The organism is Bradyrhizobium sp. LTSP885, assembly GCF_000938305.1.
Lineage (GTDB): Bacteria > Pseudomonadota > Alphaproteobacteria > Rhizobiales > Xanthobacteraceae > Bradyrhizobium.
In genome coordinates this window covers 2,633-51,281 of sequence record NZ_JYMT01000013.1, presented here as the reverse complement: position 1 = coordinate 51,281, position 48,649 = coordinate 2,633, and the positions used below count along the sequence as shown (strand labels likewise).

The window sequence follows — 48,649 nt, the reverse complement described above, 5'->3', positions numbered from 1 at the left end:
AAGCCCGGCCATGACGAAGGACAGACATGACCCCGTCCCGCATTCATCGGCTGTCGCTGACGCATTTCCGGAATTACCGGGCGGCGACGCTGTCGGCGCGGGGCGACATGGTGGTGCTGGTCGGGCCGAACGGTGCCGGCAAGACCAATTGCCTGGAGGCGATCTCGCTGCTGTCGCCGGGCCGCGGCCTGCGCCGCGCCACGCTGGAGGATATCGCCGACAACCAGGGCGACGGCTCGTGGGCGGTGTCATCAGAGGTCGAGGGCGCGCTCGGCCTCGCAACGCTCGGCACCGGCATCGATCCGCCGACCGCCGACGCAACCGCCAGCAGCCGGCGCTGCCGCATCGACCGTGAGCCGGTGAGTTCGGCGACCGCCTTCGGCGATCATTTGCGCATGGTGTGGCTGACGCCGACGATGGATGGGCTGTTCCTCGGCGCCGCGTCCGAACGACGGCGCTTCTTCGACCGCCTGGTGCTCGCGATCGATTCCGACCATTCCAGCCGCGTTTCGGCGCTCGAACGCTCGCTGCGCTCGCGCAACCGGCTGCTCGAAGTGCGCAACTATGACGATCATTGGTGTGACGCGATCGAGCGCGAGACCGCGGAGCTTGCGGTCGCGGTCGCCGCATCGCGCGGCCAGACCGCCGCCAAACTCGCCGTGATGCTGCGCGAGCGCGGCGCGGCGTCGGCCTTCCCTTCGGCCGAGATCATGCTCGACGGCTGGATGGAGAATGCGCTGCTGCAGGAACCCGCCACTGCGGTGGAGGACCGCTACCGCGAGATCCTGCGCGCCAGCCGCCCGCGCGACGCCGCCGCCGGACGCACGCTGGATGGCCCGCATCTGACCGACCTGCAGGTGGTCTATGCGCCGAAGAACATGCCGGCGCGCGATGCCTCGACCGGCGAGCAGAAGGCGCTGCTGATCGGGCTGGTGCTGGCCCACGCGACGATGGTTGCGGAGATGACCGGCATCGTGCCGCTGCTGCTGCTCGACGAGGTCGTCGCCCATCTCGATCCCAACAGACGCAAGGCGCTGTTCGAGGAGCTGGCAAAGCTCGGCGCGCAGGTCTGGATGACCGGCGCCGATCCCGCAGCTTTCATCGACATCGGCCCCACGGGCGAGATCTTCGACGTCGAGTCCGGCTGCGTCACCCGTCGCGGCTGAGGGATGCGGGATCGCACTCCGAAAAGCCCTCGAATCTGCCTCCAAATCGGGCTTTTCAGAGCCTTCGGAATCGACCTCTGACGGTCTTGAAAGACAGTGAAAAAATCCCATTTATTCAATAACTTGTGGACAGAGACTTTGCGCTAGGCGCAATACCTCTTTCGTGGCACAAATAGTGGAATCAGCGCCCCCTCTTGCGCCGCTGATTCGGGACACTCCTCGAAGGCCTCACATGACAGAACCTGCCCGGCAGACCCCTGCCGAATCTGAGCATCCCATTCCGATCGAATATGGTGCGGAATCGATCCGGGTGCTGAAGGGCCTCGATGCCGTGCGCAAGCGGCCCGGCATGTATATCGGCGACACCGACGACGGCTCCGGCCTGCACCACATGGTCTACGAAGTCGTCGACAACGCCATCGACGAAGCGCTGGCCGGCCATGCCACCGCGGTCGAAGTCGTGCTCAACGCCGACAACTCCGTCACCGTGCGCGACGACGGCCGCGGCATTCCCGTCGACATCCACAAGGGCGAAGGCATTTCGGCGGCCGAGGTCATCATGACCCAGCTGCACGCCGGCGGAAAATTCGACCAGAATTCCTACAAGGTTTCCGGCGGCCTGCACGGCGTCGGCGTCTCCGTCGTCAACGCGCTGTCGAGCAAGCTGCAATTGCGGGTCTGGCGCGACGGCAAGGAGCATTTCATCGAGTTCGCCCATGGCGACGCGGTGGCTCCGCTCGAGACCTTGGGCGACGCCAACGGCAAGCGCGGCACCGAGGTGACGTTCCTCGCCTCGACGCAAACCTTCACCAATGTCGAATATGATTTCGCGACGCTGGAGCATCGCCTGCGCGAGCTCGCGTTTCTCAATTCGGGCGTCAACATTGTACTCTCCGACATGCGCCACGCGGTCGAGAAGCGCGAGGCGATGCGTTACGACGGCGGCGTCGAGGAGTTCGTCAAATATCTCGACCGAAACAAGAAGGCGATCGTGCCGGCTCCGATCATGGTGCGCGCGGAGGCCAACGGCATCGGCGTCGAGGCGGCGCTGTGGTGGAACGACAGCTACCACGAGAACGTGCTGTGCTTCACCAACAACATCCCACAGCGCGACGGCGGCACCCATCTGGCCGGCTTCCGCGGCGCGCTGACGCGCCAGGTCAACGGCTATGCCGAGGCCAATGCGAAGAAGGAAAAGATCGCGCTGACCGGCGATGACTGCCGCGAAGGTCTCACCGCGGTGCTGTCGGTGAAGGTGCCTGATCCGAAATTCTCGTCGCAGACCAAGGACAAACTGGTGTCCTCGGAAGTTCGCCCGGTGGTCGAGAACGTCCTGAACGAGGCGCTCGCGGCCTGGTTCGAGGAGCATCCGAAGGAAGCCAAGGAGATCGTCGGCAAGGTGATCCAGGCGGCGGCGGCCCGTGAAGCCGCCCGCAAGGCGCGCGAGCTGACCCGCAAGAACCCGCTCAGCGTCTCCTCGCTGCCGGGCAAGCTCGCCGACTGCCAGGAAAAGGATCCCGCCAAGTCCGAACTCTTCATCGTCGAGGGCGACTCGGCCGGCGGCAGCGCCAAGCAGGGCCGCAACCGCGAGTTCCAGGCGGTGCTGCCGCTGCGCGGCAAGATCCTCAATGTCGAGCGCGTTCGCCCCGACAAGATGCTGTCGAGCGAGCAGATCGGCACGCTGATCACGGCGCTTGGCACCGGCATCAGCGACGATTTCTCGGTCGAGAAGCTGCGCTATCACAAGATCATCGTGATGACCGACGCCGATGTCGACGGCGCTCACATCCGCACGCTGCTCTTGACCTTCTTCTATCGTCAGATGCGCGCGATCATCGATGGCGGCTTTCTCTATATCGCCCAGCCGCCGCTCTACAAGGTCTCGCGCGGCAAGTCCGAGCAGTATTTGAAGGACGAGCGCGCACTGGAGGATTATCTGATCTCGACCGGGCTCGACGAATGCGTGTTCAAGCCGGCCTCCGGCGACGACCGCTCGGGCCGCGACCTGTTGTCACTGGTTGAGGACGCCCGAATCATCCGCTCCGTGCTGCGCAATCTGCACAGCCGCTATAGTCGCGCGGTGATCGAGCAGGCCGCTATCGCGGGTGTGCTGACCCCCAAGATCACCAGCGATGTCGATACCGCGAACTCGGCGGCCGACTACATCGCCAAGCGGCTGGACGCCGTTGCTGACGAAGTCGAGCGCGGCTGGATCGGCACTTTCACCGAAGGGCAGGGTTTCCAGTTCGAGCGCACCGTGCGCGGGGTCAAGGAGGCGGCTGTTATCGACGACGCGTTTCTCGGCTCAGCGGATGCGCGCAAGCTCGACGAATACGCGACCAGGCTGCAAGAGACCTACGTGCGTGCAGGCAAGCTGCGCCGGAAAGATTCAGAGCAAGCCATCCACGGCCCGGTCGGCCTGTTCGAGGCCGTCACCGACGCCGCCCGCAAGGGCGTTTCGTTGCAGCGCTACAAAGGTCTCGGCGAAATGAATCCGGGCCAGCTCTGGGAGACCACGCTCGATACCAACGCACGCTCGCTGCTGCAGGTGAAGGTCAAGGAGGTCGACGAGGCCGACGATATCTTCACCAAATTGATGGGCGACGTGGTCGAACCGCGCCGCGACTTCATCCAGGAAAACTCGCTCAGCGCCAACATCGACATCTGAGCGCCGAGGCGCACGTCGAGGACGCGACGTCGAGAGGTTGGCATCTCCACATCTCGGATCGCGCTACTTCGCCGTCGATACGGCGCCGGACGGCGAAGACGTCGGTCCGTCGACACCCAAACCGGGCGGCGTCAGGAAGCGCCTGTTTCGGCCGATGGCAGGCTGATGATCCGCGGCGCGCCGACCTCCCGGGGCAGTTGCGCGCCGAGCACAAGCGAGAGCTGATGCGAGGCGCTGCGTGCACCGGCTCCCACGAAACTGTCCAGGATCGCCAGCGCGTGCTGGGCAGCGACGACCCCTTGCGTCTTCAGCATCGAAATCCCTGTCTTGGCGATTTTCGGTTGACCTTGGCTCGCCACACCAGCGAAATGCTGAGATCGGAGCCGCCGCCCCCTACCTGCGCCAGAATCGTGATTTCAAGCTATGACCCGCACCGAAACGCCATCCGCCATCGCCGCGACGGGATACCGTCTTCGGCTTCCCGGCCCCACGGAAGTGCCCGAGCGAGTGCGGCACGCGATGGCCCGGGTGATGGTCAGCCATCGCGGTCCCGAGTGCCGGACTGCGATCGGCCAGGCGGAGGAGATGGTCCGCCCGATTTTGGGCACAACGAACCACATCCTGTTCTTTGCCGCCTCCGGAACCGGCGTCATGGAGGCCGCGCTCGTCAACGTGGCCGGACCCGGCAGCCGGATCCTCGTGATCGAGCATGGTCAGTTCGGTGAGCGTTTCACCGCGATCGCCAAGGCCATGAACATCACAGTCGACACGGTCGCGATCACGTGGGGCCAGGCGATCGATGTTGGCGCGGTGGAGGCCCGGTTGCGCGAGCAAGATTATCGAGCCGTCGTCGTCGTTCACAATGAGAGCTCGACCGGGATCGTGGCCGATCTCGCAGCCCTGGGCGCGCTTGTGCGCGACCGGCCGACGCTGCTCGTCGCGGATTCGGTGAGCGGTCTCGGCGGCATCGAGATGCGGCAGGACGAATGGGGCGTCGACATCGTGGTCTCGGCCTCGCAGAAGGCCTTGATGTGCCCGCCGGGCCTCGCGCTTGCCAGCGTAAGCGCCAAGGCGTGGCGCGTGATCGGTCAGGACGAGGGACGATCGGTGTTCTATTGGGATTTTCGCCGCGCGCTGAAATCCGCGGAGCAGAACGAGACGGCGTTCACGGCGCCGGTGAGCCATATCTATGGCCTGCGTGAAGCCCTGACGATGATGCACGAGGAGGGATTCTCCAATGTGCTCGCGCGCCACAAGCGGCTATCCGGCGCGCTGCGCGCCGGCGGCGCGGCGCTCGGACTTGCAGATTTTTGCAACGATGGGCCGCGCTCGAGCACGGTCGTGGTTTTCAAAGTCCCGGACGGGCTCGAGGGCGGCGCCATCGTGCGGCAGCTCTACCAGGATCATCGCACGGTGATCGCCGGCGCCCGCAACCGTCTCTCCGGCCGTGTCATCCGGTTTGGCACGATGGGCGCTTTGAATGCCGGGACCATTCTGACCGACCTTCTGCATCTCGAAGACGCACTGACGAAGCTTGGCCTCCCGATCGAACCCGGTGCCGGACTCAAGGCCGCCACCGAGCACCTCGCCGCAACCACATGAGCAACGGCTAAACTTACAAGGGCGAACCACGATGAGATCTCCTGCCTCCGTCCTCGCCCGCGTCGTGACGCTCGCCGCATCGCTGTTCGCGGCCGGGTTGGCGTCGGCCCAGGAGAACGTCGTGCTCTATTCGTCCAACGACGACACCGTGAACAAGCTTGTCGCCGACGGCTTCGCCAAGGCGACCGGAATCAGGGTCGACGTGGTCTCGACCGGCTCAGGTGTTCTTGTGCGCCGCATCGCCTCCGAGGCCGCCAATCCGCAGGGCGACGTGATCTGGGGCGTCAGTGCGACGCTCCTGCGATTGGCCAGCCCGCACCTTCAGCCCTACCCGGCCAAGGGCCGCGAAGCCGTGCCGGACCAGTTTCGCGATCCGAACGACCTTTGGCTGGGCACCAACATCCAGGTCGTTGTGATCGGCCAGAACACCAAGGCGATCGACAAGGCCAGCGGACCCAAATCCTGGGCCGACCTCCTCGACCCGAAATGGAAGGGCAGGCTCGCTTATACCGACCCGTCCAATTCCGGATTCTCTTATGCCGCTGCCACCACGCTTCTCTCGCTGTGGGGCGACGGAGACGCGGCCTGGACCAAGATCGGCGAGCTGCTTGCGAATGCGAAGGTGCTCAACCGCTCGACCCAGGTCTTCGACGGCATCGGCAGCGGCGAGTATCCGCTCGGCATCACCCTCGAATATGCCGGCTTCCTGTGGGCCCATAATGGCGCGCCGGTGAGCGTCGTCTATCCGGCCGAGGGCACATATGCAGGCGTCGAGGGCGCCGCGGTCCTGAAAGGCGGACCGAACCCCGAGACGGCCAAAAAGCTCGTCGACTATCTGGCCAGCAAGGAGGTCCAGGAGATGCTCCTGAAGGCGACCTTCAGGCGCCCTGCCCGCCAGGATATCGAACTCGACGCATTGGCGTCCGGCATGGCGCCGTTCTCGGCGATCAAGGTGTTGCCCTACGACGAAGGCAAATGGGAAGCGGCGCGGCGCGACATCCTCGCGCGGCTGAAGACCACGATCCAGAACACACGCTGATCCGATGACCACGATCCGGATTGAAAACCTGACCCGCAGCTTCGGCGCGGTGCGGGCCGTGGATGACATCTCGCTCGATATCAGGCATGGCGAGCTATTCACGCTGCTTGGGCCTTCAGGCTGCGGAAAGACGACCCTGCTGCGCATGATCGCCGGCTTCGTCGATGTCGAATCCGGCTCGATTTCCTTCGACGACCGGCGCATCGATAGCCTGCCTGCGCATCGCCGCGACACCGGCATGGTGTTTCAAAACTATGCGATCTTCCCCAACCATACCGTGGCCGAAAACGTGGCTTACGGGCTGAAGGCCAGGAAGGTCCCGGCTGCCGAGATCGGGGCGCGTGTCGAGAAGGCACTCGAGCGGGTGCGTCTCGTTGGCTACGGTCAACGCTCGCCACACCAGCTCTCGGGCGGTCAGCTGCAGCGCGTGGCGATCGCCCGCGCGCTCGTGATCGAACCCGCTGTGCTCCTGTTCGACGAGCCCTTATCCAATCTCGACGCGCAGCTGCGCACCGAAATGCGGATCGAGGTCCGGCAGCTGCAGCAGGCACTCGGCCTGACCGCGATCTACGTCACGCATGATCAGGAGGAGGCACTCGCCATTTCCGACCGCATCGCCGTCTTGCGTCACGGCAGGGTCGAGCAAGTCGACACACCCGAACGCATCTACCGGCTGCCGCAAACCGCCTTCGTGGCCGAGTTCCTCGGCTCGACCAATATGGTGCCGGGCATCGCGGGAGCTTTCGACGGCAACAACACCGTTGTCGCGGCAGCCGGAACGGAGTTCACGGTCAGGGGCGAGATCGCCGCGCCGGGGGTGCCGGTGCTGCTGTCGCTGCGGCCGGAGGCCTTGCGGCTGGGGAACGATTCCACCGGCCCACTGGTTCAAGCCCGGCTGGCGTTGCGCGAATTTCTCGGCCCGGTGCAGCGACTTCACGCAACCCTGCCGGACGGTACCCAGATTCGGATCGCGGCGCTCGGCGGACAGGTGTTCGATGTTTCGCCGGGCGCGCCGCTCGCCCTCACCTACGACCCCGCCCAGATCAAGGCGTTTCCGGCGCCATGAAACGCTTCGCCACCATCGTGACACTGGCGGCGCTGGTGCTGCTCGCGGTGTTTCTGCTCTATCCGCTGGCGCTCGTTCTGGATGCGAGCATACGGATCGACGGCACGGGCGGCCTGACACTTGGCAACTACGCGGCGATTGTGAAGAGCCGCTATTATCTCGGCTCGATCGGCAACAGTCTGCTCTGCGCCGCGCTCGCGACGACGTTCGCATGCGCCATCGGCATCCCGCTCGCCTTCTGTCTCGCCCGCATCGACATCCCAGGCCGCGCGCTCTTGCTGACGCTTGCGACCCTGCCGCTGGTCCTGCCCTCGTTCGTCAGCGCCTACGCGCTGGTGCTGCTGTTCGGCCATGCCGGCGTCGTCACCACGGCGTTGCGCGGGATCGGCATTCCTATCGGTTCGATCTACGGCCTGCCCGGCATCGTCATCGTGTTCACGTTGACACTCTATCCCTACGTCGTCATGCCGGTGCTGGCTGGCTTCCGGGCCGTCGACGCCTCGATGGAGGAAGCGGCGCGCAATCTCGGCGGTTCGCGACCCTATGTAATCCGCACCGTGTTGCTGCCGATCGTGATGCCGGCGATCCTCGCCGGCGGATTGCTGGTCTTCATTGAGGCACTCGAGAATTTCGGCGTGCCGGCGGTGCTGGCTGAAGACCGGCCATTCCTGGCCGTCGACATCTTCAAGCTATTCGCCGGCGAATCCGACGCCAACCCGGCCGCGGCGGGAGCGCTCAGCGTGCTACTGATCGCCTGCACCGCGCTCGCGCTGCTGGTTCAACGGCACTATCTCGGCAAGCGCCGTTTCTCGACGAGTGCCCGCAGCGCGCCGGCGAAATTGCCGCTGACGCCGGGACTGCGCCTGGTGGCCACCATCGTGAGTTGGGGCATCGTGATCGTCTCGTTGCTGCCGTTCGCGGCCGTGTTGATGGTCTCATTTCTGCGCTTCCGCGGCCCCGTCCTGACCTGGGAGCTGGGATTGGGCAACTACGCCACCCTGCTGTCGGGCTCCTATCGGCCGCTGCTCAACACGCTCACCCTCGCCAGCATCGCCGCCGTCGCCACCATGCTGATCGGTGCCCCGATCGGCTATGTCGTCGCCCGGCACCGCTCCCGCTTGTCTGGACTGCTCGACTTCGTCGGCATGGTGCCGTTTGCGGTCTCGGGCACGATCCTGGCGATCGGGCTCATCATCGCGTTCAACAGCGGTCCTGTGATTTTGACCGGAGGCTGGTTGATCCTGGTCATCGCCTATGTCGTCCGTAAGCTGCCGTTCGCGATCCGGTCATCTTCGGCAATCGTGCATCAGCTCGATCCTTCGCTCGAGGAAGCCTCGATCAATCTCGGGGTCTCGCCAGCCAAAACCTTCGCGACCCTGACGGTGCCCTTGATGGCGAGTGGTCTTGTCGGCGGGCTGGTGCTGGTCTGGATCACCGCGGCATCCGAGTTAAGCGCGACCATCGTCCTCTATGCGAGCGGCTGGGTCACCACGACCGTTGTCATGTACCATGCCATCGAGGGCACCGGCGCGGGGCTCGCGGCCGCCGCTGCCGCGGTGCTTATCCTCGTCACCGCAATTCCGTTGCTGCTGATCAACCGGCGCACCGGCAAGCAGGAAACAACCGTGATATGACGGCAGGACGGAACGGCATGAACGAAGCAACTCGGACGCTCCCGAATTTTCGCAGCGACAATGTCGCGCCGGTCAGCCCCGAGATATTGCGGGCGATCGAGGAGGCCAATCGCGGCCCCGCCGCCGCTTATGGCGACGACGATTGTTCGAAGCTGCTCAATCGGCGCTTCTCGACGCTGTTCGAGACCGAGGTCACGGTGTTCCCGGTCTCGACCGGCACAGCGGCCAACGCCTTGTCGCTCGCGAGCTGCGTACGGCCCTATGGCGCGATCTATTGTCACGAAGAGGCGCATATTCACACGGCAGAGGGCGGCGCGGCAGAAGCCTTCACCGGCGGCGCGAAGCTGCTCCCTTTGCCCGGCCGGCACTTTCGGATCGAGCCGTCGATGCTACGCGAGGCGCTCGCTGGCGCCGCCTGGGGCGTCCGCAATCGCTCCCAGCCCGACGCGGTGTCGATCACGCAGGCCAGCGAATATGGCACCGTCTACCCGCTCGCCGAGATCGCCGAGATCGGGGCGATTGCTCACGACAGGCATCTGTCGCTGCACATGGATGGCGCGCGGTTCGCTAATGCGCTGGCGCGACTCGGCTGCAGCCCGGCCGACATGACCTGGCGGGCCGGCGTCGACATCTTGTCCTTCGGGGCGACCAAGAACGGCGCGATGTCGGCGGATGCGATCGTGGTGTTCGACCAGAAACTCGTCGAGTCCCTGTCCTATCGGCTGCGCCGCGCCGGCCAGACCTTCTCGAAGATGCGCTATGCGGCTGCACAGCTGCTCGCTTATGTAGATGATCGGCTCTATCTGCGGCTCGCGGCGAAGGCCAATGCCGTGGCAGCCCGGCTCGGCGCGGGTCTCGCTGCGTTGCCCGGCGTTCGGCTCGTGGCGCCAGTGGAAGCCAATCTGGTTTTCCTCAACCTGCCGGCTGTGGCCATCAACCGGCTCGCGGCAACCGGGCTGCACTTCGCGCGGCGGGGCCACGATGTGATCCGGTTCGTCGCCCGATTTGACAGCACCGAACAGGAGGCGGACGAGGTCATCGCGCTCGTCCGTGACGCAATCTCTGGAAGCTGAGCAGTCGTTGGCGGACCTCGATGGCGACTAGCTAGGCGGCCTGTTTCCCGTCGGGCAACAGCTCTCGTTCAATCCGCGGACTGCGGCCGGGTCAGCAGTTTAGCCAGCAGCCGGCCACTCGGCGGCAGCGGCCGATCAATCGACGAGATCAGCGAGAACTGGGTCGTATAGCGGAACGCCTCGGCTCCCGAGACCTCCTCCAGATGATGGATCGGGCCCAGCATCTCGACGTAGTGTGTCGGCAAAAAGCCGACAAACCCGCCGCCGACCAGTATCGTTGCGACAGCCTCCAGCCCAATGGCGACGGCATGCTGCTTGATGTGCAGGCGCCGCGCGAGATTTTGCGTGCGCCGATCGTTGGTACGCGTCACCAGAGCGACGTTGCTGTCGCGCAAGTCCCTGAGCGTCAGCGGTGCCGCGGCCGCCGTGTAAAGCCGGAACTCTTCGGTGAATAACGAGACGTAATCGAGTTTGCTGTTGCCGGTGGGCTGTCCGCTGATGGCGAGATGCAGGCGTCGCTCCAGCACGTCCTCGACAAGCGCGCTCGGCATGCCGATCGCGATATTGAGCGTGACATCGGGCGCAGCGGCGCGAAACCGGGCGAGGGTGTCCGCGAAGCGGCACCGCGGGTTGGACAGGCAGTTGTCGGCGATGCCGATCTTCAACTCGCCGGAGACAATGTTGCGGGCCAGGTTGAGCTCATGATGCACCATTTCAAGCGCGTCGCAGGCGGCAATGCTGGCGTGCAGGGCGCGGTGGCCGAAATCGGTCAGTTCAAAGCCGGACGGGCCGCGAAAGCAGAGCCGGCTGCCGAGCCGCGTTTCCAACGCCAGCAGATGACGGCTGATAGTCGATCGTTCCATGCCGAGCTGAGTTTCGGCGGCGGTCAGGCCGCCGGCTTCGGCAACGGCGCGAAAGATCCGCAACAGCCGCAGGTCGGCTTCGGTGAGATGTGGAACTGGCGCGTGCGCGACGTGCTTCATGTTGCACTCCCTACAAGCATGGTTTCGCAGACTGTCATTCCAGGCGTTCTCCCGCCCGGGCTACGGTGGGGCAGCTGCCGATAAGTTCGGCACACCACCCGCTGTGACCTCGATCCGACTTATCTCAAGCTGACTTATCTCAAGCTGACTTGGAGGACGTATGGCTCTACCCCTGACGGTGCCGCCTTCGCTGGGGCACCAGAGCCTGCTCTGGTCGCCCATCTGCACTGACCTCGACACCCTCGACGCGCACATCGCCATCCTCGGTATCCCGTTTGGCAGCGCCTATCATGCCTCCGCGATCACCAACGATCAGTCGAAAGCGCCCGACGCTGTCCGCTCGGTCACCGATCGCATCTGCCGCAGCCTGGAACGCTACGATTTCGACGTCGGCGGCCCGATCTATGGCGGACGGGCGCTGAAAGTGGTCGATGTCGGCAATGTTCCAGCCGACATGACCGATCTTCGCAGCCACTCCATCCGCGCTGAAGAAGCGGTAAGCAAGATTCTTGCCGCCGGTGCCATGCCGATCACCCTCGGCGGCGACCATGGCATCCCGATCCCGATCCTGCGGGCCTACAAGGGACATGGCCCGATCACGCTGATCCAGGTCGACGCCCACATCGACTGGCGCGACGAGGTCAATGGCGTCCGCGACGGCCTGTCCAGCCCGATCCGCCGGGCCTCCGAGATGCCACACGTCGGCGAAATCTTCCAGATCGGGATTCGCGCCCAAGGCAGCGCGCGGCCCGAAGAGGTTGCGGCGGCGGCTGCCTACGGGTCCAACATCATTCCGGCCTTCGAAGTGCACGACAAGGGCATGGACGCGGTGCTCGAGCGGATTCCGGATGGCGGCCAATACTACATCACCATCGACGCTGACGGCCTTGATCCGAGCGTGATGCCCGCTGTCGAGGGCCCGGCGCCGGGCGGGCTCACCTTTCATCAGGTCCGCAAGCTCATCCACGGCCTGGTCGGCAAGGGCCGCGTGGTCGGGATGGACATCGTGGAGATCACGCCGTCCATCGACGTCAACATGATCAGCTGCATCACTGCCGGACGTCTGATCGTGAATCTGATCGGCGCGGCGGTGAGGGCGAACTATTTCGACGCGCCGCCCGTGTGAGGCGGCAGCGGTTTTCGGACCCGGGAAAGGATAGTGCGATGTTGAGGATGGACCGCAAGACGCTGGGCTCTCTCGCCGGCGGTATCTGTTTAGCACTCGTGGCGAGCCAGCAGGCGTTCGCCGAGACGACACTGGAAAAGATCAAGCGGACCGGCGAATTGACGGTCGGCACCGAAGCGGCCTTTCCACCCTTCGAGTTCGTCAAGGACGGCAAGATCGTCGGCTACGGCTCCGATATCCTGGCCGAAGTGGTCAAGGAGCTCGGTGTCAAGAAGCTGAACCAGCTCGACCTGCCGTGGCAGGGCATCCTGCCGGGCGTGCTGGCCGGCAAGTTCGACTTTGTCGCCACCACGGTCGGCATCAATCCAGAGCGCGCCAGGCGATACGCCTACACCATGCCGATCGCCGATGGCGTGCCCTATGCCATGAAACGCAAGGGCGACAACCTCACCAAGCCGGAGGACCTCAACGGCAAGGTGGTGGCAACCCAGCTTGCGTCATCGACCGAGCCGGTTGCCCGTGCGCTCGACGCCAAACTGAAGGCCGCCGGCGGGCCGGGCTTCAAGGAACTGAAACTCTTCACCGCGTTCCCTGAAAGCTATGTGGCGCTCGCAAGCGGCGAAGTCGATGCGGTGATCCAGTCGCTGCCAAGCCTCGCAGCCCTGGTCAAGGAGAAGCCTGACGTCTTCGAACTGCTCGCGCCGACGCCGCAGGACGGCGGTTACAACTATCTCGCCTGGGTGACACGGCCCGACGACAAGGATCTGCGGGACGCCATTTCCGCCGTGATCCGCAAGATGCGCGACGACGGCCGCCTCGCGGCCCTGCAGAAAAAGTGGTTCGGCTTCGAAATGACGGTCCCCGATCAGGGCTATCTGCCGCCCGGCGCGATGTAGGCCGCGCGGCGGCGAGGCAGCAGGAGGCCCGGCAACGTTCGTTTCACGCGACATGAAGGGCACCCTCCATGGGCTTCAAGCTCGATTACCTGTTTTCGATCCTGCCAAGTCTCATGAACGCGGCGCTGGTCAATATCCGACTGGCCGCCATCATCATGCTGCTGTCGGTTGTGCTGGGCACTGCGTTCACGATCGTGCGGTCGCTGAAAATCACCGCGGTGAACATGATCATCGCCGTCATCATCAGCTTCGTGCGCGGCACGCCGCTGCTGATCCAGATCTTCATCGTCTATTATGTGCTGCCGGCCATCGGTCTCGATCTCTCGCCGGAGGTGGCCGGCGTCTCCGCCATTGTGTTCAACAGCATGGTCTTTGTCAGCGAGAGCATGCGCGGCGGCCTCGCCACCATCGAGACCGGCCAGATCGAGGCGGCGACGGCGCTCGGCCTGCCGCCGCGTGCGATCTGGCTGAAGGTCGTGCTGCCGCAACTGTTCCGCCGCATCGTTCCGGTGCTGATCAACGAGGCGACCATCGTGGTGAAGGGCACCGCGCTGTTGTCGGTCATCACGGTCGTCGACGTGCTGCGTACCGCGCAGCAGATCGCCAGCGCGAACTACCGGCCGTTCGAAACCATGATCGGATCGGCCCTGGTGTTCCTGGTCATCAATCTCGTCATCAGCCTGTCCGGCAGGATGACGGAGGCGCGCTTCGCCACGGCACGGATCTGAGCAATGCACTTTGATCCCACCGTGCTCGCCGACTACTGGCCGCTGCTGCTGCAGGGCGCCTGGCTGACCATCCAGGTCTCGGTAGCGGCGATGGCGATCGGCTATGCGGCGGGAATCGTGGTGGCGTTGATCGCACTGATGCCGGGTTGGCCGCTGCGGCTTGTCACCGCCTCCTATGTCGAGACGCTGCGCAACATCCCCTTCATCATCCTTCTGTTCGTGGTCTATTACGGCTTGCCGTTTGCGGGCATCCGCCTGCCGGCGACGCTGGTCGGGACCGTGGCGCTGGCGCTTTTCGCCAGCGCCTATTACGCCGAGATCGTGCGTGCTGCGATCCTTGCCCTGCCGCGCGGCCAGTTCGAAAGCGCTCGCGCCATCGGCATGTCACCCGCCAGCGCCATGTGGCACGTGGTGGCGCCGCAGATCCTGCGCGCGCTGGTGCCACCGTCCACCAACATGACGCTGACCATGATGAAGGAGTCGGCCGTGCTCTCCTCCATCACGGTGCCGGAGCTCACCTACCAGAGCCTGGTGGTGCAGGGGAACACATTCGCGCCCTTCGAGGTGTTCGCGGCGGTGGCATCGATCTACTGGCTGATCGCGAGCGTGATCGCGGAAGCCTCGCGACGCCTGGAGCGCCGGGTCGGTACAGCGCAGGCCGAGAGCGTCAGCCGCAACCCGATCGCCGAGCGCTATCTCTCGCTCGTCGCGCGGAGGGCCTCATGAGTGCGCCCATCCTGCGGGTCTCGGCCTTGACCAAGCGCTTTTTCGGCGTCACCGCGCTTGATCAGGTCTATCTCGATGTGCGCGAAGGCGAGATTGTCGCATTGATCGGCCCAAGCGGCTGCGGCAAGAGCACGCTGCTGCGCTGCCTGACCTGGCTCGAACAGCCCGACGACGGCTTCATCGAAGTGACCGGCAAGCCGTTCGGGCGTGAACTGACGCCGGGTGGCGTGGTCCGCCGGCAAAGCCGCCGCCAGATCGATGCGTTGCGCCCAAAAATCGGCATCGTCTTCCAGCAGTTCAATCTCTGGCCGCACATGACTGCGCTGGAGAACGTGGTGCGCGCGCAGATTGTCGTGCGGCGCCGCCCGCGCGTGGAGGCGATTCGGCGCGGCGAGGAACTGCTGGAGCGGCTCGGGCTCGCCGACCGCATGGACCGTTATCCGCATGCGCTCTCCGGCGGGCAGAAGCAGCGGGTGGCGATCGCGCGGGCACTGGCGATGGATCCGGCGCTGATGCTGTTCGACGAGCCGACCTCCGCGCTGGATCCCGAGCTGGTGGGCGAGGTGCTCACCGTGCTGCGATCATTGGCCGAGATCGGCATGACCATGCTGGTCGTCACCCACGAGATCGGCTTCGCGGCCAACGTCGCCGACCGCATCGCCTTCATGGACCATGGCCGCATCCTGGAACAAGGGCCGGCGCGCGAAATCATTTCCGCACCGAAAGAGCCGCGCCTGCGCAGTTTTCTCGATCTGGTGCAGGCGGACCGCCGCCCGATCCATCCCCTGACCCCGAGCAACATCACGGAGTAAGCCATGTCCCGCGTCAACCGGCCCTATGTCGGCATCCCGTCCTTCCTGCGTGCACCAATCTGCGAGGACCTGTCCACGCTTGACGCGGCCATCGCCGTACTCGGCGTGCCGTTCGACGAAGGTTCGCCGTTCCTGCCCGGTAGCCGCTTTGCGCCGCGCGCATTGCGTGAGCATTCGCTGCGGTTCTACGGCAGCGGCCGGGGCTATTACGATCCGGAGACCCGGCGCGAATATCTGGTCGAGGAAATGTCGCGGGGACTGATCGCCGATGCCGGCGACGTCGACATCCATCCGGCCAACGCGCCCCGCACCTTTGACAACATCACCGCCATGGTGCGCGGCATTATCGATCGCGGCGCATTGCCGGTGGTGCTCGGCGGCGATCATGCCATCACCTATCCGGTGTTCCGGGCCTTCGACGAGAAGCTGCACGTCATCCATTTCGATGCGCACACCGACTACGCGCCGTTCGAGAATGACCTGACCATCACCAACAGCCATGCCTTTCGCCATATCGCCGGCATGGACAACACGCTGAGCCTGACCCAGGTCGGGATTCGCAGTCTGCGCCATTCGCCCGCGCAGGTGGAGGACATCATCAACGCCGGCAACCGGGTGATTCCGATGGGCGAGTTCCGCCGGATCGGCCCGCAAGGCGTCGCCGACCTGCTGCCCGAGAACTCGCGGGTCTATGTCAGCATCGATGTCGACGCCATGGACATGTCGCTGGTACCGGGCTGTGTCTCGGCCGAGCCCAACGGGATGAGTTACGCCGAGCTTCGCGACAGCCTGAAGGCCATTGCCGAGCGGCACGATATCGCTGGCTTCGATTTCGTCGAGGTCAACCCGCCGCTTGATGTCGGCACCGGCGTCACCGCCTATCTGGGCGCGCTGACCGTCATCGAATTCCTGGGTCATATCTGCGCCCAGCCCCGCTGGGCGGCGCACCGCGCCAACCGTCACGCCACCTGAAGGAGGAAATCATGACCGAGCCACACGACACCATTCCAGCCACGCGCGGCAAGGCGGTACGGCTAAGCAAGGGACAAGCCGTGCAGATTATCAATACCCATGGCTCGCAGGTGGTGGACACCTGGGCGTTCTGCGCAGAGGACCTCGGACATCACATGTCGATGGAGCACACAAGGGTCGAGAACGGCAGGTTGATGCCGGCTGCGGGCCAGACCCTGTTCACAAACAAGCGCGAACCGATCCTGGTGCTGGAGGAAGACACCTCGCCCGGCATCCACGACACGCTGATGGCGGCGTGCGACCGCTGGCGCTACGAACATCTGGGCTGCACGCACTATCACCGCAACTGCGCCGACAACATGATCGAGGCCATGGCAGAAATCGGCCTGACCGCCGGCCATGTGCCCCAGCCGCTCAATCTGTTTATGAACATCCCGGTCAATGCCGACCTCAGCCTGACCCAGGGCGAGCCGCTGAGCCGGCCGGGCGACCACGTCACCCTGCGCGCGACACGGGATTGCTATGTGGTTTTCTCAGCCTGTCCGCAGGATATCACGCCGATCAACGGTGCCGGCCGCAAGCCGACCGAGGCGCATATAAGGCTGACCGGCACGTCGGCTGTTTCTTGAACGGAGACGCTCGGCGCTGGCCCGCGGCGCCGAGCGGGGCTCATGAGAGGCGGTTTGCAGAGTCCGGATTTGCGTTATTCGAGTCATGGATTTGTGTTACGGTTGGCCAGCAACCCTTGATTCTATTGTTGAATTTCGGGTAGCTCAGTCAGACTTTATCTGTCAGGGGACATTTCCGCGTGGCGCCTATCCAGTACATCGTAGAGGGCGGCCGCCGGCTGTCCGGTACCATCGAGCCGTCCGGCAACAAGAACGCCGCGCTGCCGATCATCGCCGCGGCGCTTCTCACCGAACATCCGGTCACGCTGACCAACGTCCCGCGGATCCGCGATACCGAAACACTGGTCGAGCTGTGCCGCTCGGTCGGCGCCTCGGCCGAATGGACCGAGCGCAACACGCTTGTGATCCATGCCAAGGAGATCCGCGCCGCCGATCTCGATCCCGAGCTGTGTGCACGCATCCGCGCCTCGATCCTGCTCGCGGGCCCGCTGCTCGCCCGCTGCGGCGAGGTGGCGCTGCCGCCGCCCGGCGGCGACGTGATCGGCCGCCGGCGTCTCGACACGCACTTTTTGGCCTTCGAACAGCTCGGCGCTACCGTCACCGCGACGCACCGGCTCGAATTCCGCGCCTCGCGCCTGAAGGGCGCCGACGTGTTCCTCGACGAGCCCAGTGTCACCGCGACCGAGAATGCGCTGGTGGCCGCCGTGGCCGCTCGCGGCACCACTTACTTGCGCAACGCGGCCTCCGAGCCGCATGTGCAGGACCTCGCGCATTTCCTGGTCGCGCTTGGCGCCAAGATCGAGGGCATCGGTACCAACACCATCATCGTGCACGGGCCAGCGACGCTCGGCGGCGCGACCTACGCAATCCAGCCCGATCATATCGAGGTCGGTTCGCTGATCGGACTCGCCGCGGTGACGCGCTCGCCGCTGCGCATCGCGCGGGCCGGCGTCGAGCATCTGCGCTCGATCCGGATGGGTTTTGAACGGCTCGGCATCGTCTGCGGCGTCGAGGACGACGATCTCGTGGTGCCGTCGGGCCAGACCATGAAAATCCAGGACGATTTCGGCGGCCATGTGCCGAAGCTTGAGGATCAGCCCTGGCCGGCCTTCCCGGCGGACCTGATGTCGATCGCAATCGTCACTGCCACCCAGTGCGACGGCATCATCCTGATGCACGAGAAGATGTTCGAATCGCGAATGTTCTTCGTCGACAATCTGATCGCGATGGGCGGCCGCATCGTGCTGTGCGACCCGCATCGCGCGGTCGTCGCAGGTCCCAGCCGGCTGCGCGGCGCGCCGATGAGCTCGCCCGATATCCGCGCCGGCATGGCGATGCTGCTCGCCGCTGTTTGCGCCGAGGGCACCTCCACGATCAACAACGCCGACCAGATCGAGCGCGGCTATGAGCGGATCGACGAGCGGCTGAACGCGCTCGGCGCCAGGATCAAGCGGATTCCGGCGCGATCCTGACCCCTGCGACAGCCCTTTTCGGGCTGGACACTCCACAATCTCTCGTTGTACGGTTCACTGGTTTACTTTATCTATTTTTCTGCCCGATCGACGCGGGAGATTGCTTTGGATCAGCAACAAAAATCCAATGACACGCCAATCGAAACTATAGCTAAGACGGTTCCTGGCGAATTTGTGAGCTTCGTCGTTCTGCTTAAGGCCTTCCTCGCAAGCAGTCCAAATTCTCTTGTCGTTTTAGGTATCCTGCTCACGGCTCTTTTACCGGTATATGCAAAGCGAATACTCGGCATCGCGTCATGGCCGCAGATTGCGCTCATGATGGTAAGCTACTTGGCCTGGTTTTTCCTGCTCATCCCGGACGAAGTCGATCATGTGCTTATGAACGTTTTCGCGAGCACCCTATCCTTCAAAAATAACATCACAACGTTCGCCGCGGTTGCGCTGGTTTTTCAATTCGCACTTCCCTTCTTCACAAAGCCAAAATCAGCCACTGGCGGCGGCACCCCGGCACCCGAAGCGCCATCTCCCGCTCCGCCTGGACAATAGAGAGCGCCACCGTGCAACCAAAGGGATAGGGGCATGCGCATCTTACACTTGGCGATTTGTTCAGTTGCAACACTGAGCTGTCTTGTGACAGCGGCGGCCGCCTCTGAGTGCGGTAGATGGGAACGAAACGAGCGCGATCAGCAGTTTGCGGCAGAGCCATTTGGTACGTTAGCGTTCGTGAGGGGGCCAAACTATTTTGTGCTCTCCCGCAACCGATGCACGAATCTAGACACATCCGCATTGACCTTTGCGGTGAACCACGTGGGCGCCACCGATTCACAGCCCAGCTTCGTGTCGGTCCACGTTGCGCTCGTAAGGGTCGGAGGTAACGTCCCGGATAAGCAGTATCTATTTCGAAGCCCCGGCTACTGGAATCGAGACAAAAGTGGCATCGCCTATCGATCTCTCCATCAACGAACTCACGAAGACTTCAATAGAGACTTGAACGGAGAGCAGTCGGAATTCGACAAGCGCTACGTCGATGACACTGGCCGCACCTGGAACGACAGCGTCGACACGGAAACCACTCCAGCTCTCCGATTTCAGACCTGGAACTATCGCACGACGTTCGTGACGAAGGATGAGCTACTGGATGCGTTGCGCAAGAAGCAGATAAGCCTCGCAACCCAGAACTATCTGATCGGCTACAAAGCCCGTTCATCCGGAGGAGCGAGTAACGCTCTTCCGACGTTTACTGTGAATGCGAATGGGTACGACTGCCTCTTTATCCGGACCGCGGGTACATCCAATTATGCCGACATCGATGGTGAGTATATGCTCAATTTGAACTCGCGCAGCCCATGTAAAGATATCATTAGCGGTTTCACATCGATCAGTGGCTGGTGGAATATCTTGAGGTGATCGCCGCGACGCATTTGTTATCTCGAGCCCAACCAGCGTTGGACCCGTCGATCCGGCAACTCGATCATCGTCCGCATGCGATTTGCCGAGGGCACCTCCAGGATCAACAACGCTGACCAGATCGAGCGTGGCTATGAGCGGATCGACGAACGGCTGAACGCGCTTGGCGCCAGGATCAAGCGAATTCCGGCGCGGACCTAGTCCTCCTGCGGCAGCTTGATCGCCTGCGGCAGCTTGGCCATGCTTTTAGCCTGCTTGCCGTGCTAAGCGTGCCGCCATGACCTCCATCGACAAGATCGAACCGGCCGCGCCGCGCGCGGCCGTTAACGTCACCAGGGCGGCCCTCGCCGTCCCGGGCAACCTGGTTACGGCCGAGCTTGCGCAAACGCTGAAGCTCGCGGTGCCGCTTGCGCTGACGCAACTCGGCCAGATCGCGATGATGACAACCGACCTCGCCTTCATCGGACGGCTGGGCAGTGATACCGTGGCCGCGGCGGCGCTGGCGCACACCGTGTTCTTCGTCAGCTTTACCTTCGGCATGGGGCTGGTGTCGGCGGTCTCGCCATTGGCGGCGCAGGCGTTCGGGGCGCGCGACCCGCGCGTGATGCGGCGCGCGCTGCGTGTCGGGCTGTGGGCGGCGCTGTTCATCGCACTGCCGTTGATGGCGCTGCCGTTCCATGGCGAAACCGTGCTGCTCGCGCTCGGCCAGGCGCCCGCGGCTGCGCATCTGGCCCAGCAATATCTGTTTGGGCTGGCCTGGGGTATCCTGCCGGCGCTGTGGTTCATCGCGCTGCGCGGCTTCATGAGCGCGGTGACCCGGCCGGAGCCGGTGTTGTGGATCACGCTGGTGGCGATCCCGGCCAATGCCGTGCTGGTCTATTTGCTGCTCTACGGCAAAGCCGGCATGCCCGAGCTCGGCCTGTTTGGCGCGGGACTTGCGACCACGCTGGTCAATTTCGGCATGTTCCTCGCCGGCGCGTGGTTCGCCGCGCGCCGGCGTCCGTTCCGGAAATACCACGTGTTCAGCCGGATCTGGCGGATCGACTGGCCGCTGATGGGCAAGCTGGTGGCCGTCGGTGCGCCGATCTCGCTGTCGTTCCTGCTGGAGTACGGTATGTTCGGTGCCGCCGGCCTCTTGATGGGCCTGATCAGCACCACCGCGCTGGCGGCGCATCAGATCGCACTGCAGATCGCCGCAATCCTGTTCATGGTGCCGTTCGGCATCAGCATGGCCGCGACGGTGCGGGTCGGCCACGCGGTCGGCCGGCGCGACCCGGGCGCACTCCGGCGCGCCGGCTATGTCGCAGTCGCACTCAGCGGCGTCTTCATGAGCATCATGACGCTCGCGGTGATCCTGGCGCGATTCGAGATCGCGGCGATCTTCCTTGGCGAAGCGACCGACACCACGGCACAGCTCACCGCGACGCTGCTGCTGATCGGCGCGACCTTCTTCATCGCCGACGGCGTCCAGACCACCACCGCCGGCGCGCTGCGCGGCATGAACGACACAAAGGTGCCGCTCCTGTTCGCCACCATCAGCTACTGGCTGGTCGGATTCACGTCGGCCTACGCGCTGGCGTTCTGGGCCGCGCTCGGCGCCAAAGGTGTCTGGATCGGACTCTCGCTCGGGACTGCCGTTTATGCGATCCTGCTGATCTTGCGTTTCCGCCTGCTGGCACGCAGACTGGCTGAATGAAGGTTCCGGATGAAGGTTGACGAGGTCGCGCCAAACGCCATCGCCTGATCGTGCCCGCGATGCTGCGCAAGGTCGCGGACTAGGTCATAACACGTCGCAACGCGTTGCCCGAGGTCAGGCCACGCGTTCTTCCGCGGCGTCCTCGTCCACACACCAATTCCCGTGGCAGCGCTTGAGATCCGTCAGGTTCTGCCGCATCTGCTCCAGCGAAAATCCGAGCGCGTAGAAGCGCTCGGCAGCGTCGACCGGCAGGCCGCGGATCAAACCATCATGGCGTATCGCGGCGACCTCGTCGCTGTAGGCGTGTAGCGCCGCGTCGACCGGAGCGATGTCCACGGCGCCGACGCCTGCACGAAGGGTCACGGCGACGGACGTCATGTAGGTGACGATCGCGTTGCTCACGTCGGACAACGGCCGCGCCAGCCGCGCCTGGATGTCAGCCGGCAGCGGAGTGCCGCTGGCGCGCCCGATCATCACGACATCGTGCCGCAGCCGCTGGACCGTGCGCAATAGCGGGCCGGTCTCCGGCCCGGAGGACAAATGCACGGCGCGCTCGCGCTCGGCTTCCGCGCCTGTTGCGTTGAGGTTGGTCACCGCCGTGCCAATCCCGTCCTGGATCCGGTGCAGCGCATCGTTGTCGAGACCGCGGGTCAGGCCGGCCAGCAATTCCGCGAACGCGGCCGAGAGCAGTTCCAGCAGCTTCGCCGCATTGATCCGTATCTGGCTGACCGCGCGCGACGGCAGCACCAGGAACGAGATCACAAGCCCGGTCAGCGCGCCGACCGTGACCTCGAGGACGCGGTCGATCGCGGAGTCCAGTGGATTGGTCTGATGTATCGTTGGCAGCAGCAGCACGATCACGGCCGTCACCGTCGCCGAGTTCAGGCTCGGATTAAGCGACGCGATGAAGGCCAGCGGCACGATCGCCAGCACCAGCAGCGCCAGCAGACTGCCCTCACCGGAATGCGGGATCAGCACCGCGATTGCCCCGCCATAGATAGCGCCACCGATGGTGCCGAGCATGTAGTCGCGGGTCGCCTTCAGCGAGCGGCCGACGCTCATCTGGGTGACGATCAAAGACGTCAGCACGGCCCACAGCGGCAGCATCAGGTGAAACGCGACCGCGATGGCATAGGCCGCCACCCCCGACGCCGCGATCCGGATTGCCAGCGCCAATTGCGTCCTGCGGGCCCAGAACGGGTCGAACATGCGTTTTGCGAAGGTCCTCATGCAGCCTGATCCGGAATCAATGGAAAGGTCCTTGATAGGTGAATTCGAGTTAAGCCACTTGGAGCATGGCTGCTGCCCGCGGCGGCAAGGCGGCTTGAAAGGCCTGACAGCCCCGCCTACCCTGCGCCGCAAAATTGAGGAAACACGATGGCTCACGAAACCGCAACGCTTGCCGCCTATGTCGCCGACCTGAAATATCAGGACATCCCGCCGGAGGTGCTGGAGCGCGCCAAGGTACTGACGCTGGATTTCCTCGGTAGCGCCATCCGCGCCCGCCGCGACGCGGAATCGACGCCCTCGCTGATGAAGATGCTGGAGGCGCTGGCGCTGGACGGCAAGGGCGAGGCCACTGTGTTCGGCGACGGGAAGACCTGGACGCCGGCCGTGGCGGCGCTGCTCAATGGCGCGCTCGGCCATTCGCTTGATTTCGACGACACCCATGCGGATTCCTCGCTGCATCCGAGCGCGCCCGTGGTGCCTGCCGCATTCGCGGTCGGCGAGATGGTCGGCGCCTCTGGCCGCGACGTGCTGACCGCGATCGTCGCCGGCTATGAAGTGTGCTGCCGCCTCGGCAACGCGCTCGACCCGACCTCGCATTACGCCCGCGGCTTCCACCCGACCGCGACCGCCGGCACCTATGGCGCCGCCGCCGCCGCGGCAAAACTGTTCGGCCTATCTAAGCAGCAGATCGCCTCCGCCTTCGGCGTCTCCGGCAGCCAGGCCGCCGGTTCGCTGCAGTTTTTGGTCAACGGCGCCTGGAACAAGCGCTACCAGGTCGGTGCTGCCGCGATGAACGGCGTGATCGCAGCGACGCTGGCGCGCAACGATTTCGTCGGCTCGTCCGAATCGGTCGAGGGCAAGCACGGCCTGCTGGTCGGCTACAGCGACAATGCGCATCCGGACAAGGCGGTGGCCGGCTTGGGCCACACCTACGAGACCATGAAGATCGGCGTAAAACCCTATCCGAGCTGCCGCTACACCCATGCCGCGATCGACGCGCTGATCGCGATGCGCAGGGAGCACAATCTGACCCCCGACCAGATCAAAAAGGTCGAGATCGGCCTGCACCGCAACGGCATCACGCTGACGGGCGACGCCGCCACCAAGCGGCACCCGACCTCGATCGTCGGCGGCCAGTTCTCGATGTTCTTCACCGGCGCCATCGCGCTGGATCAAGGACGCTTCGGCTGGGACGATTACGAGCGGCTGGGCGACAAGGCGATCGACGCGCTCGCCGACAAATTCGACGTGGTGCAGGACGACCGCCTCGAGGTCGGCCGCACCCACCCGTTCGGCGCCCGCGTCTCCATCACCACCGACGACGGTGTGCATGAGCGGCTCTACGCCGATCCCTCGGGCGAGCCGGCCTCGTTTCCCGATGCGCAGGCGATGCAGCAGAAGTTTCTGACGCTGGCGAGGCCGGTGCTCAACAAGCGCGCGGATCAGCTCGCGGATGCGATTCTCTCGCTGGAGCAGTTCGATCGTGTGGCGACCGCGACGCAGTTGGGGCGGCAGTAGCCCCTTGCTGTCATTCCGGGGCTCGCATAGCGAGAGCCCGGAATCCATCGAACCGCATCACTCGTGTCGGAATGGATTCCGGGCTCGTGCTTCGCACGCCCCGGAATGACGATGGAGAGAGCACGCATCTGTCAATTGCCGCCCGCAAGCGTCGCCTTGCTTGACGTTGCCGCTACGACATCGCGGACGAGATCGAACACGCCATCCGCCTCCACCGGCCAGTTCGGCGAACGGCCGAGACGGACGATGAAGAGCCGCTCCGACGGAATGACGATCACGTATTGCCCGATCGTGCCCTTGGCGAAGAAGGCATCGCGCGGCCAGCCGTGTGTGATGCGGTAGTTGGCGCCATGGCTGTCGCCGTGATTGGTCCAGAAGCCGGCACCGTAGCCGACCCAGGCGTTCGGCGTCGCTGACGCGGAGTATTTCACCCAGCCTTCCGGCAGGATGTGTTTTCCGCCGGCCATGCCGTCATTGAGATAGAGCTGGCCGAACCGCGCCCAGTCGCGCGCACTCGCCAGCATCTGGCTCGATCCTTCCGGCGTTCCCGCGGCATCGAACTCCAGAACGACATTACGCATGCCGAGCGGGCCGAACAATTCGCGACGCGCAAAGCGCATCACGTCCGCCGCGTGACCGCCGGCCGCATTGCGGAGCAAATGCGAGAGAATAATGAAATTGCCGTCGTGATAATTCCAGACCCGGCCGGGTGCGCTCTCCAGCGGAATGCTCTCGGCATACGCGGCCATGTCCGATTCCATGAACTTCATCCGGTTGACCGGCTCGAGCACTGACGCCAGTGAGGCCTGCAGCGAGCTGCCGAGCGCGAGTCCCGCGGTGTGACGCAGCAATTGGTCGACCGATATCGCGTGGCGCGGATCGCTTTGATTCTGCCAGGCCGCGATCGGGACCGGCTGATCGACCGTCAACTTGCCGTCGCGCACCAGAATTCCGACCAGCGCCGAAACCACCGATTTGGTCGCGGAGAAGCCGAGCAGCGGTGTATCGATGCCGATACCGTCGGCATAGCGCTCGGCGACGATGTGGCCGTCCTTCATCACCACGATCGCCCGGGTATGGCGGAACGGCGGTTGGGCGGGCTCGGCGAAGGCGCGGTCGAGGGCAGCGGCGAGCTGCGGGTTTTGCGGCGTGACGATTGATGGACCCGTGATGTCAGGCAGCAAGGCTGGCTGCGGGCTCGCAGGCGGCAGCGCGACATCGGCCGGAGCTTCGCCATGATCGAGGGTGCAGCCGAGGCCATCGCGATAGACGGCGTGGCTGCGGCCAAGGCCGAACAGCGTCACGTTGACGTCCTTGTGCGCGCGGTCGACCTGGGTGTGCATCGCCCAGGTGATCAGGCTGGTGCCCGGCATCGCTTCCATGGTCTCGGAGAAAATCCGGCCCGGTTCGAGGCCTGTCACGAAGGTTTCGGAGCAGATGATGTTGGCGACAAAGCCGGTCGCGACTTTCGGCACGTCATGGGCGCGGGCGGCGGACCAGACAAGCCCGCTGAGCGCGGTGGTGGCGGCAAGGATGAGAAGCAGCTTTCGACGGGTCACGATATCCTCCGGCATGGCGCAATGGGTGCGTGGCCGGATCAAGCAGCGCCGGACGGCCGAGCGCTCGCCGGATTTGGAAATCGGGCTGGGCGAAAGCTGAAAGCGGGTGGCCGATTCTAGAATTATCTTGTGATTACAATGACTAGAGCCGCTCGCTCGCTTTACCTCCCCGCAAGCAGGAGAGGGAAAAGAGCCCTCACGCCGCGCTCGCCTTGAGCCGCCGGTACTCCGTCGGCGTCACGCCCGTCGTCGCCTTGAAGGCGCGATTGAAAGGCCCGAGCGACTGGAAGCCGGCGTCCATGGCGATCGTGATAACCGGGACTTCGGCCTGGGTCGGATCAGCCAGCGCGGCCTTGGCCTCCTCGATCCGGTGGTTGTTGAGGAAGACGCTGAAGTTGCGGTAGCCGAGCCGCTGATTGATCAGCCGGCGCAGGCGGTATTCAGGGATCTTCAGCCGGCTCGCCAGCGTCCCGATCGTGATGTTGTCATGGCGGTAGATGCGCTCGTCCGCCATCAGCCGCATCAGGGCGTCGACCAGCTTCTGATCCGCCGCCTCCTCGGCCGCGACCGGCTTTGCCAGCGCGATGGCCTCGGGCGGCGCGGTGAACAGGTCGGCACCGTCGACCCGCATCATCGCCCAGGTGATCGCGGCCACGATGCCGGTGAGTACGCCCGCGTTGAGCAGATTGGCCCATTCCACCGTCACGCGGCTGCCGGCATACGCGATCTGCAGCAGCGCGTTCATTCCGCCGTAGAGCGCAGACGCGACGACGATGAAGACGCGGACGCGGCGGCGGCGTTCGACCAGATCCGCCGACCACGAGGCGATGGTCTGCGCCACCGCGAGCGCGATGAAGACGAGCACGAGCGAATTGACCATGGTGATCGCGATCCGCGCGTTGCCGCCGGGTGCGATCCACATGCAACTGACGTAGCTGAAGGCCACGACCGCGGCCCAGATCAGGCCATGCCACCAGCGTAGCCGAAAGGCGTCATCAAACAGCGCGCGGGTGAACAACCAGAACACCACGATGTCGCCGGTCGCGAGCGCGATCAGTGGCGCTTGCCCGGCCGAGACCGGCGACCCGGCACCGATCGACGCGGTCACCGCATGCGCAGCCGTGCCGAGCGCGAAGGCGATCGTGAGCCGCCCGGCCAGTACCTGGCGGAAATCCGCGAACATCGAGGCCGCAAGCACCAGCAGCAGCGTCACGGCGGCGGCGCGCAGGCACAGTTCTGTCGCGGCAAAGGTCATCGATCCGTTGGCTTCAAGTTGGAAACAGCAGCGGCACGAACATCGGTCCTCACACCTGCTTTTTCAAGAACCATCGCGCGGCCAGCGTTCGCGTGTCGTCACCCAGAGATCGACCGTATCTCCGTTGAGGTTGGCCTGACCGTCGATTGCGGCGCTCAACCGTCGCGCCACGCCCTGCGAGGCCACGTTGGCCGGATCGATGCAATGGATGATGCGATCGACCGTAAGATTGGCGAACACCCAGTCGATCGCGGCGCGCGCCGCCTCCACCGCATAGCCCTTACCGCGGCACTCTTTGGCGATGCCCCAGCCGACCTCGAAGCCCGGCCAGCCCGGCGGATACCAGGGACCAACACGCCCGATGTAGCGGCCGGAGGATTTCTCCTCGACCGCGAACATGCCGAAGCCATGGAGTGCCCAGTGTCCGGAGATTACGGCTGCGTTGCGCCAGCCGTTGATTTCTGAGGTCACCGGCTTGCGATCGGGCACGATGAAGCGCGCGGTTTCAGGATCGGACAGCATCGCCGTATTCGCTGCAATATCGGACGCGCGCCACGGCCGCAGGATGAGGCGCGCGGTTTCGATCACGGGACCATCGACCTGCAGCAGCTTCGCGCCGGGCTTGATCAGAGAAACCATGACGCCCTCCTGTTTCCGGAATTATGCCGCTGCCATCAAAGGTACGCCAGCGCCAAACTCCCCTGTCGTCCCTGCGAAAGCAGGGACCCATAACCACGAAATCGAGTTGTTGAAGCAGGCTGGGGCCCCAGCCTTCGTAACACAAGCATTTGTGGTTATGGGTCCCGGCTCGCGCTTCGCTTGGCCGGGACGACGGATAGAGAGTATGATGCGGCAAAGTCAGAAGGAGTTTTGCGATGAGCTGGACACCCGACCTTGATCCCGAATTCGGCGATCCCCGGACCTGCGATGCGATCGACCTCGTCATCGTGCCGCGCACCCGCGATCTCGGCGATGGGTTTGCGGTGCGTCGCGCGCTGCCGCACGGCAAGCGGCAGATGGTCGGGCCCTTCATCTTCTTCGATCATTTCGGGCCGGTGCAATATCTCGCCGGCAAGGGCATGGACGTGCGGCCGCATCCGCATATCGGCCTTGCCACCGTCACCTATCTGTTCGACGGCAGCATCATGCATCGCGACAGCGAGGGCAATATCCGGGAGATCCAACCCGGCGCGATGAACCTGATGACCGCGGGCCGCGGCATCGCACATTCCGAGCGCACCCCCGACGTGCAGCGCCGCGATGGCCAGAAAATGCTCGGCCTGCAGAGCTGGATCGCATTGCCCGCGGGCAAGGAAGAAATCGCCCCGTCGTTCCAGCATTACGCTGCCGGCGAATTGCCTGTTATCAATGAGCGCGACTTCACTGCGCGCGTCATCGCAGGCTCGGCGTTCGGCGTCACCTCGCCGGTCAGCATGGTGTCGCCGTGGTTCTATGCTGAGGTCACCGCGCAGGCGGGGACGAGCTTGCCGCTCGACCCCGACCATGAGGAGCGCGCGATCTATCTCGTCGACGGCGAGGTCGAGATCACGAACGAGCGCTATGAGGGGCCGCGGCTGCTGATCTTCCGGCCCGGCGATCGCATCACCGTGAAGACGACGAAGCCAACGCGCATGATGTTCCTCGGCGGCGACGCGCTGGAGGGGCCGCGCCACATCTGGTGGAATTTCGTTTCTTCCTCGAAGCAGCGGATCGAGCAGGCCAAACAGGACTGGAAAACCGGCCGATTCACGCAAGTTCCGCAGGAACATGAGTTCATTCCACTGCCGGAGTGAGCTATCTCCTGTCGTAGGCTCCCTTGCCGCCCGCGCGACGCTCGCGCGGGCGCGCGGCTTTCGAAAGATCACGCCATGACTGCGATGCTATCAAGCGATTTGCCCCTGCCCCGGATCGGCCGTGGCAAGGTGCGCGATATCTATGCCGTCGGCGACGACCGTGTGCTGCTGCTGACCACGGACCGCATCTCGGCCTTCGACGTGGTGATGGCGGAGACCATCCCGATGAAGGGCGCGGTGCTGACGCAAATCAGCGCCTGGTGGTTCCGGCAGCTCGAGGGCACCGTGCCGCACCACATGATCAGCGCCGATGCCGACGAGATCATCCGCGCGGTGCCTGATCTGAAGAACCATCGCGCCGACATCGTCGGACGCGCGATGCTGTGCAAGCGCACGACGGTGTTTCCGATCGAATGCGTGATCCGCGGCTACATCTCCGGCTCGGCGTGGAAGGAATACGCGGCCGAGGGCACGCTTGCCGGCGAGAAGCTGCCCGCGGGCCTGGTCGAAAGTCAAAAGCTGGAGCCCGCGATCTTCAGCCCGGCGACCAAGGCCGAGGCCGGCCATGACGAGAACATCACCGTGGCCCGGGTGCGCGAGATCCTCGGTCCCGACGTGGCGGCGACGCTGGAAAAGATGGCGCGCGATGTCTACGGCTATGGCGAAAAGACCAGCCGCGCCCGCGGCATCATCATTGCGGATACCAAATTCGAGTTCGGCCGCGACAGAGACGGCCGCATCATCCTGATCGACGAGGTGATGACGCCGGATTCCTCGCGCTTCTGGGCGGTCGACGCCTACAAGCCCGGCCAGCCGCAGCCGAGCTTCGACAAGCAGCCCTTGCGCGACTATCTCGACATCGAGCGCCGCGCCGGCCGCTGGAACGGCGACGCCCCCGCGCCGCCGCTGCCAGCGAGCGTTGTGGACGCGACGAGCAAGCGCTATCTCGAGGCTTACAGCCGCGTGACGGGGACGGAGTTGAAGGTCTAGCTCCAGCGCCATTGCGGATCGCGCAGCGACAGCGCAAATTCCCTCTCCGTCATTCCGGGACGCTCCGAAGGAGCGGGCCCGGAATCCATTCATCCGCGCACGCCGTGTGGCGAAATGGATTCCGGGTTCGCGCTTCGCGCGCCCCGGAATGACGACAAGAAAAACACCCAGGGAGCGCCCATGTCCGAATCCGATGCCGTGCTCGTCGAGCACGATGGTCCCATCACCATCATCTCCATCAACCGTCCACATTGCCGCAACGCCGTCGACGGTGCGACCGCACGCAAATTGTATGACGCATTCTTGGCGTTCGATGCCGATCAAGACGCATCGGTCGCCGTCTTCACCGGCACCGGCGGTTATTTTTGCGCGGGCGCGGACCTCAAGGCGGTGGCATCAGGCGATCCCAACAAGAAGCGCGAGATCGGCGGCCACAACACGATCGCGCCGATGGGGCCGAGCCGGTTGCGACTGTCGAAGCCTGTCATTGCCGCGGTCGAAGGTTTTGCCGTCGCCGGCGGCATGGAGCTCGCGCTGTGGGCCGACATGCGCGTCGTCGCGGAGGATGCCACCTTCGGCATCTTCTGCCGCCGCTTCGGCGTGCCGCTGATCGATCTCGGCACCATCCGCCTGCCACGACTGATCGGCCATTCGCAGGCGATCGACCTGATCCTCACCGGACGCCCCGTCGGCGGACCGGAGGCACTGCGCATGGGACTGGCGAACCGGCTGGTGCCAAAAGGCGAAGCCCGCGCGCACGCGATCGCGCTCGCCAAAGAGATCGCGCAATTCCCGCAAAAATGCCTGCGCGCCGACCGCCTCTCAGCATTGCGGCAATGGGACCTCGAGGAAGAGGACGCGATCAAGAATGAGATGCGTGGTGGCCTCGAGGTGATCGCCTCGGGCGAGACATTATCCGGCGCGACCCGCTTCGCCTCGGGCATCGGCCGTCATGGCGCATTCGGTGGCGAGAGCGGAGGCGGTTGAATCTCCTGTCATCCCGGCGAAAGCCAGGATCCATAATTACCGCCGCAATTTGGTGAGCACGCTGCGGCTCAACCTGACCGCGCCCGAACCTCCTGTGGTGATGGGTCCTGGCTTTCGCCAGGAGGACAAGGGTTCACGTGCGCGCGTTGAGAGGTGCTGTCACAAAAATCCTGTTGTGGTCCTGCGCCGCGCTCGTCTACGACTGACGGCTAGATTTCGGGATATTCTTCGTGATCAGCCGATCGCTTTATTTCGGCTCGCGCGCGCGGCGGGCCTTCAATGATATTCTTGGTGGGAGCGCAGCCAGCGTCCTCAGCATCACGTTCGGCCTGTCCTACGCGCTGTTGATCTTTGCCGGCCCGTTGTCGCCCTATCTGTCCTACGGCGTCGCCGCGGCCTTCATCAGTTCGGCGGTGCTTGCGACATTCATCGCGTTGGGCAGCTCGCTGCCATTTGCGATTGCCGGGCCTGAAAGTTCCACCGCCGCCGTGACGGGAATCCTGGCGACCTCGCTGGTCGAGCGCATCAGTGCCGCGAATCCGTCGGCGCCGCTGCTCGCGCCGGTGCTGATCACGCTCGGCCTGTCGACCGTCGTCACCGGCCTCGTGCTGTGCGGCCTTGGCCTGACGCGGATGGGCCGCGCGATCCGCTATGTGCCCTATCCCGTGGTCGGCGGCTTTCTCGGCGCGACCGGACTGTTGATCGTGCTGGGCGCGATCAGGGTCATCACCGATCACCCCGTGCAGTTCGGCACCCTGTTCCGCTTCACCAACCTCATCACCGTCTCGGAGCTTTGCGCGGCCGGCGCGATGGCGCTGGTGCTGTATCTGACCTGGCACCGCTCGCGGACGCCGCTTGGCTTGCCGATCATCCTGATCGGCGGCGTACTCGTCGCGCATCTGGCGTTCTGGATCGTCGGCATCTCGCCCGAGGAAGCCCGCGCCGCCGGTTGGACCTTCCAGCCGCCGCCGCCCTCGAGCTTCATGCTGCCCTGGCACGTCGACGAGCTGGCGCATTACCCCTGGTCGGCGGTCCCGGACCTGCTCGGCAATCTGATCGCGGTCGTGTTCGTCACCGCGGCCTCGACACTGTTCAACACCACCGGCATCGAGGTTGCCGCGCATCGCGAAGCCAATCTGGAGCGCGAGCTCAACATCACCGGTTTCGCCAATATCATGACCGGTGCGCTGGCCGGCTATGCCGGCTGCATTTCGGTCAGCCGTACGGTCCTCAATTTCTCCAGCGGCGGGCGCGGCCGGCTGTCCGGCTTCACCGTCGCCGCGACGTCGCTCCTGATGCTGGCGGTTGCGCCGGAACTACTCGGCTACATGCCGAAATTCGTGCTCGGCGGGCTGCTGATCTATCTCGGCGCCGACCAGTTGCACAAATGGATCATCGAATCGCGCAAGCGGCTGTCGAAGGCCGAATACGCATCGCTGCTCGCGATCATCGCCATCATCGTCGCCTGGGGATTCGTCCCCGGCATCCTGATCGGCATCATCATCGGCTGCGCGACGTTCGCGTTCAGCGCGGCGCGCATCGAGGCGGTCAAGTACAGCTTCGACGGCTCGGAATATCGCAGTTCCCTGGACCGCTCGCGCGACGACCAGGAGGTGCTGCTGGCCCATGGCGGCAAGATCCGCGGGCTCAACCTGCAAAGCTATTTGTTCTTCGGCTCCGCCAACCGGCTCTACCAGCACGTCAAGGCGTTGCTGCATGAGCATCCGGAGTGCCGCTACCTGCTGTTCGACTTCAAGCTCGTCACCGGCATCGATTCGTCCGCGGCCTATAGTTTCGCGCATATCAAGCGCAGTGCGCACAATGTCGGCGTCGAGCTGGCGCTCGTGCACCTGCCGGCCACAGCCGAGAAGGTGCTGCGCTCCAGCGATTTCATCACCGAAGGCGTCACCATCATCGCCGAGCTCGATCATGCGCTGGAATGGTGCGAGAACGAGCTCATCGCGCAGCATCAAGGGCTTACGCAGGAAGCCGCCAGTCTGCGCGACTGGTTCACGCAGATTCTCGACAGCGAGCGCGACGCCGACGAGCTGATCCGACGCTGCCAGCGCATCGAAGTCGACGCCGGCGAGATCATCGTACGCGCCGGCGACGCCGCCGATTCCATGCACTTCATCCTCGACGGCCGCGTCGGCATCATGGTGCCCGCCGACGACGGCCGCACCACGCGGGTGCGCAGCCTCGGCCCCACCACCACGATCGGTGAGATGGGCCTCGTCTCGCACGCCCCGCGCAGCGCCACGATCCAGGCCGAGGTCGCAAGCGTGCTCTACGTGCTGAACGCGCTCCAGTTCGCAGCGATCAAGGACGAAGACCCCGAGCTCAGCCACAAGCTGTTGACCTATTTCGTCTCCGTGATGGCCGAGCGGCTGACCTTCGCGAACCGCACCATCGCGGTGCTGCGGCGGTAGCTACAGCAAACCGCGGCTGTTAGTCGCCTCCAGCTCGGCCATCAGCGTCTTGTCCTCGTAGCGCGCTAGCGAGAGGCTGCGGGCAAATTCCGGCGCTGGCGCGCCGACGACGGCGCGGGCGCAGAGATCGCCGGCGGCGCACGCGCCCATCGTGCCGTAGCCGGAGAGCGCGGTGGCCAGGAACACACCTGCGGTTTTCGCAGCGCCGATCAGCGGCCAGTTTTCCTTCGTCATCGGATAGTAGCCGCCGTAATGCACGCGGTCGCGCGGCAAGGCGCCGAGATAATGCGCAAGCGCCGGCTGCAACCGGCTCGCCGCGCGCAACACCACTTCGGGGAAATAAGGGTTCAGCTCCGGCTCACGAACCGGCTCGGTTGTTGTTTCTTCATTGAAGGCCCAGCCGAGCTTGATCCATTCGCCGTGATCGCCACCATCGGGCCGACAATGGATGCTGCCGGGCATCGGTTCGAGCAGGCCCGCAAACTCAGGCGCGGATGCGAGCGCCTCGCGCTCGTCGTCGGACCAGGCCAGCGTCTGGCCATCGAGATCGATCGCGAACGGCATCCGGCGGTCGACCGCATGATTGCGATCGGCGAAGGCGATCTTTTGCTGCAGCACGTTGATGATCGGAAGTTGCTCACCGTGCATCGCCGACACGTGCGCCGCGAACGGGCCCGCGGCATTGACGATGATATCGGCCTTGATGGTCTGCCTCGCACCATCCGCCAGCACGTCGACCGCGAACCGGTCGGCCTTGGCGATGCCGAGAACTTTCGCCTGCTGAAACTGCGCGCCTGACAGCCGCATGGTCTCCAGCATGTACTGGCCAAGCTGTTGGCCGCTGATGTCGCCCGCCCTGCGGATATGCAGGCCGGTGGCGACCTCCCGGTCGAATTTCGGATAGTAGGTCTGGATCAGATCGCGACCGAACAGCACGTCGACGCCGTCGGGCGCGCTCTGCCAATCCGCCGATAGCGCCGGCGCATAGGTGCCGCCAGACCCTTCGTGCAGGCGGATCAGCTTTGACGCTGAAGCGCCATAGCCGGCGAACAATTGCTGGAGCAGCTCGTCCGGCTTCTCTTCGCGGGTGACGAGGAAGTAGCCGCGGCGCGTCATGTGGATGCGATTGTCGCTGCGGCGCGCGATGTCTTCCATCAGATCGGTAGAGCGGTTGGTGAAATCGGCCATCGTCGGATGCGGCCACCAATTGCGGTAGTTCTCGCCCGACTGCGCCGACGTCAGCGCCATCGGCTGGCCTTCGTCGACGATCAGCAGGCGCGACCGTTTATGCTGGACGGCGAGATAATAGGCCGTGGCGATGCCGACGATTCCAGCGCCGATCACCAGGATTTCAACGTCGTCAGTCTTCACACGCACTCTCCCAGGGCCTCGCGGCGAGGCCAACGATGTTGATTCGGAAATGGCGATCAACCCTCGGCGCCCGCGTCCCGCGTGGCCTGACGCTGCGCAGACCGCAGCGTCTTCTGGGTCTGCTCGATGTGCTCGCGCAGCAGGCGGATCGCCTTCTCGGTCTCGCCCTCGCGGCACAATTCCAGCAGCCGGTAATGCTCGCGCTGCGGACGCTCCTTGCCGGTCGCGCGCGATACCAAGGCTCGCGTGAAGCGACCGACGTGACCGTAATTCGCTTCGATCATCGTCAGCAGCCGCGGGCGGTTGCACGGCGCGTAGAGCGTCGCATGGAATGTCCAGTTGAAGGCGCCCCATTGCGCCGGATCGGGCTCGCGATCGTAGGAGCGGAGGATCTTCGTCGCCTCATCGAGATCCATCTCGCCCATCGCCGGGATCGCCAGCCGCAGCGCATGGCATTCGAGCGCGATGCGTATTTCGAGCAGCTCCACGACCTCGTCGATCGACAGGTCCGAGACCACAGCGCCGCGATTGGGCAGGATCGTCACAAAACCCTCGGCCTCGAGTTGCCGCAACGCTTCGCGAACCGGGATGCGGCTGGTGCCGAACCGTTCGGCCAGTTCGTCCTGCCGCAGCTGGAGGCCAGGCGCGAGCTCGCCCGAGCTGATCGCGCGACGCAGCGCCTCACGCACCGTATCCGGCGTCGACCCATGCGCTCCAGCGGCTCGCTGTCCTGTAGTGGCTCCCGGTCCCATCCGGTTCCTCGGTGTTGCGGCGGCCCGTGATGTCGCGGCCGCCTACCAGATTGTATAAAATCGATTTGCTGATTATGCAATACTCTGTACAAGGCGGGGTCGATTTCAGTCCGTCTTATCCAAGGGGATCACGATGATTCAGCCGAAGCACATGGCCGCAAAAGCATTGTTCTGCTCGTTCATTCTGGCCGCGGCGATCGTCGTCCCCGCCCAGGCCCAGTCGCTTGGCGGCACGCTGGCCAAGATCAGGGACACCGGCGAAATCCGGCTCGGGCACCGCGATGTGTCGGTGCCATTCTCCTATCTCGACGACAATCAGAAGCCGGTCGGCTTCGCGATGGACCTCTGCGCACGGATCGTCGACGCCGTGAAGAGCGAACTCAAATTGCCATCGCTGCAGACCAGACTGCAGCCGATCCAGCTCTCGACCCAGATTCCGCTGATCGAGAACGGCACCATCGACATCGTCTGCGGTCCCGCGACCAACACGCTGGAGCGGCAGAAGGTGGTGGCCTTCAGCGACACCATCTTCGTCTCGAGCATTCGCGCCGTGGTGCAGAAGGATGCGCCGATCAGGACATTCGAGGATTTGAGCGGTCGGCCGGTGTCGCTGACCTCGGGCTCAACATCGATCGGGCTCTTGGCCGCGCGCGGCCAGGAGAAGAATTTCCAGACCAGGAACATCCTGACCCCGGATCATGGGGCATCGTTCCTCGCGCTGACGACCGGCCGCAGCGAGGCCTTCATCATGGATGACATCCTGCTCGCGAGCCTGATCGCCAATAGCGCCAAGCCCTCCGACTGGCGCATCATCGACGACAGCCTGCGCACCGAGCCCTACGGGTTGATCATTCGCAAGGGCGATCCGGAGTTCAAGGCACTCGTGGACACGACGCTGGCCGCCATGATGAAGAGCAACGCGTTCGGGGAACTCTACGCAAAATGGTTCATGACCCCGATTCCGCCGAGGAACGTGAACCTGAACTTCCCGATGACGGCGCCGTTGAAAGACGCGGTCGCCAATCCGAACGACAAGGGCGTCTGACGGACCGACCCGCGAGAGAATGCACGGCTGTGGGGCAAAACAGCCGGTTCCCGTCAACGGCCTGTTAAGCAGGAACCGAGATCACAAGAGAAATTTCAGGCCTTTGTAGCCCCGAAGGGGTTCGATTGGCGCGTGCTCATTGGGAAACGCCGCCATGTCAGTACCCCATATGTCTGTACCCAGTCTCAAGGTCCGCGGCCGTACGCTGCTGGCCGCCAAGGTCATCTTCAATTTCGGCCAGTCCATCATCGACTGCGTGGTGCGACGGATCACCGACGAAGGCGCGACGATCGAACTTGAAAGCGGGCTCGGTATCCCGGAGCACTTTCAGCTCTCGATCGCTAGCGAAGCCGCGGTGCTTCCGTGCAAACTGGTATGGCAATCGGAAAAGCAGATCGGCGTCACCTTCGAGACGCAACAGGCCGCCGACGCGGCGACAGCCAAGCAGGATGCGTCAGAGGAACGCGGCGGGGACCATGTCGTGCGAAGCCAGATGCTTGCGCTGCGTGCAGCGCTCGATCAGGTGCCGCTCGGCATCGTCCTGCTCGACTCGCGACTGAACGCCCGCTTCATCAACCAGGCCTTTCGGCGGATGTGGGCGCTATCAGACGCGGTCGCCGATCGACATCCATCGTTTGCCGCGCTGATGTTCCACGGTCGCGACACCGGCGCCTATGAAATTCCCGCGGACCGGCTCGAAGCCTATGTCGCCGAGCGCATCGAGCGCGTCGCCAGAAATGAGAGCTTCCAGCAAGACCTGCGCCGCACCAAAGGCGATGTCATCCGCGTGCAGTGCACGCCGCTGCCCGATGGCGGCCGCATGCTGAGCTACATGGAGGTCACCGATATCGTCCGTCAGTCGGACGAGCTGCGCGTGCTGCGCGACGCGCTGGAAAATGTCCAGGATGGCGTGCTGCTGCTCGATGCCGACCTCAAGGCGACCTTCATGAACCAGAAAGTGCGAAAATTCTGGGAGATCGACGAACAGGAGGCGGCGAAACACCCGTCCTATGCCGCATTGATTACCCGCGCGCGGCGGGCCATCGATCCGCACATGTCGCCGAAGGAGCTTGCCAGCTTTGCGACCAAGCGTCTCGCCGAGGTCAAGGCAGGCGATCATGTCCGCGAGTTGCAGACCCCTGATAGTCGACGCCTGCGGGCGCATTGCACCACCATGGCCGGCGGCGGCCGCATGATCACCTACTACGATGTCACCGATCTGATCCGCAACGCCGAGCAGCTCGAACGGCTCGCGACCACCGACCCGCTCACCGGTCTCTACAATCGGCGGCACTTCCTGGAAGCGCTGGACGCCGAGTGGAGCCGCTTCCAACGTTACTACCGCTCGGTGTCGGTGCTGATGGTCGATATCGATCACTTCAAGGACGTCAACGACCGCTACGGACACGCTGTCGGCGACGAGGCGATCAAGGCCATGACCGAGGCCTGCCTTCACGGCAAGCGGAAATCCGACATTGTCGGCCGGGTCGGCGGCGAGGAATTCGCCATCGTGTTGCCGGAGACAAGCCTGTCGCGAGCGAAAATCGTCGCGGAGCGCATCCGCAAGCGTATCGCCGCGCATAAGCTGAGCGCACGCGATGCATCTTTCCACATCACGGCGAGCATCGGCGTCGCCGAGGCCTCCGTCAGCATGTCCGGCATAGAGGCCCTGATGAGCGCCGCCGACCAGGCGCTCTATCAGGCGAAAGCGCAGGGCCGGAACTGCTGCGTGAACTGGTCGCCGCCAGCGCCGGCGAGGCTGGCCGCGGAGTAGGGTATCGACCGCTTTGCGCCGGCGGTGGATCGCCGAACCACGCGACCCCGTCAAGCAGCTTCGGCTGCGGCGATCACCGCTTGCCGCGTACTGCTGTGGTTGCTTCGGAAAACTATCGCAACGCGAAGCGAACGCGTACAGCCCAGAGCGCGGCTCCGCTGACCAGCGCGCCAAACATGACGTAGTAGCTTGGCGAAAGCGGATCACCGCTTATCGAACTCAGGCCCGTGAGCACGAAGGGCGTAAATCCCCCAAAGATGGTCACGCCGAGATTGTAGCTGAGCGAAAGACCGCTCGTACGCATCCTGGCCGGAAAGATCTCGGCCATGAGCGCGGGCAATGGCGCAAAATAGAGCGCAATGACAAGTCCGAGCAGGCCTTGCACAATCACCAATGTGCCGAGTGTCGGAGATTGTTTCACTACGGCGAAGGCCGGATAGGCCAATACGAGCGTCGCAACAGTGCCGATCATCATGGTCGCAGTCCGTCCGATAGAGTCAGACAACGAGCCAATAACCGGCGAGAGAACGAAGATCACGAGGCCGGTGACGATCGTGCCAACAAAGGCGGATGCCGGCTCCATTTGGAATTGCCTTGTTGCATAGGTGGGCATGAAGACAGCTACCCAGATGGTGATCGTCGCCAGGACAATCAGGCCGGAAGCGACCAGAACGCGCACCTTTTCCGATCGGAACATCTCCAGTATCGGCTGTTTGGCTTCCGTTGGCTCAGAGAACTCAGAGGACTCGGTCACGGCCCGGCGAATGTAAATCCCTATCGGCCCTAGCGCCGCGCCGAACAGGAAAGGCACACGCCAACCCCAGGTTTCGAATTGATCGGGTGAAAGGCCCCACGTAAGCAGCGCGCCAAACGCAGATGCCAGCCCCAGCGCAAAACCTTGCGTGGCGGTTTGCCAGCTTGCGATGTAACCTCTGCGATGGGGGTCGTGTTCGGCAAGGAGCGCAGTAGCGCTGCCAAACTCACCTCCGGCCGAGAAGCCCTGCAAAGTTCGCCCTGCCACGACCGCGATTGGCGCGAACACGCCTATGGAGGCGTAACTTGGCGCCAAAGCGATGATGAGCATACCCGCTGTCATCAACAGAAGCGAAAGGCTCATCACCTCCTTTCTACCGATCTTGTCGCCCAAATTACCGAGATAGACAGCACCAAGTGGCCTCACGAAGTACGTGACGCCGAACGTACCCAGAAAGAGCAGAAGCGATGAGGTCTCATTGGCCGCAGGGAAGAAAAGCTTTGCGATCGTCCCAGCCATTGTGCCGTAGATGATCAAATCGAAGCACTCGAACATGTTGCCGAGTGACGCGGCAACGATGGTCTTACCCGGATGCTCTTGCACGCGCGGTAGTTCAGCCGTCATTTCTGCCATATTTTTCCCTGCCTGATATGCCGCACACCGAGCCTGCGATGCGCGGACTTTTGCGCCTCAATTGCATTGCAATAGGGGGTAATCGGCCGCAGCCGATTACCGACCCAACCTGCAATGTTGGAATTTTCAGGAGCGCTTCGGGCGCCGAAAATTATGCGCGAACTGCCCGCATCGGTTTGCGTTCGGATGCTTCGGGACCATCAACGTTGACGACGGTCTCGCCCTTCCCAAGGCGAACGAATACGTAGCGGACGTCATCACCTCCTTGGAGGATCTGACAGCGGTGGACCGCGCGGCGCGGAAAGTAGGCGTAATCGCCCTTGCCCATCTCGAATGACCGGGCACCATTCTCGCCGAAGTCGACACGGATTCGGCCGGAGAGCATGTACATCACGCTGTCGAATTGCTCGTGGTGATGCCACTGGCTAGGCTGATCGAGGGCTGTGACGTGACACTCCCCGACCCATAGGTCGCCAACCTCAAGTGCTTTCTTGCGGTTCTGACCCGGGGTCAATGGACCATCAACGAGCTTGTCTGCGGTGATATATCCGATCTCTTGAAAAAGGCCTGTGCTCACGATTTTTTCCTTGCGACATTGGCGATAATGCACCTCTTGAAAGATGCCGCAGTTAGCCTAGGCTGTTCGGATGCAGATGAACTGCCAATTTCTGTCGCCAACAAGACAGGCCGAGATACTGCCTTTCGAGACCGCCCCGCGGCCGATCGTAGGGTTCGCTTGCGATTACCCCTCGGGCCTGGCGACTGGATTCCACACGCATCCACGAGCGCAATTGCTCTACGCGACTTCGGGCGTCATGCGCGTGGAGACGCCAGATTCCAACTATGTCGTGCCGCCGACGACCGCGCTATTTGTGCCGGCAAATGCGGAACATGCCATCAACATGGATGGCCCTGTAACGATGCGCGCGTTATTTTTGCGGGAAGACGCGGCCACCCACGTGGGCTCGAAATCAAAAGTAATCGCCGTATCCGGATTGCTCCGCGAAGTTGTTGTGGCTGCCTGCGCTGAACCTGTCGAATGGTCGCCGGATGGCCGAGGCCAGCATCTGGCGGCGTTGGCGCTTGACGAGATCGCCAAATCGTCGCCGTTGCCGCTCGGCTTGCCTCTTCCAAGAGATCCGCGCCTACGCCGTGTAATTTCTGCGCTTCGTTCGCATCCCGGTGACGCGAGGAGCCTGGAAGAATGGAGCGAGATCGCCAATGCGTCCAGTCGAACACTGGCTAGAGTATTTCGAGCCGAAACCGGGCTAAGCTTCCGCCAATGGCGTCAGCAGGCGCGATTGACCGAGGCATTGAGCGCGTTGACATTGGGGGTCCCTCCTGCGAAGGCCGCCGCAATCGCCGGGTTCAACAGTGTCCCTGCTTTCGGGGCAGCATTCCGCGAGTTGTTTGGGATAACGCCAGGGCAAGCAAGGTCCCTTCGTTCTGGGGCGCCCCGGTAGGGAAAGCTCCAGGGCAACTCCAATGATCAATGCTGCATAGGCAGACCAAGAAGACGGCAGCCAGACCCCCCGACACCCGCCGACTCGTTCTTAGAGCATGATCCACTCGTACTTAAAGTGTCGGCATAAGATGGATTGGCCTACACGCCGGCCATCATCACGTACTTGATCTCGACATACTCATATGCCGTGACGCGAGCCTTCGCGGCCGCCCTCACTCCTTCAACCCTGCCGCCTCAATCAGGCTTCTCCATTTTTCGATATCGCGGGCGATGAAGCTGGCGAACTCGGCAGGCGTGCCGCCCAGCACCTCGATGCCCTGCGCCTTCAACGCCTCCCGGATCGATGGCTGTTGCAGCGCTTCGTTCGACGCCTTGGCCAGGGTGTCGATGATCTCGGGCGCCGTTCCGGCCGGCGCCAGCAGGCCGATCCAGACGCCGACGTCGAAACCGGTCAAGCCCGCCTCCTCCATGGTCGGAACATCCGGCAGGATGGCCGTACGTTTCGGCTGGCCGACGGCCAGCGCGGTCAATTGGCCGGATGCCACAAAGGGCGCGAGCGGGGCCGCGACGTTGAACATCAGATTGATGCGCCCGGCCAGCAGGTCCGTCACCGCCTGGCTGGCTCCGCCCTGATAGGGCACCGCCACGATGTCGGTCCCCGCCTTCATGTTGAACATCGCGACCGCCATGTGGCTCGCCGTCCACAGTCCGGATGTCCCGAAGGTCAGCTGGCCCGTCTGCTGTTTCGCGAGCGCGATCAGATCGCCCACTGTCTTCACCGGCAAAGACGGGTTGGCCACGAGGACGTTAGGGACGACACCCAGCAGCGCAATCGGCGCGAGCTCCTTGCCGAGGTCAAAGCCGCTCTTCATGCGCGCTGGATTGATGGTGTTGGCCACCGTCGCTACGAACAGGGTTCGGCCGTCATTCGGCGCACGCGCCACCGCTTCCGCCGCGAGCATGCTGCTGTTGCCTGGACGGTTCTCGACAATCACCGGCTTGCCGAGGGCCTCCTCCAGGTGCCTTGCGACCAATCTAGCGACGATGTCGGCGGGCGATGCCGGGCCGAAACCGACGACCAGACGAACCGGTCCTGCCTGATAGGGTGCAGCGTTCGCGGGCGCGAATCCGGACGCCTGAGCAAGCACCAGGAAAATGAAGGCCAGACGCAGGCTGATCGTCCCATTCATTTCGGTTGCTCCGCGCGGCCCAGAGCCGCAGCGGCCAGCCTTGCCCGCGGCCGCGATCACTGTTCATGACGTAGCATTCTCCGGCTATCCTGCCCGTCTGTCACTAGGTCATGTGACTCAGCGATCGCAGCGAGCCTGCTTAACCCGTGCATCCGTCAGGAGAGCGTCATGGAAACAAATCAACATCTTCGCCAGCGCGGCGAGCAGAAGATCGGGGAGATCCTCGGGCAAACCGCCGCCGACGTCGAAAACTCCCTGGGCGAACTCGCGCCAGCGCTGGCGACCTATGTGCTGGAGACGATCTATGGGCAGATCTATCAGTCGCCGACGCTCGATAGCCGGACACGCCAGATCGTCACCGTGGCAAGCCTCGCAACACTTGGCACGGCGGGACCACAATTGCGGACCCACATCGGAGGCGCGTTAAAGTGCGGGGTGACCCGCGAGGAGTTGGTCGAGATCATGGTGCAGCTTGTGCCCTATGCCGGCGTTGCAACCGCGATCAATGGCGTCGCCGCATGCCGTGACGTCTTCGCCAAGCTCGATCGACATCCCGACGCATAGGCCTGTGGCGTATTCCCGGCCGCGGACGATCGGCATCCCGCCGCCCGGCAAAGGCCGGACGACGAGATGGAGCGAGCTACACCCCCGCCATCATCACGTATTTGATCTCGACATATTCATCCATGCCGTGACGCGAGCCTTCGCGGCCGAGGCCGCTTTCCTTGACGCCACCGAACGGTGCGACTTCGGTGGTGATCAGGCCGGTGTTGACGCCGACCATGCCCGACTCCAGCGCTTCGGCGACGCGCCAGACGCGGCCGACGTCACGGGAATAGAAGTAGGAGGCTAGACCGAACGGCGAGTTGTTGCACATCGCGATCACCTCGGCCTCGTCCTTGAAGCGGAACACCGGCGCCAGCGGGCCGAACGTCTCTTCATGCGCGACCAGCGCATCCGGCCTCACATTGGCGAGCACGGTCGGCTCGAAGAACGAGCCGCCGAGCGCGTGGCGTTTGCCGCCGGTGACAATCTTCGCACCACCCTTCACGGCATCCTCGATGTGCTTCTCGACCTTCAGCACGGCGTCCATGTTGATCAGCGGCCCCTGTGTCACGCCGGCTTCCGTACCGTCGCCGACTTTCATCGCCGCGACCTTCTTCGACAGCTTCTCGACGAACTGGTCGTAGATCTTGTCCTGCGCGTAAAGGCGATTGGCACAGACGCAGGTCTGGCCCATGTTGCGATACTTCGAGACCATCGCGCCTTCGACGGCCGCGTCGATATCGGCATCGTCGAACACCACGAAGGGCGCGTTGCCGCCGAGCTCGAGGCCGAGCTTCTTCACGCCGACCGCGGCCTGCTCGTAGAGGATCTTGCCCACTTCAGTGGAGCCGGTGAAGCCGACGAAGCGCACGGCGGGATGCTCGCACAGCACCTTGCCGATCGCCGACGAATTGCCGGTTAGGATATTGAAGACGCCCTTCGGCACGCCGGCCTTTTCCGCAAGCGCGACCAGCGCGAGCGCCGTCAGCGGGGTTTCGTTGGCGGGCTTCAGCACCACGGTGCAGCCGGCTGCCAGCGCCGGCGACACCTTTCGGGTGATCATCGAACACGGGAAATTCCACGGCGTGATCGCGCCGCAGACGCCGATCGGCTGCCGGATCACAAGCAGCCGCGCATCGGGCCGCTGCGTCGGAATGGTCTCGCCGTAGACGCGGCGCGCCTCTTCGGCAAAGAATTCGACATAGGCGCCGCCGATATCGATCTCGCCGAGCGCTTCCGTGAGCGGCTTGCCCTGCTCGGAGGTCAGGATCAGCGCGAGATCCTCGCGGTTGGCCGCGATCAGGTCGAACCATTTGCGCAAGATGTTGGAGCGCTGCTTTGCGGTGAGCTTGGCCCAGGCCGGGAACGCGCGTTCGGCGGCTTCCACCGCCTGCGTCGTCTCCGTGGTGCTCATGACCGGGATTTTTGCCAGTTCCACCCCGTTGACCGGATTGGTCACCGCCCGCGACGGCGTGCCGACCCAGGCGCCATCGATATAGCAGCGGTCGCGCAGCAGCGACGGATCCTTCAGGCGGTCATGGAGGGAGGATGCTGCGGATTGCGAAGCGCGTGCGGCGACGGGCGGGTTCATGGCGTACTCCTCGGCTCTTTGGAAGCGGTTTTCGCCGCCTATATAGGCCGAAACGCAGCCGGATGCATTGTCCGCAAACGCGGCCCTGCTCTAAGTAAATTTGAGATCAGGTTACTTGTCATTCCGGGGCGTCCGAAGGACGAGCCCGGAATCTCGAGATTCCGGGTCTGGTGCTAACGCACCATCCCGGAATGACAGTCTCATATCAGGCGGCGCCGCTCATATAGGTCTCGCGGCGGCCGATCATGCGCTGGGCCGCGGCCTTGGCATCGGCCTTGGTCGAGGTTGCGCAGGTCCGGTATTCGAGGTCGGCCTGCGCCTTGGTATCGCGGCGGCCGAACCAGGATTTCGAGCCGGTCTGCAGCAGCGCCAAGGCCTGCGCGACATTGTCGACCGCCTCGAAAGAGTGCAGCGCGCCGGTACCTGCGTAGCGGACTTCGTAGAGGCCGGGGCTGATCGGCGCTTCGATGTTCTCGCCACGCCCTAGCCGCGGATAGCGCTTCCATTCACTCCAGGTCGAAATCATTGCCGCGTCCCCGCAACCCTCAAGAAAGACGATCAATTTTCGTCAAATGAACTCGATTTGCCGCACCGTTTGTGCAGCGATCTGAATGCGTTAATGAAAAAAATCAGGTACGGAAATCAATCTGCCAATCACGTTACCGTGGTTATTCACAACGGTCACCCGGGATTGCAGCAAAGTCCACCGCAAATCTCCGCGCGTGGTGAATTTCGGTTGCGCGCGGGCCTTGTGCAAGGCCGCTCCCGCGTGCCTCGGCTTCACGAGATCGCGACATCATCATTCCGCGCCCTCCTTGCGGGACCCCGAAAGCGGGAGGATGATCGCCGCCTTCCAAAATAAATAAATCCGGAGGACAACCCCATGCAAAGTAAGGCCCAGATCGATCAGGTGCTGCGTCAGAAGAGCGAGGCCAAGGAGATTCCCGGCGTCGTCGCGATCGCGGCAACCGGCAAGGACATCATCTACCAGGGCGCGTTCGGCAAACGCGACTTGTCCAAGGACGACGCCATGACCGCGGACAGCGTGTTCTGGATCGCCTCGATGACCAAGGCGGTGACATCGGCGGGCGCGATGCAGCTGGTCGAACAGGGCAAGCTGTCGCTCGATGAGCCGATCGGCAAGCTGTTGCCCGACCTCGCCGCGCCGCAGGTGCTCGACGGCTTCGACGCCAAGGGCGAGCCGAAGCTGCGGCCGGCCAAGTCGCCGATCACCCTGCGCAAGCTCATGACCCACACTGCCGGCTTCTGCTACGATTTGTGGAACGCCGACATGGGGAAGTATATGGAGAAGACCGGCACGCCCGGGATCATCTCCTGCTCGAATGCTGCGCTGAAGACGCCGCTCGCGAGCGATCCTGGCACGCGCTGGGAATACGGCATCAATATCGACTTCGTCGGCAAGGCCGTAGAGGCCGCGAGCGGCAAGAAGCTCGATGCGTATTTGCATGACCACATGTTCGCACCGCTCGGCATGAACGACACCGGCTTCAAGATCATGGACAACATGCGCAAGCGGCTGGTCGGCATGCACGCGCGCGGCGAGGACGGAGCATTGGCCGCGATCCCGTTCGAGCTCGAGCAGAATCCGGAATTCCACATGGGCGGCGGCGGCCTCTATTCGACCGCGGCCGACTACATCAAGTTCTGCCAGATGATCCTCAACAAGGGCAAAGGCAACGGCAACCAGGTGCTGAAGCCCGAGACCGTCGCGGCCATGGGGCAGAACCAGATGGGCGATCTCACTGTCGGCAAGCTGACCTCAGCGGCGCCGCCGTTCACCAACGACGTCGACCTCTATCCGGACATGATCAAGAAGTGGGGACTGAGCTTCCTGATCAACACCGCCAAGACGCCGGAAGGCCGCAGCGCCGGCAGCCTCGCCTGGGCCGGTCTCGCCAACACCTATTACTGGATTGATCCGTCGCGCGATGTCTGCGGCGTGATCCTGACGCAGTTGCTGCCATTCGCAGACAAGCACAGCCTGGAAGCCTTCGCGGGCTTCGAGCGCGGCATCTATGCCGGCCTCGATGCCGGCAGCGGGCAGAAGGCGGCTTGAGGCGCGAATGACATAGGTCGCATAGCGACCGCGACGGGACACCGCTCCCTCTCCCCGTTCTTCACGGGGAGAGGGTTGGGGTGAGGGGCTGCTTCCGCGAGTTGTGAGAGCGGTGAGACCTGTACCCCCTCACCCGGATCGCATCTCACGATGCGATCCGACCTCTCCCCGCAGGCGGGGCGAGGTGAAGCGGAGAGCGTTACTCGCTTCGAGAAACATACTAAACATGGAGAAGACAGTCTTGGTATCAAAGGCGGACAGCTACGTTTGCGGCATTTCCGATACGCCGCTGCTCGGGGAAACCATCGGCCGCGCCCTCGACCGCGCGCGTGCGCGCTGGGGCGATCGCGAGGCGCTGGTGTCGCCCAGCCACAATGTGCGCTGGACCTGGAATGAACTCGCCTGTCACGTCGAGGCGCTGGCGGCCGGCTTCCTCGCACTTGGGCTTCAACGCGGCGAGCGGATCGGGATCTGGTCGCTGAACCGCCCCGAATGGACGCTGACGCAATTTGCCGCCGCGAAAGCCGGGCTGATTCTCGTCACCATCAATCCGGCCTATCGCCTGACCGAGCTCGAATTCGCGCTTCGCAAGGTCGGCTGCGCCGCGATCGTGACGGCGACCGCGTTCAAGACCTCGGCCTATATGGAGATGCTGAACACGCTGCTGCCCGAGCTTGCGAGCAGCGAGCCCGGCCATTTGCATTCGGCACGGCTGCCGCAATTGCGCGCCGTGATCCAGATCGGTGGACCGACTGCGCCCGGCACGATTCCATTCGACGAGGTCGCGCGGATGGGCGGGCCGCGGCATCATGAGCAGCTTGCGGCGCTCGCCGAGAGTCTGCAATTCGACGATCCCGTCAACATTCAGTTCACCAGCGGCACGACGGGCTCGCCGAAGGGCGTGACGCTGACCCATCACAACATCCTCAACAACGGCTACTTCACCGGCCTCGCCATGAAGCGGACCGAGCAGGACCGCATCTGCATTCCGGTGCCGCTCTATCACTGCTTCGGCATGGTGATGGGCAACCTCGCTTCGGTCACGCTCGGCACTACGATGGTCTATCCGGGCGAGGGCTTCGATCCGCTGGCGACGCTGACGACGATCGCCCAGGAGAAATGCACGACGCTGTATGGCGTGCCGACCATGTTCATCGCCGAACTCGATCATCCCGAGTTTGCGCGCTTCGACCTGTCATCGCTGCGCACCGGCATTATGGCCGGCGCGCCCTGCCCGATCGAGGTGATGAAGCGCGTCAACACCGAGATGAACATGGGCGAGGTGACGATCGCCTATGGCATGACCGAGACCAGCCCGGTGAGCTTTCAGAGCGCGACCGACGATCCGCTGGAACGGCGCGTCTCCACCGTCGGACGCATCCATCCGCATGTCGAGGTCAAGGTGGTCGATCTCGACGGCAAGGTGGTCTCGCGCGGCGAACGCGGCGAACTCTGCACCCGCGGCTACAGCATCATGCTGGGCTATTGGGACGAGCGTGAGAAGACATCGGATGTGCTCGATGCCAATGGCTGGATGCACACCGGCGATCTCGCCGTGATCGACGACGAGGGCTATTGCAACATCGTCGGCCGCATCAAGGACATGGTCATCCGCGGCGGCGAGAACCTCTATCCCCGCGAGATCGAGGAATTCCTCTACCGCCATCCAAAAATCCAGGACGTGCAGATTTTTGGCGTCGCCGACGAGCGCTATGGCGAGGAGCTGTGCGCCTGGGTCCGGGTGCGGGCGGGCGAGACGCTGACACAGGACGAGGTGCGCGCCTTTTGCCACGGCCAGATCGCCCACAACAAGATCCCGCGCTATGTCGAGTTCGTCGAGGAATTCCCGATGACGGTGACCGGCAAGATCCAGAAATTCGTGATGCGCGACGCGGTTGAGGAGCGGCTTGGGCTGAAAGCGGCGAAGACGGCGTGATGATCGCTCCTTACTTCTCCCTCTCCCCGTTCTTCACGGGGAGAGGGTTGGGGTGAGGG

General features: G+C 63.9%; 43 protein-coding genes. 30 read left to right on the top strand and 13 right to left on the bottom strand.

Annotation, left to right across the window (positions count from 1 at the left end):
- Positions 1-26 precede the first annotated feature (26 nt).
- Together recF and gyrB are read left to right on the top strand one after the other, a co-directional pair.
- On the top strand, positions 27-1,166 hold the full coding sequence (gene recF / locus UP09_RS09030; protein ID WP_044537783.1) for a DNA replication/repair protein RecF: 1,140 nt from the start codon (positions 27-29) through the stop codon (positions 1,164-1,166).
- Positions 1,167-1,398: 232 nt separating this feature from the next.
- Positions 1,399-3,834 carry a DNA topoisomerase (ATP-hydrolyzing) subunit B gene (gene gyrB, locus UP09_RS09025; protein ID WP_044537782.1) on the top strand — a complete coding sequence of 812 codons (2,436 nt, stop codon included), beginning with the start codon at positions 1,399-1,401 and terminating at the stop codon, positions 3,832-3,834.
- Positions 3,835-3,965: 131 nt separating this feature from the next.
- Here gyrB and UP09_RS09020 read toward each other — a convergent pair whose 3' ends face one another.
- Positions 3,966-4,148 carry a hypothetical protein gene (locus UP09_RS09020; RefSeq protein WP_044537781.1) on the bottom strand — a complete coding sequence of 61 codons (183 nt, stop codon included), beginning with the start codon at positions 4,146-4,148 and terminating at the stop codon, positions 3,966-3,968.
- Positions 4,149-4,257: 109 nt separating this feature from the next.
- On the opposite strand from UP09_RS09020, the gene UP09_RS09015 reads away from it, so the two are divergent.
- The 5 genes from UP09_RS09015 to UP09_RS08995 are packed head-to-tail and all read left to right on the top strand — an operon-like array spanning position 4,258 to position 10,248.
- Entirely contained in the window at positions 4,258-5,436 is a 1,179-nt protein-coding gene (locus tag UP09_RS09015) for a pyridoxal-phosphate-dependent aminotransferase family protein (RefSeq protein ID WP_044537780.1), read from the top strand.
- 31 nt (positions 5,437-5,467) lie between these two features.
- Positions 5,468-6,475, top strand: a complete 1,008-nt coding sequence (locus UP09_RS09010) for an extracellular solute-binding protein (RefSeq protein ID WP_082070070.1) — start codon at positions 5,468-5,470, stop codon at positions 6,473-6,475.
- 4 nt (positions 6,476-6,479) lie between these two features.
- On the top strand, positions 6,480-7,541 hold the full coding sequence (locus UP09_RS09005; protein WP_044537779.1) for an ABC transporter ATP-binding protein: 1,062 nt from the start codon (positions 6,480-6,482) through the stop codon (positions 7,539-7,541).
- Positions 7,538-9,175, top strand: coding sequence for an ABC transporter permease (locus UP09_RS09000; RefSeq protein ID WP_044537778.1), 1,638 nt, complete (start codon positions 7,538-7,540; stop codon positions 9,173-9,175). Before UP09_RS09005 ends, UP09_RS09000 begins: the two co-directional genes overlap by 4 nt.
- Positions 9,176-9,192: 17 nt before the next feature.
- Entirely contained in the window at positions 9,193-10,248 is a 1,056-nt protein-coding gene (locus tag UP09_RS08995; protein WP_044537777.1) for a threonine aldolase family protein, read from the top strand.
- A gap of 68 nt (positions 10,249-10,316) precedes the next feature.
- On the opposite strand, the gene UP09_RS08990 is transcribed toward UP09_RS08995, so the two are convergent.
- A complete protein-coding gene (locus UP09_RS08990; RefSeq protein WP_044537776.1) occupies positions 10,317-11,231 on the bottom strand; it encodes a LysR family transcriptional regulator in 915 nt (304 codons plus the stop codon).
- Between the two features lie 160 nt (positions 11,232-11,391).
- Between UP09_RS08990 and UP09_RS08985 the strand changes: the two genes are divergently transcribed.
- The 12 genes from UP09_RS08985 (at position 11,392) to UP09_RS08935 (ending at position 21,695) form a co-directional block, all read left to right on the top strand.
- Positions 11,392-12,357 (top strand): agmatinase, encoded by a 966-nt coding sequence (locus UP09_RS08985; RefSeq protein WP_044537775.1) that lies wholly within the window; start codon positions 11,392-11,394, stop codon positions 12,355-12,357.
- A 38-nt stretch (positions 12,358-12,395) separates the two neighbouring features.
- Entirely contained in the window at positions 12,396-13,253 is an 858-nt protein-coding gene (locus tag UP09_RS08980; protein ID WP_044537774.1) for a transporter substrate-binding domain-containing protein, read from the top strand.
- Positions 13,254-13,321: 68 nt separating this feature from the next.
- The gene (locus tag UP09_RS08975; protein ID WP_044537773.1) at positions 13,322-13,981 is read left to right on the top strand and encodes an amino acid ABC transporter permease; all 660 of its coding nucleotides are present in this window, start codon (positions 13,322-13,324) and stop codon (positions 13,979-13,981) included.
- 3 nt (positions 13,982-13,984) lie between these two features.
- Entirely contained in the window at positions 13,985-14,707 is a 723-nt protein-coding gene (locus UP09_RS08970; protein ID WP_044537772.1) for an amino acid ABC transporter permease, read from the top strand.
- Positions 14,704-15,519 (top strand): amino acid ABC transporter ATP-binding protein, encoded by an 816-nt coding sequence (locus tag UP09_RS08965; protein ID WP_044537771.1) that lies wholly within the window; start codon positions 14,704-14,706, stop codon positions 15,517-15,519. Before UP09_RS08970 ends, UP09_RS08965 begins: the two co-directional genes overlap by 4 nt.
- Before the next feature lie 3 nt (positions 15,520-15,522).
- Entirely contained in the window at positions 15,523-16,491 is a 969-nt protein-coding gene (locus UP09_RS08960; protein ID WP_044537769.1) for an arginase family protein, read from the top strand.
- A gap of 11 nt (positions 16,492-16,502) precedes the next feature.
- Positions 16,503-17,120: a DUF1989 domain-containing protein gene (locus tag UP09_RS08955; protein ID WP_044537768.1), complete on the top strand. Its 618-nt coding sequence runs from the start codon at positions 16,503-16,505 to the stop codon at positions 17,118-17,120.
- 179 nt (positions 17,121-17,299) lie between these two features.
- The gene (gene murA, locus UP09_RS08950; RefSeq protein ID WP_044537767.1) at positions 17,300-18,592 is read left to right on the top strand and encodes a UDP-N-acetylglucosamine 1-carboxyvinyltransferase; all 1,293 of its coding nucleotides are present in this window, start codon (positions 17,300-17,302) and stop codon (positions 18,590-18,592) included.
- Positions 18,593-18,697: 105 nt separating this feature from the next.
- Positions 18,698-19,138: a hypothetical protein gene (locus UP09_RS08945; RefSeq protein ID WP_044537766.1), complete on the top strand. Its 441-nt coding sequence runs from the start codon at positions 18,698-18,700 to the stop codon at positions 19,136-19,138.
- 33 nt (positions 19,139-19,171) lie between these two features.
- Positions 19,172-19,999 (top strand): hypothetical protein, encoded by an 828-nt coding sequence (locus UP09_RS08940; protein WP_156164532.1) that lies wholly within the window; start codon positions 19,172-19,174, stop codon positions 19,997-19,999.
- Between the two features lie 75 nt (positions 20,000-20,074).
- Positions 20,075-20,200: a hypothetical protein gene (locus tag UP09_RS37515; RefSeq protein ID WP_502689035.1), complete on the top strand. Its 126-nt coding sequence runs from the start codon at positions 20,075-20,077 to the stop codon at positions 20,198-20,200.
- Positions 20,201-20,276: 76 nt separating this feature from the next.
- Positions 20,277-21,695, top strand: coding sequence for an MATE family efflux transporter (locus UP09_RS08935; protein ID WP_052833039.1), 1,419 nt, complete (start codon positions 20,277-20,279; stop codon positions 21,693-21,695).
- A 114-nt stretch (positions 21,696-21,809) separates the two neighbouring features.
- On the opposite strand, the gene UP09_RS08930 is transcribed toward UP09_RS08935, so the two are convergent.
- The gene (locus UP09_RS08930; RefSeq protein WP_044537764.1) at positions 21,810-22,925 is read right to left on the bottom strand and encodes an FUSC family protein; all 1,116 of its coding nucleotides are present in this window, start codon (positions 22,923-22,925) and stop codon (positions 21,810-21,812) included.
- A 147-nt stretch (positions 22,926-23,072) separates the two neighbouring features.
- Between UP09_RS08930 and UP09_RS08925 the strand changes: the two genes are divergently transcribed.
- The gene (locus tag UP09_RS08925) at positions 23,073-24,443 is read left to right on the top strand and encodes an MmgE/PrpD family protein (RefSeq protein ID WP_044537762.1); all 1,371 of its coding nucleotides are present in this window, start codon (positions 23,073-23,075) and stop codon (positions 24,441-24,443) included.
- A gap of 131 nt (positions 24,444-24,574) precedes the next feature.
- On the opposite strand, the gene UP09_RS08920 is transcribed toward UP09_RS08925, so the two are convergent.
- From UP09_RS08920 to UP09_RS08910, 3 genes are all read right to left on the bottom strand, one after another.
- Positions 24,575-26,002 (bottom strand): serine hydrolase domain-containing protein, encoded by a 1,428-nt coding sequence (locus UP09_RS08920; RefSeq protein ID WP_044537800.1) that lies wholly within the window; start codon positions 26,000-26,002, stop codon positions 24,575-24,577.
- A 196-nt stretch (positions 26,003-26,198) separates the two neighbouring features.
- Entirely contained in the window at positions 26,199-27,257 is a 1,059-nt protein-coding gene (locus tag UP09_RS08915; RefSeq protein ID WP_044537760.1) for a helix-turn-helix domain-containing protein, read from the bottom strand.
- A 63-nt stretch (positions 27,258-27,320) separates the two neighbouring features.
- On the bottom strand, positions 27,321-27,896 hold the full coding sequence (locus UP09_RS08910) for a GNAT family N-acetyltransferase (protein WP_044537758.1): 576 nt from the start codon (positions 27,894-27,896) through the stop codon (positions 27,321-27,323).
- A gap of 236 nt (positions 27,897-28,132) precedes the next feature.
- Here UP09_RS08910 and UP09_RS08905 point away from each other — a divergent pair, with 236 nt between their 5' ends.
- The 4 genes from UP09_RS08905 (at position 28,133) to UP09_RS08890 (ending at position 33,456) form a co-directional block, all read left to right on the top strand.
- Positions 28,133-29,050 (top strand): pirin family protein, encoded by a 918-nt coding sequence (locus tag UP09_RS08905; protein ID WP_044537756.1) that lies wholly within the window; start codon positions 28,133-28,135, stop codon positions 29,048-29,050.
- Between the two features lie 75 nt (positions 29,051-29,125).
- Positions 29,126-30,040 carry a phosphoribosylaminoimidazolesuccinocarboxamide synthase gene (locus tag UP09_RS08900; RefSeq protein WP_044537754.1) on the top strand — a complete coding sequence of 305 codons (915 nt, stop codon included), beginning with the start codon at positions 29,126-29,128 and terminating at the stop codon, positions 30,038-30,040.
- Between the two features lie 180 nt (positions 30,041-30,220).
- A complete protein-coding gene (locus UP09_RS08895; protein ID WP_044537799.1) occupies positions 30,221-31,027 on the top strand; it encodes a crotonase/enoyl-CoA hydratase family protein in 807 nt (268 codons plus the stop codon).
- Between the two features lie 230 nt (positions 31,028-31,257).
- Entirely contained in the window at positions 31,258-33,456 is a 2,199-nt protein-coding gene (locus UP09_RS08890) for an SLC26A/SulP transporter family protein (protein ID WP_245301847.1), read from the top strand.
- Here the strand turns inward: UP09_RS08890 and UP09_RS08885 are convergent, their stop codons facing one another.
- On the bottom strand, positions 33,457-34,827 hold the full coding sequence (locus UP09_RS08885) for an NAD(P)/FAD-dependent oxidoreductase (protein ID WP_044537750.1): 1,371 nt from the start codon (positions 34,825-34,827) through the stop codon (positions 33,457-33,459).
- A 56-nt stretch (positions 34,828-34,883) separates the two neighbouring features.
- Positions 34,884-35,516 carry a GntR family transcriptional regulator gene (locus UP09_RS08880; RefSeq protein ID WP_245301845.1) on the bottom strand — a complete coding sequence of 211 codons (633 nt, stop codon included), beginning with the start codon at positions 35,514-35,516 and terminating at the stop codon, positions 34,884-34,886.
- A 196-nt stretch (positions 35,517-35,712) separates the two neighbouring features.
- Here UP09_RS08880 and UP09_RS08875 point away from each other — a divergent pair, with 196 nt between their 5' ends.
- Complete coding sequence (locus UP09_RS08875; RefSeq protein ID WP_082070069.1) at positions 35,713-36,624, top strand: transporter substrate-binding domain-containing protein; 912 nt, start codon at positions 35,713-35,715, stop codon at positions 36,622-36,624.
- Between the two features lie 154 nt (positions 36,625-36,778).
- Positions 36,779-38,398, top strand: coding sequence for a sensor domain-containing diguanylate cyclase (locus tag UP09_RS08870; RefSeq protein ID WP_245301843.1), 1,620 nt, complete (start codon positions 36,779-36,781; stop codon positions 38,396-38,398).
- Between the two features lie 112 nt (positions 38,399-38,510).
- Here UP09_RS08870 and UP09_RS08865 read toward each other — a convergent pair whose 3' ends face one another.
- Together UP09_RS08865 and UP09_RS08860 are read right to left on the bottom strand one after the other, a co-directional pair.
- The gene (locus UP09_RS08865; protein ID WP_044537746.1) at positions 38,511-39,785 is read right to left on the bottom strand and encodes an MFS transporter; all 1,275 of its coding nucleotides are present in this window, start codon (positions 39,783-39,785) and stop codon (positions 38,511-38,513) included.
- A gap of 151 nt (positions 39,786-39,936) precedes the next feature.
- Positions 39,937-40,362 carry a cupin domain-containing protein gene (locus UP09_RS08860; protein ID WP_156164531.1) on the bottom strand — a complete coding sequence of 142 codons (426 nt, stop codon included), beginning with the start codon at positions 40,360-40,362 and terminating at the stop codon, positions 39,937-39,939.
- A gap of 70 nt (positions 40,363-40,432) precedes the next feature.
- Here UP09_RS08860 and UP09_RS36905 point away from each other — a divergent pair, with 70 nt between their 5' ends.
- A complete protein-coding gene (locus UP09_RS36905) occupies positions 40,433-41,248 on the top strand; it encodes an AraC family transcriptional regulator (protein ID WP_082070068.1) in 816 nt (271 codons plus the stop codon).
- Positions 41,249-41,462: 214 nt separating this feature from the next.
- Here UP09_RS36905 and UP09_RS08855 read toward each other — a convergent pair whose 3' ends face one another.
- Positions 41,463-42,440 (bottom strand): Bug family tripartite tricarboxylate transporter substrate binding protein, encoded by a 978-nt coding sequence (locus tag UP09_RS08855; protein WP_044537796.1) that lies wholly within the window; start codon positions 42,438-42,440, stop codon positions 41,463-41,465.
- Between the two features lie 168 nt (positions 42,441-42,608).
- On the opposite strand from UP09_RS08855, the gene UP09_RS08850 reads away from it, so the two are divergent.
- The gene (locus tag UP09_RS08850) at positions 42,609-43,004 is read left to right on the top strand and encodes a carboxymuconolactone decarboxylase family protein (protein WP_044537745.1); all 396 of its coding nucleotides are present in this window, start codon (positions 42,609-42,611) and stop codon (positions 43,002-43,004) included.
- A 76-nt stretch (positions 43,005-43,080) separates the two neighbouring features.
- Here UP09_RS08850 and UP09_RS08845 read toward each other — a convergent pair whose 3' ends face one another.
- A complete protein-coding gene (locus UP09_RS08845; protein ID WP_044537744.1) occupies positions 43,081-44,577 on the bottom strand; it encodes an NAD-dependent succinate-semialdehyde dehydrogenase in 1,497 nt (498 codons plus the stop codon).
- A 205-nt stretch (positions 44,578-44,782) separates the two neighbouring features.
- A complete protein-coding gene (locus tag UP09_RS08840; protein ID WP_044537743.1) occupies positions 44,783-45,103 on the bottom strand; it encodes a hypothetical protein in 321 nt (106 codons plus the stop codon).
- A gap of 357 nt (positions 45,104-45,460) precedes the next feature.
- Between UP09_RS08840 and UP09_RS08835 the strand changes: the two genes are divergently transcribed.
- Positions 45,461-46,654 (top strand): serine hydrolase domain-containing protein, encoded by a 1,194-nt coding sequence (locus UP09_RS08835; protein ID WP_044537741.1) that lies wholly within the window; start codon positions 45,461-45,463, stop codon positions 46,652-46,654.
- A gap of 226 nt (positions 46,655-46,880) precedes the next feature.
- On the top strand, positions 46,881-48,590 hold the full coding sequence (locus tag UP09_RS08830; protein WP_044537740.1) for an AMP-binding protein: 1,710 nt from the start codon (positions 46,881-46,883) through the stop codon (positions 48,588-48,590).
- Positions 48,591-48,649: the final 59 nt, after the last annotated feature.

Bases quoted from the DNA above. Each gene is read 5' to 3' on its own strand.
- UP09_RS09005 (WP_044537779.1), top strand. From the start codon at position 6,480: ATGACCACGATCCGGATTGAAAACCTGACCCGCAGCTTCGGCGCGGTG.
- UP09_RS09020 (WP_044537781.1), bottom strand. From the start codon at position 4,148: ATGCTGAAGACGCAAGGGGTCGTCGCTGCCCAGCACGCGCTGGCGATC.
- UP09_RS08830 (WP_044537740.1), top strand. From the start codon at position 46,881: ATGGAGAAGACAGTCTTGGTATCAAAGGCGGACAGCTACGTTTGCGGC.
- UP09_RS08900 (WP_044537754.1), top strand. From the start codon at position 29,126: ATGACTGCGATGCTATCAAGCGATTTGCCCCTGCCCCGGATCGGCCGT.
- UP09_RS09015 (WP_044537780.1), top strand. From the start codon at position 4,258: ATGACCCGCACCGAAACGCCATCCGCCATCGCCGCGACGGGATACCGT.
- UP09_RS09010 (WP_082070070.1), top strand. From the start codon at position 5,468: ATGAGATCTCCTGCCTCCGTCCTCGCCCGCGTCGTGACGCTCGCCGCA.
- UP09_RS09000 (WP_044537778.1), top strand. From the start codon at position 7,538: ATGAAACGCTTCGCCACCATCGTGACACTGGCGGCGCTGGTGCTGCTC.
- UP09_RS08905 (WP_044537756.1), top strand. From the start codon at position 28,133: ATGAGCTGGACACCCGACCTTGATCCCGAATTCGGCGATCCCCGGACC.
- UP09_RS08940 (WP_156164532.1), top strand. From the start codon at position 19,172: ATGCGCATCTTACACTTGGCGATTTGTTCAGTTGCAACACTGAGCTGT.
- UP09_RS08845 (WP_044537744.1), bottom strand. From the start codon at position 44,577: ATGAACCCGCCCGTCGCCGCACGCGCTTCGCAATCCGCAGCATCCTCC.
- UP09_RS08855 (WP_044537796.1), bottom strand. From the start codon at position 42,440: ATGAATGGGACGATCAGCCTGCGTCTGGCCTTCATTTTCCTGGTGCTT.
- UP09_RS08870 (WP_245301843.1), top strand. From the start codon at position 36,779: ATGTCAGTACCCCATATGTCTGTACCCAGTCTCAAGGTCCGCGGCCGT.
- UP09_RS08975 (WP_044537773.1), top strand. From the start codon at position 13,322: ATGGGCTTCAAGCTCGATTACCTGTTTTCGATCCTGCCAAGTCTCATG.
- UP09_RS08985 (WP_044537775.1), top strand. From the start codon at position 11,392: ATGGCTCTACCCCTGACGGTGCCGCCTTCGCTGGGGCACCAGAGCCTG.
- UP09_RS08865 (WP_044537746.1), bottom strand. From the start codon at position 39,785: ATGGCAGAAATGACGGCTGAACTACCGCGCGTGCAAGAGCATCCGGGT.
- UP09_RS08970 (WP_044537772.1), top strand. From the start codon at position 13,985: ATGCACTTTGATCCCACCGTGCTCGCCGACTACTGGCCGCTGCTGCTG.
- recF (WP_044537783.1), top strand. From the start codon at position 27: ATGACCCCGTCCCGCATTCATCGGCTGTCGCTGACGCATTTCCGGAAT.
- UP09_RS08965 (WP_044537771.1), top strand. From the start codon at position 14,704: ATGAGTGCGCCCATCCTGCGGGTCTCGGCCTTGACCAAGCGCTTTTTC.
- UP09_RS08840 (WP_044537743.1), bottom strand. From the start codon at position 45,103: ATGATTTCGACCTGGAGTGAATGGAAGCGCTATCCGCGGCTAGGGCGT.
- UP09_RS08915 (WP_044537760.1), bottom strand. From the start codon at position 27,257: ATGACCTTTGCCGCGACAGAACTGTGCCTGCGCGCCGCCGCCGTGACG.
- UP09_RS08990 (WP_044537776.1), bottom strand. From the start codon at position 11,231: ATGAAGCACGTCGCGCACGCGCCAGTTCCACATCTCACCGAAGCCGAC.
- UP09_RS08910 (WP_044537758.1), bottom strand. From the start codon at position 27,896: ATGGTTTCTCTGATCAAGCCCGGCGCGAAGCTGCTGCAGGTCGATGGT.
- UP09_RS37515 (WP_502689035.1), top strand. From the start codon at position 20,075: ATGCGATTTGCCGAGGGCACCTCCAGGATCAACAACGCTGACCAGATC.
- UP09_RS08850 (WP_044537745.1), top strand. From the start codon at position 42,609: ATGGAAACAAATCAACATCTTCGCCAGCGCGGCGAGCAGAAGATCGGG.
- UP09_RS08925 (WP_044537762.1), top strand. From the start codon at position 23,073: ATGGCTCACGAAACCGCAACGCTTGCCGCCTATGTCGCCGACCTGAAA.
- UP09_RS08980 (WP_044537774.1), top strand. From the start codon at position 12,396: ATGTTGAGGATGGACCGCAAGACGCTGGGCTCTCTCGCCGGCGGTATC.
- UP09_RS08835 (WP_044537741.1), top strand. From the start codon at position 45,461: ATGCAAAGTAAGGCCCAGATCGATCAGGTGCTGCGTCAGAAGAGCGAG.
- UP09_RS36905 (WP_082070068.1), top strand. From the start codon at position 40,433: ATGCAGATGAACTGCCAATTTCTGTCGCCAACAAGACAGGCCGAGATA.
- gyrB (WP_044537782.1), top strand. From the start codon at position 1,399: ATGACAGAACCTGCCCGGCAGACCCCTGCCGAATCTGAGCATCCCATT.
- UP09_RS08930 (WP_044537764.1), bottom strand. From the start codon at position 22,925: ATGAGGACCTTCGCAAAACGCATGTTCGACCCGTTCTGGGCCCGCAGG.
- UP09_RS08875 (WP_082070069.1), top strand. From the start codon at position 35,713: ATGATTCAGCCGAAGCACATGGCCGCAAAAGCATTGTTCTGCTCGTTC.
- UP09_RS08995 (WP_044537777.1), top strand. From the start codon at position 9,193: ATGAACGAAGCAACTCGGACGCTCCCGAATTTTCGCAGCGACAATGTC.
- UP09_RS08955 (WP_044537768.1), top strand. From the start codon at position 16,503: ATGACCGAGCCACACGACACCATTCCAGCCACGCGCGGCAAGGCGGTA.
- UP09_RS08935 (WP_052833039.1), top strand. From the start codon at position 20,277: ATGACCTCCATCGACAAGATCGAACCGGCCGCGCCGCGCGCGGCCGTT.
- UP09_RS08895 (WP_044537799.1), top strand. From the start codon at position 30,221: ATGTCCGAATCCGATGCCGTGCTCGTCGAGCACGATGGTCCCATCACC.
- UP09_RS08960 (WP_044537769.1), top strand. From the start codon at position 15,523: ATGTCCCGCGTCAACCGGCCCTATGTCGGCATCCCGTCCTTCCTGCGT.